59 protein-coding genes are annotated in these 40643 nt (G+C 34.1%); 4 read left to right on the top strand and 55 right to left on the bottom strand.

What is annotated here, in order from left to right:
• Positions 1-140 precede the first annotated feature (140 nt).
• From F8154_RS06165 to F8154_RS06130, 8 genes are all read right to left on the bottom strand, one after another.
• Complete coding sequence (locus F8154_RS06165) at positions 141-425, bottom strand: RNA polymerase sigma factor (RefSeq protein ID WP_151860733.1); 285 nt, start codon at positions 423-425, stop codon at positions 141-143.
• 183 nt (positions 426-608) lie between these two features.
• Positions 609-851: a L,D-transpeptidase family protein gene (locus tag F8154_RS06160; protein WP_243141183.1), complete on the bottom strand. Its 243-nt coding sequence runs from the start codon at positions 849-851 to the stop codon at positions 609-611.
• 184 nt (positions 852-1035) lie between these two features.
• Positions 1036-1659, bottom strand: a complete 624-nt coding sequence (locus F8154_RS06155; protein ID WP_243141186.1) for a S41 family peptidase — start codon at positions 1657-1659, stop codon at positions 1036-1038.
• Positions 1660-1694: 35 nt separating this feature from the next.
• Positions 1695-2333 carry a S41 family peptidase gene (locus F8154_RS06150; protein ID WP_151860731.1) on the bottom strand — a complete coding sequence of 213 codons (639 nt, stop codon included), beginning with the start codon at positions 2331-2333 and terminating at the stop codon, positions 1695-1697.
• 856 nt (positions 2334-3189) lie between these two features.
• The gene (locus tag F8154_RS06145; RefSeq protein WP_151860736.1) at positions 3190-3732 is read right to left on the bottom strand and encodes a CD3073 family putative ECF transporter S component; all 543 of its coding nucleotides are present in this window, start codon (positions 3730-3732) and stop codon (positions 3190-3192) included.
• 280 nt (positions 3733-4012) lie between these two features.
• Positions 4013-4399 carry a nucleotidyltransferase substrate binding protein gene (locus tag F8154_RS06140; protein WP_151860730.1) on the bottom strand — a complete coding sequence of 129 codons (387 nt, stop codon included), beginning with the start codon at positions 4397-4399 and terminating at the stop codon, positions 4013-4015.
• Positions 4392-4676 carry a nucleotidyltransferase domain-containing protein gene (locus F8154_RS06135; protein WP_243141182.1) on the bottom strand — a complete coding sequence of 95 codons (285 nt, stop codon included), beginning with the start codon at positions 4674-4676 and terminating at the stop codon, positions 4392-4394. The genes F8154_RS06140 and F8154_RS06135 overlap by 8 nt, the downstream gene beginning before the upstream one ends.
• A gap of 207 nt (positions 4677-4883) precedes the next feature.
• Entirely contained in the window at positions 4884-5927 is a 1044-nt protein-coding gene (locus F8154_RS06130; protein WP_151860728.1) for an HD-GYP domain-containing protein, read from the bottom strand.
• Between the two features lie 334 nt (positions 5928-6261).
• Here F8154_RS06130 and F8154_RS06125 point away from each other — a divergent pair, with 334 nt between their 5' ends.
• Positions 6262-6576 (top strand): hypothetical protein, encoded by a 315-nt coding sequence (locus F8154_RS06125; protein WP_151860727.1) that lies wholly within the window; start codon positions 6262-6264, stop codon positions 6574-6576.
• A gap of 6 nt (positions 6577-6582) precedes the next feature.
• Here the strand turns inward: F8154_RS06125 and F8154_RS06120 are convergent, their stop codons facing one another.
• From F8154_RS06120 to F8154_RS06095, 6 genes are all read right to left on the bottom strand, one after another.
• Positions 6583-7800, bottom strand: coding sequence for a serpin family protein (locus F8154_RS06120; protein ID WP_151860726.1), 1218 nt, complete (start codon positions 7798-7800; stop codon positions 6583-6585).
• Positions 7801-7971: 171 nt separating this feature from the next.
• On the bottom strand, positions 7972-9141 hold the full coding sequence (locus F8154_RS06115) for a TraB/GumN family protein (protein ID WP_151860725.1): 1170 nt from the start codon (positions 9139-9141) through the stop codon (positions 7972-7974).
• A 119-nt stretch (positions 9142-9260) separates the two neighbouring features.
• Entirely contained in the window at positions 9261-10493 is a 1233-nt protein-coding gene (locus F8154_RS06110) for an efflux RND transporter periplasmic adaptor subunit (RefSeq protein ID WP_151860724.1), read from the bottom strand.
• A gap of 37 nt (positions 10494-10530) precedes the next feature.
• A complete protein-coding gene (locus F8154_RS06105; protein ID WP_151860723.1) occupies positions 10531-12888 on the bottom strand; it encodes an ABC transporter permease in 2358 nt (785 codons plus the stop codon).
• On the bottom strand, positions 12888-13598 hold the full coding sequence (locus tag F8154_RS06100) for an ABC transporter ATP-binding protein (protein ID WP_151860722.1): 711 nt from the start codon (positions 13596-13598) through the stop codon (positions 12888-12890). The genes F8154_RS06105 and F8154_RS06100 overlap by 1 nt, the downstream gene beginning before the upstream one ends.
• Positions 13599-13956: 358 nt before the next feature.
• Positions 13957-14118, bottom strand: a complete 162-nt coding sequence (locus F8154_RS06095; protein WP_151860721.1) for a DUF1540 domain-containing protein — start codon at positions 14116-14118, stop codon at positions 13957-13959.
• Positions 14119-14466: 348 nt separating this feature from the next.
• Here F8154_RS06095 and F8154_RS06090 point away from each other — a divergent pair, with 348 nt between their 5' ends.
• A complete protein-coding gene (locus tag F8154_RS06090) occupies positions 14467-15312 on the top strand; it encodes a substrate-binding domain-containing protein (protein ID WP_151860720.1) in 846 nt (281 codons plus the stop codon).
• Positions 15313-15456: 144 nt separating this feature from the next.
• On the opposite strand, the gene hcp is transcribed toward F8154_RS06090, so the two are convergent.
• Together hcp and F8154_RS06080 are read right to left on the bottom strand one after the other, a co-directional pair.
• On the bottom strand, positions 15457-17109 hold the full coding sequence (hcp, locus tag F8154_RS06085; protein ID WP_243141185.1) for a hydroxylamine reductase: 1653 nt from the start codon (positions 17107-17109) through the stop codon (positions 15457-15459).
• 124 nt (positions 17110-17233) lie between these two features.
• Positions 17234-18076, bottom strand: a complete 843-nt coding sequence (locus tag F8154_RS06080) for a divergent polysaccharide deacetylase family protein (RefSeq protein WP_151860719.1) — start codon at positions 18074-18076, stop codon at positions 17234-17236.
• 97 nt (positions 18077-18173) lie between these two features.
• Here F8154_RS06080 and F8154_RS06075 point away from each other — a divergent pair, with 97 nt between their 5' ends.
• The gene (locus F8154_RS06075; RefSeq protein ID WP_151860718.1) at positions 18174-18545 is read left to right on the top strand and encodes a phage holin family protein; all 372 of its coding nucleotides are present in this window, start codon (positions 18174-18176) and stop codon (positions 18543-18545) included.
• 163 nt (positions 18546-18708) lie between these two features.
• Here the strand turns inward: F8154_RS06075 and cwlD are convergent, their stop codons facing one another.
• Positions 18709-19440, bottom strand: a complete 732-nt coding sequence (cwlD, locus tag F8154_RS06070) for an N-acetylmuramoyl-L-alanine amidase CwlD (protein WP_151860717.1) — start codon at positions 19438-19440, stop codon at positions 18709-18711.
• A gap of 293 nt (positions 19441-19733) precedes the next feature.
• On the opposite strand from cwlD, the gene F8154_RS06065 reads away from it, so the two are divergent.
• A complete protein-coding gene (locus tag F8154_RS06065; RefSeq protein WP_151860716.1) occupies positions 19734-19961 on the top strand; it encodes a hypothetical protein in 228 nt (75 codons plus the stop codon).
• A gap of 94 nt (positions 19962-20055) precedes the next feature.
• Here the strand turns inward: F8154_RS06065 and rpsI are convergent, their stop codons facing one another.
• From rpsI to rpsJ, 38 genes are all read right to left on the bottom strand, one after another.
• Positions 20056-20448, bottom strand: a complete 393-nt coding sequence (gene rpsI / locus F8154_RS06060) for a 30S ribosomal protein S9 (RefSeq protein ID WP_151860715.1) — start codon at positions 20446-20448, stop codon at positions 20056-20058.
• 35 nt (positions 20449-20483) lie between these two features.
• The gene (rplM, locus tag F8154_RS06055) at positions 20484-20912 is read right to left on the bottom strand and encodes a 50S ribosomal protein L13 (protein ID WP_151860714.1); all 429 of its coding nucleotides are present in this window, start codon (positions 20910-20912) and stop codon (positions 20484-20486) included.
• Positions 20913-21022: 110 nt separating this feature from the next.
• Positions 21023-21769 (bottom strand): tRNA pseudouridine(38-40) synthase TruA, encoded by a 747-nt coding sequence (gene truA / locus F8154_RS06050; protein WP_151860713.1) that lies wholly within the window; start codon positions 21767-21769, stop codon positions 21023-21025.
• Between the two features lie 112 nt (positions 21770-21881).
• Positions 21882-22679, bottom strand: coding sequence for an energy-coupling factor transporter transmembrane component T family protein (locus F8154_RS06045; protein WP_151860712.1), 798 nt, complete (start codon positions 22677-22679; stop codon positions 21882-21884).
• Positions 22672-23535, bottom strand: a complete 864-nt coding sequence (locus tag F8154_RS06040) for an energy-coupling factor transporter ATPase (protein WP_151860711.1) — start codon at positions 23533-23535, stop codon at positions 22672-22674. The genes F8154_RS06045 and F8154_RS06040 overlap by 8 nt, the downstream gene beginning before the upstream one ends.
• Complete coding sequence (locus tag F8154_RS06035) at positions 23520-24356, bottom strand: energy-coupling factor transporter ATPase (RefSeq protein WP_151860710.1); 837 nt, start codon at positions 24354-24356, stop codon at positions 23520-23522. Before F8154_RS06035 ends, F8154_RS06040 begins: the two co-directional genes overlap by 16 nt.
• 140 nt (positions 24357-24496) lie before the next feature.
• Positions 24497-24835 (bottom strand): 50S ribosomal protein L17, encoded by a 339-nt coding sequence (gene rplQ, locus F8154_RS06030; RefSeq protein WP_151860709.1) that lies wholly within the window; start codon positions 24833-24835, stop codon positions 24497-24499.
• A gap of 25 nt (positions 24836-24860) precedes the next feature.
• Complete coding sequence (locus F8154_RS06025; RefSeq protein ID WP_151860708.1) at positions 24861-25808, bottom strand: DNA-directed RNA polymerase subunit alpha; 948 nt, start codon at positions 25806-25808, stop codon at positions 24861-24863.
• Positions 25809-25871: 63 nt separating this feature from the next.
• Complete coding sequence (gene rpsD, locus F8154_RS06020) at positions 25872-26495, bottom strand: 30S ribosomal protein S4 (RefSeq protein WP_151860707.1); 624 nt, start codon at positions 26493-26495, stop codon at positions 25872-25874.
• Positions 26496-26518: 23 nt separating this feature from the next.
• Complete coding sequence (rpsK, locus tag F8154_RS06015) at positions 26519-26917, bottom strand: 30S ribosomal protein S11 (RefSeq protein WP_151860706.1); 399 nt, start codon at positions 26915-26917, stop codon at positions 26519-26521.
• A 22-nt stretch (positions 26918-26939) separates the two neighbouring features.
• Positions 26940-27311, bottom strand: a complete 372-nt coding sequence (gene rpsM / locus F8154_RS06010; protein ID WP_151860705.1) for a 30S ribosomal protein S13 — start codon at positions 27309-27311, stop codon at positions 26940-26942.
• A gap of 183 nt (positions 27312-27494) precedes the next feature.
• Positions 27495-27608 (bottom strand): 50S ribosomal protein L36, encoded by a 114-nt coding sequence (gene rpmJ / locus F8154_RS06005; RefSeq protein ID WP_151860704.1) that lies wholly within the window; start codon positions 27606-27608, stop codon positions 27495-27497.
• A gap of 18 nt (positions 27609-27626) precedes the next feature.
• Positions 27627-27845, bottom strand: coding sequence for a translation initiation factor IF-1 (gene infA, locus F8154_RS06000; protein WP_151860703.1), 219 nt, complete (start codon positions 27843-27845; stop codon positions 27627-27629).
• 17 nt (positions 27846-27862) lie between these two features.
• A complete protein-coding gene (locus tag F8154_RS05995; protein WP_207706851.1) occupies positions 27863-28147 on the bottom strand; it encodes a KOW domain-containing RNA-binding protein in 285 nt (94 codons plus the stop codon).
• Between the two features lie 22 nt (positions 28148-28169).
• Entirely contained in the window at positions 28170-28916 is a 747-nt protein-coding gene (gene map, locus F8154_RS05990; protein ID WP_151860702.1) for a type I methionyl aminopeptidase, read from the bottom strand.
• Positions 28916-29566 carry an adenylate kinase gene (locus tag F8154_RS05985; protein WP_151860701.1) on the bottom strand — a complete coding sequence of 217 codons (651 nt, stop codon included), beginning with the start codon at positions 29564-29566 and terminating at the stop codon, positions 28916-28918. Before F8154_RS05985 ends, map begins: the two co-directional genes overlap by 1 nt.
• A 57-nt stretch (positions 29567-29623) precedes the next feature.
• Positions 29624-30904, bottom strand: coding sequence for a preprotein translocase subunit SecY (gene secY, locus F8154_RS05980; RefSeq protein ID WP_151860700.1), 1281 nt, complete (start codon positions 30902-30904; stop codon positions 29624-29626).
• A 1-nt stretch (position 30905) separates the two neighbouring features.
• Positions 30906-31349 carry a 50S ribosomal protein L15 gene (rplO, locus tag F8154_RS05975; protein WP_151860699.1) on the bottom strand — a complete coding sequence of 148 codons (444 nt, stop codon included), beginning with the start codon at positions 31347-31349 and terminating at the stop codon, positions 30906-30908.
• 18 nt (positions 31350-31367) lie between these two features.
• Positions 31368-31550 carry a 50S ribosomal protein L30 gene (gene rpmD / locus F8154_RS05970; protein ID WP_151860698.1) on the bottom strand — a complete coding sequence of 61 codons (183 nt, stop codon included), beginning with the start codon at positions 31548-31550 and terminating at the stop codon, positions 31368-31370.
• 12 nt (positions 31551-31562) lie between these two features.
• Positions 31563-32069: a 30S ribosomal protein S5 gene (gene rpsE / locus F8154_RS05965; protein WP_151860697.1), complete on the bottom strand. Its 507-nt coding sequence runs from the start codon at positions 32067-32069 to the stop codon at positions 31563-31565.
• An 18-nt stretch (positions 32070-32087) separates the two neighbouring features.
• On the bottom strand, positions 32088-32450 hold the full coding sequence (gene rplR / locus F8154_RS05960) for a 50S ribosomal protein L18 (protein WP_151860696.1): 363 nt from the start codon (positions 32448-32450) through the stop codon (positions 32088-32090).
• Between the two features lie 19 nt (positions 32451-32469).
• A complete protein-coding gene (gene rplF / locus F8154_RS05955) occupies positions 32470-33009 on the bottom strand; it encodes a 50S ribosomal protein L6 (RefSeq protein WP_151860695.1) in 540 nt (179 codons plus the stop codon).
• 29 nt (positions 33010-33038) lie between these two features.
• Positions 33039-33437, bottom strand: a complete 399-nt coding sequence (rpsH, locus tag F8154_RS05950) for a 30S ribosomal protein S8 (RefSeq protein ID WP_151860694.1) — start codon at positions 33435-33437, stop codon at positions 33039-33041.
• A gap of 22 nt (positions 33438-33459) precedes the next feature.
• On the bottom strand, positions 33460-33645 hold the full coding sequence (locus F8154_RS05945; RefSeq protein ID WP_151860693.1) for a type Z 30S ribosomal protein S14: 186 nt from the start codon (positions 33643-33645) through the stop codon (positions 33460-33462).
• Between the two features lie 19 nt (positions 33646-33664).
• A complete protein-coding gene (gene rplE / locus F8154_RS05940; RefSeq protein ID WP_151860692.1) occupies positions 33665-34204 on the bottom strand; it encodes a 50S ribosomal protein L5 in 540 nt (179 codons plus the stop codon).
• A 28-nt stretch (positions 34205-34232) separates the two neighbouring features.
• Positions 34233-34544: a 50S ribosomal protein L24 gene (gene rplX, locus F8154_RS05935; protein WP_151860691.1), complete on the bottom strand. Its 312-nt coding sequence runs from the start codon at positions 34542-34544 to the stop codon at positions 34233-34235.
• An 18-nt stretch (positions 34545-34562) separates the two neighbouring features.
• Positions 34563-34931 (bottom strand): 50S ribosomal protein L14, encoded by a 369-nt coding sequence (gene rplN, locus F8154_RS05930; protein ID WP_151860690.1) that lies wholly within the window; start codon positions 34929-34931, stop codon positions 34563-34565.
• Positions 34932-34957: 26 nt separating this feature from the next.
• On the bottom strand, positions 34958-35212 hold the full coding sequence (rpsQ, locus tag F8154_RS05925) for a 30S ribosomal protein S17 (RefSeq protein WP_151860689.1): 255 nt from the start codon (positions 35210-35212) through the stop codon (positions 34958-34960).
• A 34-nt stretch (positions 35213-35246) separates the two neighbouring features.
• Positions 35247-35450 (bottom strand): 50S ribosomal protein L29, encoded by a 204-nt coding sequence (gene rpmC / locus F8154_RS05920; protein WP_151860688.1) that lies wholly within the window; start codon positions 35448-35450, stop codon positions 35247-35249.
• On the bottom strand, positions 35440-35883 hold the full coding sequence (gene rplP, locus F8154_RS05915; RefSeq protein ID WP_151860687.1) for a 50S ribosomal protein L16: 444 nt from the start codon (positions 35881-35883) through the stop codon (positions 35440-35442). Before rplP ends, rpmC begins: the two co-directional genes overlap by 11 nt.
• A gap of 33 nt (positions 35884-35916) precedes the next feature.
• On the bottom strand, positions 35917-36633 hold the full coding sequence (rpsC, locus tag F8154_RS05910) for a 30S ribosomal protein S3 (RefSeq protein ID WP_151860686.1): 717 nt from the start codon (positions 36631-36633) through the stop codon (positions 35917-35919).
• An 18-nt stretch (positions 36634-36651) separates the two neighbouring features.
• On the bottom strand, positions 36652-36984 hold the full coding sequence (gene rplV, locus F8154_RS05905; protein ID WP_151860685.1) for a 50S ribosomal protein L22: 333 nt from the start codon (positions 36982-36984) through the stop codon (positions 36652-36654).
• A gap of 29 nt (positions 36985-37013) precedes the next feature.
• On the bottom strand, positions 37014-37295 hold the full coding sequence (gene rpsS, locus F8154_RS05900) for a 30S ribosomal protein S19 (RefSeq protein ID WP_151860684.1): 282 nt from the start codon (positions 37293-37295) through the stop codon (positions 37014-37016).
• A gap of 49 nt (positions 37296-37344) precedes the next feature.
• A complete protein-coding gene (gene rplB / locus F8154_RS05895) occupies positions 37345-38175 on the bottom strand; it encodes a 50S ribosomal protein L2 (protein ID WP_151860683.1) in 831 nt (276 codons plus the stop codon).
• 35 nt (positions 38176-38210) lie between these two features.
• Entirely contained in the window at positions 38211-38501 is a 291-nt protein-coding gene (rplW, locus tag F8154_RS05890) for a 50S ribosomal protein L23 (protein WP_151860682.1), read from the bottom strand.
• On the bottom strand, positions 38501-39124 hold the full coding sequence (gene rplD, locus F8154_RS05885) for a 50S ribosomal protein L4 (RefSeq protein WP_151860681.1): 624 nt from the start codon (positions 39122-39124) through the stop codon (positions 38501-38503). Before rplD ends, rplW begins: the two co-directional genes overlap by 1 nt.
• A 26-nt stretch (positions 39125-39150) precedes the next feature.
• Positions 39151-39783 carry a 50S ribosomal protein L3 gene (gene rplC / locus F8154_RS05880; RefSeq protein WP_151860680.1) on the bottom strand — a complete coding sequence of 211 codons (633 nt, stop codon included), beginning with the start codon at positions 39781-39783 and terminating at the stop codon, positions 39151-39153.
• Positions 39784-39886: 103 nt separating this feature from the next.
• Positions 39887-40207: a 30S ribosomal protein S10 gene (gene rpsJ, locus F8154_RS05875; RefSeq protein WP_151860679.1), complete on the bottom strand. Its 321-nt coding sequence runs from the start codon at positions 40205-40207 to the stop codon at positions 39887-39889.
• Positions 40208-40643: the final 436 nt, after the last annotated feature.

Below are 40643 nucleotides of genomic sequence, written 5' to 3'. Positions count from 1 at the left end.
TAAAGTTAGCTTTTGTATAATTGTTTACTAATCTTCATCCTGTACAGAATATTCAACTTCTTCTAGATTTACTGAATATCTCCTCTTACGTTGATTATAAAGAAAACTTATTTCGAAGCTTGGCGGCACTTATCTCCCGCTTAAGCAGCGGGAGTGCTAGTAACGCCGCTGAGATAAATATTGATTACTAAGTTCCTAACTATAACAACAATAAAGGATCTAGTTTTATTACAGTTTATGTCTTGTAGTTTATCTAAATGCTCTGATACCTTTAGTATTGCAGTTTGTACAACATCTTCTGCTTCATGATAATCACCAAGAATTTTATAAGCTGTATATATTAAATCTTTTTTATATAAAACATACATTTCTTCTAATTTATCTCGCTTAACTACATCATCTATTACTGCTAGGAAAATTAGCAAAGTATTCACCTCAATTCTATGTTATTAAGGCATTTATCATTCAACAAAAACTTTTAAATTATAACTTTATTAAAGTTATTCTACTTAAGAATATATAAAACCTCTATAAACCGTTCGACATATAATTACATTTTTTATAAAATTTAGAATGACTTCTGCTATAGAGCACACCCATATTAACATTTATCTTATAATAGAAAAAAGCCTATCTCTAAGCTTTTCTAATGTTTGGCAGGTAGTTATTAAAATGTATTCCTGTTGACACTTCCCCCAGGGTACGTTTAGTCCCATCCACCTGGTACCAAAGCCACTACCCCACCTTGCCTTACTAGTGACCTTCCAGTAGCCTAATGGTGATGGGGAGCTTATTTTACCGCTGGCTATTGTATATTGCTTAATTAATACATTGCCATTTAATAAGTACAATTTCTTTTCTGATATGTTAACTAATACCTTTAGGTCTTCATAATCTGGATTTTTAAAATCATATTATTTTGCCATTCTATATACTCGTTTAATCCCCTTACATCTCCCTGTTTTAAAAGATGACCGAAAGCTATGGTTAATGCTCTAATTTGTTTAAAAAGGTAGATGATAAATTATGTTTTATTTAATTAATTGCACTTTCTAACCCCTCTAGTTCAAGAACTTTTTGCACGCATAGATCATACTTAAAAAGTTTGTGTTTTTTAGGAAGATCTATTTCATAATGAGGTGTTGTTTTATGTTCTTCGTTTATAGTACCATCACTGGTAGTAGCAAGATCCATAGAGAATCTAAATAAAAATCCACTATTAGGCAACATTTCTATCCACGGATCATGACCAATTCCATCTCCGCTTGTTTTTTCACCAATTAATGTAGCTAAATTTACGTTTTTCACAAATACAGCAAATGCTTCTGATGCTGAATATACATATCTATCAACTAACAGATAAATGTTCCCTTGAAATTTTATTGATTCTTGATTTGGCTGTATATTATAAACATAGCTGATATAATACATAAATGATTGGTATATTTCACTTGAGAGCATTGGAAATTGACTTCTATCTAAATCCCTTACATGTTGTACATCAAAGTTATTAAATTCTTTTTTATAATTCAATAATTTTTTATTTATATCTCCGTTTTTATAAAAACTATAAGTATTCATTACATAATCTCTATCAATAATTAGAGGAAGCAAAAAATCACTCCAATATTCGCTATTGCCTCCATTATTACCTCTAATATCAATTACTAAAGCTTGATAATTCTTTACTCCTTCTAATAGTTTTTTATTAATTCTACATCTCTATCTCTTTCATTATTTTGGATCATTTTAGGTATGTAAATATAGCCTACCTTCCCTTCAACAATGTCTTTTACTTCAGCATTTTCTATAGGTTCTGTTTTAACATCACTTTTCCCATTGTAACTTATTGTGTTCTGTTTGTTAAGTTGTTTTAATTGGTAACGATTTTGTACAAGTTTATGATTTATATTATCTAATATTAAATTACACCAGTGATTTTGCATATCTTCTTCTATCGATATCTGATAATAGCCATCTCTGAAATATTCTACAAAACTCCTATTTAACATACTAGTATGGCTGTTATTTAAATCTCTTAAAATCATTTCTAAAGCATCAAAGAATTCATTATCTGATTCAGTACTTATAATTTTTTCTTTATAAATACTGTAATTAGCCTCCCAATCAATTCCATTAACTCTCCTGTTAACTTCTAAAAAAGGGTAATTTTCTATAATCACTTTATACATATATTCAAAATCTTGCAATTTTTCTTCAACCTTCAGGTTTCCTGAGTTTATAGCTTTTTCTGTTTCTAGACCGATACAAGCTATTGTTATTAAAATAACTATCAATAAAAAAAAGAAAATACACATATATTTAAATCTCATTTTTTATCCCTCTTTACAATTATATTATTTTTTCATAAATTGCCATTTCTGTCTTCATTTATGCATCAATTTAATTATCTATATTTTTCTTGTATACCTACGCTTGTAGCTATCAGTAATAAACATGTCCTTATCCTTTTCTTTAGTTGCCAGAATGGAGAAAAAAACTCCAATTGGTACCAATACTTTATCATGTTTTTAGTTGAACCCATGATTTCCTCCTTCATAAGAATAAATAATAGATTTGATAATATATAAATTATTCTATGTTACACTATATATAACCTTCGTAAATATTTCGACAAAATGCTACGATAATCAGCTCAAATGTTTATATTTAAATAATCACGCAATTATGTATAAACTTTGATTTAATAATAATTCCATGTTAAAGCACAGGAGCATACGCTCGTTATGGAGGTTGATTATGGGACCCATAGAAAATTTAGATTTAATAAAACAAAAATGTAGAATAATTAAAAAGTACGCTCCCTTACCTAATAAAGTTTTGGGATATTACCCCTAAAAAGTATATGTGTGATAAATATCGACTTAAATTAGATAAGAAACAGCTATTAGCTCTTAGATGGGCTTGTGATTATTATATTGTAACAGAAGAAAATTTGATGAAAAGATTTGAGTTTATGGTTAAGATAAATGCAGTTTGAGACTTGAATAGTAATATTGCAATTATAAAAGCAAAGTTTCACCAACAAAAGATAGCTTGTCTAGAATATTATTAATTCTAAACAAGCCATGCTACTATCTCTACTACTAAAGCTATTTACATATAATAATTATATTAACAATCTAGTTTATCTAGTAAACTTTATATGGATTTTTTAATAGCTTTTTTCTATGCATTTTTACTTAGCTTTCCTTTAAGAGGATCTACAGGTAGTTTTTGTATAAGTAATGCAACTAGTATGCAACTGGCGATTTTATCTACAAAATTGCCTGTAATCCTTGGTATAAAAGCTGCAGTAAATATTCTTTGACCACTGGCCAAAAGCCATGCAAAAATCAAGTCTGTTCCTCCACCAGTTACACCCCCATAAACAAATACAGCTATCGGTGTTCCTATTAGCGGAGCAATTACAGATAATATAAGACCTGTTATAACAGCAACTTTAATATTAAACTTAAACTTTTTAGCAATAAATCCTACTATTAATCCAATGACAACATTCACAATAGCAAATGGAATATTTTTAGGATTAGTAATCATTCCTTGAATTATATTAGTTAATCCTCCAGTTAATGCTCCTGCAAATGGTCCAAGAACAGCTGCTACAAATATTGTGCCTATAGTGTCTAAGAATAGTAATGGAATTTGTAATGTTTGTACTATAGTGCCAAAAGCAATGTTAATTACAATACCCAATGAAGCAAAAATCATAGCGTTAGTTGATTTAAATGTACTTTTCAATTTGTTCCCTCCTAATAAGTTTTTGTGTCTTATTCATTCTAATTGATTGGATTAAAAAGGTACAATTGAAAGTATCAATATTATTTAGTATTCTAATAGGGAAATCAAATCTCTTCCATAGTAATTATAATGCAAACACCGATCATAAAAAGTAACTTGGGTGACAGTGCAATCATAAAATTGTGTTTAAAACTTATGTAGTCAAAATAAAAAAAGCCTAAGGGTGAGTGAAGGCTTATTTTACCGCTGGCTATTGTAGCTTTTCTAAAAGCAGCTCAAACTCTTGGATGTATTTCCTTACTATTCTTTCTGCTATTTCCTCTGCCATTTCCTCTTTGTATACATGAGAGGTCATATTCCTATCATTTAACATTAGTAGCCAATTTTCTTCGTTATCAATTAGTTTTTGAGCATAAATCTCTTTTATAACTGCTTTAGGAGAATTTTTATCTGTAATACCTACATCTTCTAGGTACTCTTTTGCTGTTTTCCATGAAAGCTCATATGTAAACTCAAATCTCTGAATAAGACCATCTCGAACAACATCACTGGTGGTATTATTAAATTCTTCAGCAGCCTCCTTTAATCTATCCAGTGCCTTTTTATAGTTAACCCGCTTAGTTTTAAATTTACCCATAAATCACAACTCCCTCTGTTAAAATGTTTTCCATAAGCTTTTCATCTATATTGTCATCTATAAACACTACATCTATTTTTTTTAATGTATTTATTTCTTCTAAATCACAGCAAAACAATGCCTTTTCTGTTGGTGATAGCTGATGGCAAAAAACTGCTAAGTCATAATCACTAGTGTTAGTATTTTCACCTTTGGCACGGGAACCAAATAATATTATTTTATCAATTTTGTATTTATTTGCTACTTTAATAATTTGCTCTATTACATAATCCTTCACTTTTATCTCTTCTTTCCATTATTAATTATATACTTTAGTATTATTAACTATTATTTACACCTTAAAAGATATTTTAGTTTTATTTATTAATGAAACAAACACTATATATTTATATTAACATATATAGTGCTCTATTAGTGGATATTTGTTAAATTTTACTATATATTAATTGGTAGTCACTACTGCCTATAGATAGTGTTTAGGTAATTATAATATTTCAGCTATTTTGTAAATTGTGTGTTTTTTTAAGTCAATGTATATATCTTTAACTTTTATAACTGGAGAAATTATATTATTAGGTGGTAAATAGATAATCTCTCCTACTTCTTCATTATTCAACCTTACTTTAGTACCAGAATAAAATGATGCTATGTTATTTAGGAAGGTTCTGACAACTGCAATGTCGAGCTTATTATATCCAATATTAATAATTTCCTCAAAGGAATCAAAGGGAGTTTTCCGAGGCTTGTAAGCCCTCTCTGAGGTTAATGCATCATATATATCTGCAACAGCAATAATCTTAGCATATAAGCATATTTTTTCTCCTTTATGTCCGTAGGGATAGCCACTTCCATCCTCTCTTTCATGGTGTTGCAAAACACCTTGCTTCACCTTATAATCAAGCCAACTATACTCTTCGATTATATTATAGCCAATGGTTGCGTGTTCTTTTATAATATCAAATTCTTCTTTACTTAAGGCTTCCTTTTTATTTAATATCTCTTTAGGAATTTTTGCTTTACCAATATCATGTAGTATGCTGGCTTCAATAACATGCATTATTTCTTTTTTCTCTAAGCCTAGCCATTTACCAATAAACATTGAATAAAGTGCCACATTGATGGAGTGTCTATAGGTATATTCATCTATATTATCGAATTTATGTAATGCTTCGACTATTTTACATATGTTTTCTGAGCTGTTTAATAATTTATTGGCTATACTTTGAATGTCATTTGATTCAAGCTTGCCGCCCCTTGCAATATTTGAAAAAACACCCTTCATTTCTTTAACTAATTGTGTGTATTCTTCAACAATCGTTTCACTATATTCATTATGATTTTCAATGGACTCTTTCGTATCCCTTAACACGTAAATATGTGATATGTTAAAATCCAATAGCTTTTTTTTAATATACTCATTTATAACGCTATTCTTTAATATTACAGGGATGTTATATAGATCTATATATACATCGTCAGCAACAATTTCTCCATCTTTAGCATCCCTCGTAAGAATATATTTCTTCATTAGTCCACCCCTTTTTTTGTCTCTTTTTGGAATTTGGTTTAATAAAGTAGTTATTTATAGATAGAATCTAATGAATGCTATATGATTAAAACTACTTTGCTACTTTAGTTATTTTTTTGTTATCTATGCTAGCACATAACTCTATTCGCCAAATTACGACATTATCCTTTTTCTTTTGTTCGAGCTTTTTCGACATGTATTTTTTAAAAAGGGTTTAATATTGTTAATTATTAGCATTGTTTTTTTACAATATTTCTAGTAATTGTAATGACCAATTTCTTTATCACCTTTTTTAATATACTTGAATAGGCTTTATTGAAGGGAGGATAATAAAGTGTCTATAAAATCAGTTTTATCTAGGGTTTTTAAAAATGAAGAAGTACAATCGGATTATGTGAAGGTACAATTAAAACCATTGGATATAGAAATGAGTAGAAACACAAACCCAGATATACCACATGAAGTAACTGTGGTAGTGCCAAGGGCTGAGATACGTGAAAAGTTTAATGAGAAGGGACAACTAATAGAGAGGGAGGTAATACTTAATAGTATTACTGTAGTCCATGCTCCGAGGCATCCACTTGCGGGACCACCTTCACCCCCTCCTGTTATACCAGAAAAAGCAGATATAAATTTCAAACCTAAATAGTATACTTTATTTAATATCTAATAACTTACCCATGAAGAGTACTGTTCCTAGTTCTTCTTCTGCAATAATAAAAATAAATGGTCGATTAGCTATAAAGCTGATTTGATCCATAGCGGCTGATTCAGCCATCTCCACCACTGTAACTGCCGCAGCTTCACTACCCTCTTCATTAACTTCGATTACTGCTTTATGATATACTTTATTTATAAATATACCCTCTCTTATATCTGAAAAATCAGCATCTCCAGTAAAAGCTTCTCCCATACCTAAATTCGTTAAGCTATCATTTAATTCTTTTATACCATATTCCAATTTAAATCTTGGTATTTGAAGTACTACATCTTCTTTTTCTGAGATACTTTCTCTTATATCCCTCCACTTATTTGCATCTAAATCCTCAATAAAACTATTAATGGAGGTATTTTCATTTGGAAGTATACAATACATTGCAGTTTTGCCATTACCATATGGTAATTTAACTGCCTTAAACCCATCTCCTTCTCCATACTCTACAGAATCATTCCTGCTCATCATTTTTATATCTCTAACATTTCCATCCTCACTATAGAATTTTCCATCAAAGGTACGATCCTTTTGAAACTCATTAGTCCATTCTCCCTTGAAGTATATGGCATTAATAAGGTACATTAATACATTTTGAGGGATAGGTGGATTAATCATTTTATCTATTTTTTCATTTGTAGCATCCTTAATCCAATCATTGATTGTGTTTGCAGCATTGGCATCTGAAAAATCTAAATCTGTTACATGGGCATTAAATACCTCTTTATTTACATCAAGAAATGCTTTGTTGAAGGCTTCTCCTTTTCTTGCCCAGATGGAATTGCTGATATTAAGCTCAACTTTGCTATCTATGTTTTCTAAATATTTCAGTAGTTCTCTATAGCTATTATTCAGTTTGTCAGTTTCAATTTCTTTGTAATTTAATGCCTCCGCCATACCTTCTTTAGTTGCTCCCTTAGCACCTTGATATGTCATGGAAAGGGCTGTTGATATGCTAATTGGCGAGATGAAAACATTATCCCTTTGATCTTCTTTATTTGCTTCTTTAAAAATATCAAAGGCAAACTCTGTATTGCCACTTATTAACTTTTCATCAATCTTTTCATACTCAATATTGTCCACGTCTGTGTCTGTAATGCCATTACATGCTGCTAAAGAAATAACCATTAGAATAACCAATATTAAGCTTAATCTTCTCATGTTCTTCAACTCCTTAAATGTGTATTCTTACTTTTTAGACGTATAGGCTAGAAAATAGTTCCCTGTCGTAAAGATCATGTTTACTTTTAGAAAGAAAAAAGTATTTTGCTTTTTAAAAATGCCAAAATACTTTTATATTTAACTCTATATATGATTTTACATAATAAATATTTATCCCATAATCTGTTTTATAAATAAACGTACTACATCTGCCCCTCCAATAAATGTGCCTATTGAGCTGCCAAGGTTAGTTAAAGCCACAACCAGTAGTATACGTGTAACTTTATTTTTCCAAAAGCCTTTTAGGGTGTAAACATCCTCTGAAAGCTGTTCAAAATCTGCTACGCTTGGACGTCTAAAATATGCTTCTACTATACCAGCAAACCACCCTGCTGCCAATAGTGGATTTAATGAGCTTATTGGTGCTATTACAAATGCTGTAATTATAGTGAAGGGATGGCCCAATGAAACTGCTGCTCCAATGGCTGATGAAATTCCGTTCCATAGAACCCAGCTCATTGTTTGATCTATACCTGCCGATCTATTTACATAGAAGGTATAAGCAATAATACTTAATATTAGTATAGGTATTGACCAGCCAATAATTTTAGGAAGCTTAGATCTTTTTGGTGCTTTTGAAAGTGCTGCTAAGTCATTCTCCCTCTTTATTTCTTCTTTTATGCCTGGAACATGGGCTGCCCCCAATACTGCAACCACCTTATTCCCTGGTGCTTCTTTTATTTTTTGTGCAAGATACTGATCTCTCTCATCAATTAAGGGAATCTTTAATTTGGGAAAGGCTTCTGTAAAGTCATTTAGCATTGAGTTTAACATATCTTGAGACTTTAGCTTTTCTAATTCCTCCTCTGATATGGTATCATCATTGAAAATACTAAGGAAAATTTGAAGCATTAGCTGTGCCTTACCCTTTAATCCAATTCCATGCCATATTCTTGAGAAGGTTATTTGTATGCTTCTATCTGCCAAAACTAGGTTAGCACCTATCTCTTTAGCAGATTCGATACCCTGTATCATCTCCTGTCCTGCCTTTATATTGAATTGCTTAGCTATTCTTTTTTGGAATGAGGATATTACAAGATTAATTAAAAGAAAGGTTGCTTTTTTTTCTTTAATAACCTTAAATATATCCATGTCTTTCCATTTGCTTCCATCTACAATAGCTTGATATCTTTGCTGATCTAATTCTACACAAACCGAGTCTGGTTTTTCTTTTAGTATAATTTCCTTTACCTCTTCAGCACTTTGCTTTGATACATGGGCTGTTCCTATTAAAATAATCTCCCTATCGTCTAAATATATTCTAGTAATGTTTTCAGACATAATTACCTTCCTTTTATATGCAATATTAAAAAACCTCTATTACTATTATGGTCTAGTTTTCATAAAACTTCAACTGTTTTAATTATTTATGTAGTTATGTGATGTTTTCCTTAAATTACTTATCTGGTTTTTACAGCTGCTCCTTCTTCTAAATCAGTATCTGGAGTAACAATAACCACATCACCCACCTCTAGGCCTGAAATAACCTCTACTTGCCTTTCACTCTCTATGCCTAGTTGAACCTCCTTAAGCTTAGCTTTACCATTTTCTATAATAAAGACATAATCCTTATCTTCCATTTGAAACCTTGAGCTTTCAGGTATAAGCTTTATTCCTTCCTTCTGATATGTAATTATTTTAATATCAAGATCATAGCCCGGCTTAATATTATCAATAGCTACAGACAATTCTATTTCAACTTTAACTCTTTTTTGCTCTATTCCTAAATCGGATATTTTGCTAAAGGCTTGGGGATGTATTTTTTTAACCCTTCCTTTTACATAAGCTATTCCTAAGTCTTTGTTTGATATTTTTACCTCTGATCCCTCGGTCACATTTGAAATATCACTAACTAGTATATCACTTTCTAAATATACCTTATGGGTATTTCCAATATCGAATAATTTCATGCCTGGCTGAATATAGCTACCCTTTTCTATCTCCTTCATTAATATTGTGCCATCAAGCTGTGATGTTATAGTGAAGTCAGATGTATTGCTTTTTAATTCTTCTATTTGTGTATCAATTTGACTTAGTTGGGCTTCAAACTGTGCTATAACATTCTTTGATGCTGGTTGTTTTAGAAGCTCTAAGCTTAATCTCATTTGCTGTAAATTATTTTGTTCTGTATTTAGTGCTATTTGTGAATTGATTAGCTCTTGATGACTTATGGAGCCTGCTTTATATAGGGCTTCGTTATTGACTACTGTTTTTTCTGTTTGCTTTGTTTTTGCTTCTAATAGTGCTATTTCTAGCTCTAGCTTTTGTAATTCCTTAGAATCTATCGGCTTTGTTGCTTCTCCATATTGTGCAGCTATTAGTCTTCTTTGGGCCTGGAGTTGTTTTATTTGATTCTCTATATGATTACTATCTAGCTTTGCCAATACATCTCCCCTCTTGACTGTATCTCCAATTTCTACTGGTACCTCTGTAACTTCACCAGCAGCCATTGTATATACTCCACCTGCATCCTTAGCCACCACTACTGCTAACTCCTCAACATATTTTTCTATATCTCCTTCAATAACACTATAGGTTTCAACCTCAAGTGCAGCATTACCTTGAAATATGTAGAATCCAACTAATACAAATACAATAATTACTAATAATGCAATTATTGACTTCTTTTTCATTCTATTCACATCCTCACATTTTGATTTTAAATTTTTTCTAAGAAATTCTGCTCTTTAAAGCATCAATGAAATTAAGCTTATATATTCTTCGTATTGTAGCTAGCTGTGCAACAGTTACAAAAATAATTGTAGCTATTGCTGTTATAATATAGCTTATTGGAGTAATATTTACTGGAATGCTAAATATATCTGTATCGAAGGCGGTTGCAATACCATAACACATTCCATATGCAACAGGAATTCCAATGATTATACCTAGAAGTGTCAATAATCCGTTTTCTCTAGTTATCATTTTGTAAATCTCATTTTTGTCAAAGCCTAAAACCCTTAGGGATGAAAATTCCATAAGCCGTTCACTAATGCTTATAATCGTCACATTATATACTATTGCAAAGCCTAAGATACCACCAAATAGCATTAATAATCCGACTGAATATATAATCATATCCATAAACTCTAAAAAGCTGTTTTTCATATCTTCAACTGATTGTATATTATTTATATTTGCCACATTATTTAGCTTAGCTGTAACATCATCTGACGAGTTCACTAATGCCCCTGTAATCATACCCTTTTCACCTATAATTTTTCCCATTGCTTCAATGTTCATATATGCATTTAGTCCTAAATATTGTTGTGTTATTCCAGTTACTTGAATTTTTGTATCCTCTTTGTTAGGTAAAAAATTTTTAAGTATTATCTCATCTCCAATTTTAATCTTTAGGGAGTCCGCCAATCCTTCAGATAATACTATTCCCTCCTGACTTAGGGTAAAGCTTTCATCTTGAGGACTAGTAAAGTTATACACCTCTGTATTAGTATTTAGTCCAATTACACTTACCACCTTTTTTCTCCAGCCTCTATTTAGTTCAAAGGGAAATTCAAGCTTAGGCTCTATATGCTCTATGTCGATAACCTTAGAAAGCTCTTTGATTCCATTATTATTCATAGGCTTAGAAAAATCTATATTAAAATCCATTGTTTGAAACTCACCATAATGAATTGCAAACAGGTCACTAAAAACATATGACATAAAAATCGGTACCATTGTTATTGAATAGGTTAAAGCAATTCCAATAATTAAGAAAAGTGCCCTTCGTTTGTTTCTCATAATATTTCTAATAACTATTTTCCAGCTAAAGGTTAGCTTACTCCAAATTGGTTTTATTCTTTCTAAAAATACTCTTTTTCCTATCTTTGGCGCCTCTGGCCTCATGGAGTCAGCTGGTAAAATTCTGAGAACATTTCTTGCCCCCATTAATCCTGATAAAATACAAAATATACTGGTGAAAATTACTCCATAGATGATATAAATAAAGTAGACTTCAGTTCTCATAATTGGTATATTCATGTACTGCATATATACATTTGTAAAGACTCTTGAAAGCATAATGCTGAATACAATACTAAATATCGAACCTATTAATCCTATAGATAATGAGTATTTAATATAGTGCTGCAATATTTGTATGTTATTATAGCCTAATGCCTTCATAACTCCAATAGCCATTCTATCATTTTTTACTGTTCTGGATAACATAATATTAATTATGACACCAGCAACAATTAAAAACAACACAGGTACTGCGGTTGACATTTTATCTAATGAGTCTAATTCTTCCATCATCATCTTATGACTTAGCTGGTCATCTCTTTTAATTATTCTTTCTACTCCATACCTATCCAATTGGTCTTCTATCTCATCAATAATTGTATCTATTTTATATAGGCTTTCATCATCTACTTTTATCATTATCTGATTATAGCTACCCTGATAGCCAAAGACCGATTGTGCAAAATCCTCTCCAACATAAATAACTCCAAATTTCTCAGGTGCTGGTAGTATGCTTTGTTCATTTTCCATTAAATAAATATATTCTGGACTTCCTACAATACCTATAACATCTAAGGGATATTCTCTACCTGCAATATATGGAGTTATTTTATCGCCTATACCTATTCCCCTTGCCTCTGCAAACTGCCTAAGCATTGCGGTAGCTTTTATTTGCTTTTTAACTTCTCTACCCTCTATTGTAAAAAGCTTATTAATTGGCTTTTCTTCTTTGGGGATTGATACAACCCTAACTCTTACCTTCTCATTAGGGTTTTCTACCTTTAATGGTACATCAACCATTACTCTACCTTGTGCCATTGATATGCCTTCTATTGTATAAAGCTGGTCTATTGCTGCCTTTGGTATTCTTACGACCTCTACAAAAACGTCACCGTAATTTGTAATATCGTAATAGCTATCTATTGTATTATTCAGGTTGTCAAATGTCATGCTAAAGGATATGTAAATAGTCAATGCAAGAATTATTACAACAGCAATGGATATAAATTGTCCCTTTGAGGCCTTTATCATTCTTAACAGCCTTATATCTAGCTTTCTCATTACCATTCAATCCTTTCGGGAGGGATTGGATTTTTATTTTCCTTGATTTCCACCAGCTCACCACTTCTCATTTTTATCACTCTATCAGCCATATCACCTATTGGCATATTATGGGTTATAATAACAACAGTTTTATTGAGTTCTTTGTTTATTTTCTTTAACAGTGAAAGTATTTTAATACCTGTCTCAAAGTCCAATGCACCTGTGGGCTCATCACAGAGAAGTATTAATGGATTTTTAGCAACTGCCCTTGCTATAGCCACCCTTTGTTGTTCTCCACCACTCATTTGTGCAGGAAAGTGATCTTTTCTATCCTCTAAACCAACTGCCTTCATTATTTCATCAATGTCTAAAGCATCCTTACATATTTCAGTGGCAAGCTCTACATTTTCCCTTGCTGTTAGATTGGCCATAAGGTTGTAAAATTGAAAAACAAAGCCTATTTTTTCTCTTCGATAGTTGGTTAATCGTTTATCATTATATTTAGTGATTTCTTCCTCCTTTAAAAACACCCTTCCTTCAGTAGGTAAATCCATACCTCCAATAATATTTAATAGGGTGCTTTTACCTGAGCCACTGGGGCCTAAAATCACAACAAATTCCCCTTGATATAGCTCTAAATTTATATTTTTAGCTGCTGTAACCTCTACCTCTCCCATTTGATATATTTTACTAATGTTTTCTACCTTCATTAAAGAATTATTCGCCATTATTCCACCCCAATTCCATGTAGTTTATTTTTAAACAGGCGACATTACTAATATTCCCCTTCCTAAAGGGGGAGTTAAGTGTCGCCACTCTTGCAGTTATTCACAAACGTCTGTTTTTAATTATTTTATTATATTATTATATTATACTACATAACCATTTTTACACAATAACTACTTAATATATAATAAAACCCCATTGGATTTCTTATCTAATGAGGTCTTGCTTTAATTTTCAGAATTTGTAATTAAGTCATTAATGTACTGATAATTAAATTGTAAGAGTTAAAGCAGATAAGTCTAAACATTATTAAGATAAAATGATAGCAGTATTATGCAGCTGCTATCATTCTATTTAATGCTACTTACTCATTTTAAAGCTTCCACAATCTGTTGTCTCTTGATTAGTAGCCCTATCTTTATGCTTTACTACATTTATATGGTCCAGGCTACAGAAAGCATCTTCTTTAGAGTGGTATTCACATTCAGTAACTGTACAACCGATTTTTTTATTAGTCTTCATTTAATAGCCTCCTTATTAGGTTATTTTAATGTGACCTTTATTATTTTTTGTATTAGCCTTGTTTTTATACCTGCTAAATATTTAATTCAATCACTAAAATTTATCACTGGATATTCATTTTTGATATTAAGGATGTCTTTGAATGTCAAATTTAGTATAATACCTTCTGGTTTTAACATGTAATTGACAAAGCTATTAATTAAGCTTAGAATAAAGTGAAATTACAAAGTAGGCTTAATTTTTTTTTATAATTAAAAAGTGTTATGTAAAAATATTTTAAGGATTATATAGTTTAAAATCCTGATTAATTGTAAGTTTCTTTATAGCTTTTAAAGGAGAGGTTATTAAGTGAATAAAAGTATATTTTTAAAAGCTTGTTTCGCAATATTAATAGTATATCTTATAACTTTTTCAGCTGCCTGTAGTCTTATAAGCAGCAAAAACTCAACAATTATATTGGCAACAACCACCAGCACTGAAAACAGCGGTTTATTGGATTATCTTTTGCCTGTTTTTACTGAAGATACAGGCGTAAAGGTAAAGGTAGTGGCTGTAGGAACAGGACAAGCCCTAAGAATGGGGGAGGATGGAGATGCAGACATTATACTTGCCCATGCCAAGGCTGCTGAAGATGAATTTGTTAAATTAGGCCATGGAGTTAAAAGATTTGATGTTATGTATAATGACTTTATTTTGATTGGTCCATCCAGTGATCCCTTTAACATATCTACCCTTGCAAAAAACAATATACTTGAGGCCTTTGCCTTAATTAATACCAATAAAGCCACTTTTATATCAAGAGGGGACGATTCGGGTACCCATAAAAAGGAGCTAGCTCTATGGAGTCAGCTTGACATTGAGCCAACAGGAGACTGGTATTTTTCTGTTGGTCAGGGTATGGGTCAAGTAATACAAATGGCTAACGAGAAAAATGCCTACACTCTAGCAGACAGAGGAACCTACACATCTATGAAGGGTAAAATCGATTTGCAAATTATTGTAGAGGGAGATCCTACTCTATTTAATCAGTATGGTATAATAGCTGTTAATCCTAAAAAAAATCCCAGTATTAACTATGATGGGGCTAAAAAGCTTATCCAGTGGATGCTTTCAGAAAAGGGGCAGTATCTTATAGGTGAGTTCGGTAAAGAAAAATATGGTGAAGCTTTATTTATTCCCAATGGAGGTAATTAATAGATTGAATATGTAATGCTTCTCTAAAAAACTAAGGTGGTCACCCATTAAGCTATAAGGGTAGTAGTGTATAGCCTTTAGAAGCTAAAAAAAAGAGGTTCGAGGTGAGAAAAAGCAGTTAATTCTCACCTCCAGCCTATTTTTTTATTCTAAAAACATTTTTACATCAGCTTCTACATTTGTAATTCCACCAATACCAAAGTTTTCCACAAGTACTTTTACCACATTTGGTGATAAGAAGGCCGGTAGAGTTGGTCCAAGATGGATATTTTTAACTCCTAAATGTAGTAATGCCAACAATACGATTACAGCTTTTTGCTCATACCACGCAATATTATATGAAATTGGTAATTCATTTATATCATTTAACTCAAATACCTCTTTAAGCTTTAATGCTATAACTGCCAATGAGTATGAGTCATTACATTGGCCTGCATCTAATACTCTAGGAATACCACCAATATCTCCTAAATCTAATTTATTATACTTGTATTTAGCACAGCCAGCGGTTAATATTACTGTGTCTTTGGGTAGTGCCTTTGCAAAGTCTGTATAATAGTCTCTGCTCTTCATTCGTCCGTCACAGCCAGCCATTACAAAGAATTGTTTTATTGCCCCTGATTTAACAGCTTCCACTACTTTATCAGCAAGGCTTAATACCGTATTGTGGGCAAAGCCTCCAATGATTTCTCCCTTTTCTATTTCAATAGGTGGTTTGCACTTTTTTGCATGCTCAATAATCTTTGAAAAGTCCTTTGACCCATCTTCCTTTAATGGAATATGTGTTAACCCTTCAAATCCAACTGCACCTGTTGTGTATACCCTATCCTTATAGGATTCCTTTGGTGGTACTAAACAGTTTGTTGTCATAAGGATTGGTCCATTAAAGCTTTCAAATTCTTTGTCCTGCTTCCACCATGCATTTCCATAGTTGCCCACAAAATGACTATACCTTTTAAATGCAGGGTAGTAATTTGCTGGTAGCATTTCACTATGGGTATATACATCTACTCCTGTGCCCTCAGTTTGCTTCAAAAGCTCCTCCATATCTTTTAAGTCATGTCCGCTTATAAGTATAGCTGGGCTTTTCCTAACACCGATATTAACCCTTGTTATTTCTGGGTGACCGTAGGTGGATGTATTGGCCTTATCAAGTAGTGCCATAGCCTTTACTCCTACCTCACCTGCCTTAAGATTAAGTGCAACTAGATCATCTGCAGTTTTACTATTATCTAGTGTATCAACCAGTGCCTGCTGCATAAAGCTGTATATTTCTTCATCTTCATAGCCTAAGTTAAATGCATGCTCTGTATATGCTGCTAGTCCCTTTAACCCAAAGGTTATTAAGCTTATTAATGATCGTACATCCTCATTTTCTATAGATAGAAAGCCTACTTCCTTAGCTTTTTGTTGAAACTCAGCTTCTGAGCTTGAAAACCATGTAGTTGAATCATTGTCTATATGATTGACTCTTCCTCCGGAATTTAATATGGCTGTCTTTACTTCTTGTCTTAATAATAAGGCTTCATTTATTGTAGCAGTAAATACATTTTTGTCAAAATTTGCATTTGTTATAGTTGTAAATAAGCTTTGTGTGATAAATCTATCGACTTTAATGCTGTTAATTTTAAGCCTTTTAGCCTCAAGGTTGTATGTTGCTAATCCCTTTAATACATAAATCAATAGATCCTGTAGATTAGAAACATCACTGGTTTTTCCACATACACCCCTTACTGTACATCCAGTATTTTTTGCTGCTTCTTGACATTGATGGCAAAACATTTTTTCAGTAGACATCATATCATCCTTTCAAATATATTTTCTTTAGTAACATATTATCAGGAAGTGTTTTTAACAGCTGTGATGTGTATCACATATATTTGTGATATTAATCATATTTAAAGGCTATATTTTTTCCCCTTTAATTACTATTATTTATAAGCTTTGAAGCTGGAAGTATTTCTACTCCCATTGCTTCTAGCTCAGGTATCATTTCCTTTATAGCTTTGGCTGTAGCCCTTCCCCCTTCTGGACCAACATGTCCGATAGCTACTGCTGTTTTATGCTTAATGGCTAAATCACCTAACAGCCTTAATTGCTTTTTGATAGATTCAACATCCTTTCTATTATCTAAAAAAACCAGCCTTTCTAAATAGGGTACTTCATTTTCTATTGCCACCTCTTTAACAACTGATTTTGAGCTTGTTTTGCTATCTAAAAAATACATATTATTATCCTTTAGAACTAGGATAATTGTCTCCATAATCCTTTTATTTTCAGTTACCTTAGAACCCATATGATTATTCATACCAACCGCGAAGGGTACATCCGCTATTGCTTCCTCTACTATTGCTTTTATAACTTCAAGCTCTAAGTCTTCTGTTATTCCTTTTTCCCCTAGCCATTTCGGGTCACCAATATGTGGCTCCATTGGCATATGTATTATCACCTCATGTCCACTAGTAAAAATGTCCCTTGCATCAGCTTTGGTGTTTTTTAAAAAAGGTATCACTGCACAGGTTAATGGTCTATTTATTTCTAAAATTTCCTTTGAGCCTACACCATTGTTTCCAAAATCATCAATTATTATAGCTACTCGTCCCTTTATTTCTGTAGTAGTGTTAGAGGATATTCTACTGTTTTTATTAAAAAATGAATTTTCTAGTTTACTAAAGCCTATTAAAACCAATACTAGTATACAGCATAGTAAAATGTAAAATATTATCCTCTTAGATATTGAAATAGTATATAGTTTTTTCCTCATTACAGCAGCCTCCTTCTTAGCTACTACTTAAAATTTGCATAAAAATCTACTTGTTATGTAATGCTATAATAAATAACAAATGAAGGGAGAATATAATATGTCTAATGAAAGAAGAGAAAGCAGAACTAAAGGTTCACAGGGCGTGGTTAGTAATATCATCAGATTTATAGTATCAGCTATTGTAATAGCTATAGCTGCATTCCTCACTCCTGGCTTTTCTATTGATGGTTTGTGGAGTGTACTTATTGCCGCACTGGTTATCACTATTATTGATTACGTTATTTTTAAAGTAGCCAAATTTGATGCTACACCTTTTGGGAGAGGATTTACTGGCTTTATTGTTGCAGCTATAGTAATTTATGTTACCCAGTTTTTTGTACCTGCTATGGGTGTAACTGTTATAGGTGCTATATTAGGTGCTATTGTTATTGGTTTAATTGATATGGTTATACCTGGAAAGACCTTTTAGTCCTAATTTATACCACCTCCCTTGAGGTGGTTCTTTTATTAAGATTATCCACAGGCTATTATCCACAGTTTGGCTTTTATTATAAGAGTACATAGTAGCTTTAAGAGGCAACTAAATAATTATTTGTGTATTGAGCTGACTTTTATCCAAACTATCCACAATTTTAATCCACATTTGTATTATATTCCTCTGCAAAATATCTTTGTATTCCCACATATATAGACCATGCAATTTTTTTTTGATAATTTTTATCTGCAAGCTTTTTTTCTTCTGTTGAGTTAGACAAAAACCCACACTCAAGTAAGACAGTTGGTATTTCCAAACCCCTCAGTAGATATATGTTGTCCTTTGGTAAAGCCACTCTTTTATTATTTTCATCTAAAATGTTTTTAAACTCCTCTTGTATTATTTTCGCTAGCATTTTGCCCTGGGGATTGTCAGAGGCATAAAAGCTTTGGGCGCCATAATATTGTCTTTGGGGAAAGCTATTTAAATGAATTATAATAAAAATATCTCCTTTACTATTTCTTACGATATCTTTTCTGTTTCTTAGGTCTTCATTTTTTTTATTCCTTATACTCCCCGACTGTGAATATAAGCCTGTATCGGTTTCTCTTGTCATTATTACATAGGAGCCACTTTGTTCAAGATACTCTCTTAGATATTTGGCTATGGCTAAGTTTATATCCTTTTCCACCACTCCACTTCTACCAACGGCTCCAGGATCAATTCCTCCATGGCCTGGATCAATAACTATTGTCTTGGTTGTACTTGGCAGCCTATTAAAGGTTGTAATTGATTTATGCCAAGAGGTTGCTATTATTAGTACTAATATTGCTATTATAATTAATGAAGTAATGTAAAGGGATGTTTTTTTAATAACTATTAATTTCAATACTCTAGCCTCCTTTATCTCAGCGGCGTTACTAACACTCCCGCTTCTTAAGCGGGAGATAAGTGCCGCCAAGCTTCGAAATAAGTGCAACTAGAGTTCAGGTGGAGTTAAAACTCCATCTGAACTAAGTTTTCTTTATATACATGTATGCTGTTATGATTTTTTAATAGCTACATTTATTTATATATATGCTTTGTAAACATGGAAACTTTCCTTATTGTTAAATTGATTTTAGTATTAATTAATAGTTTTTAGGAGAAAATAGAATTAGCATCTTCAAAGGAGGTTTTTAAGTGAATAATAGAGGAGATTATGATTCAATAAAAGATCAGTTGGATTTAATTAGAAGCAATAATACAAAGACACAGGAGGCATTATCTGCTATTCAATTATTAATGGTGGATAATAATAACGGTAGGGTTAAGGACCCACGCTTAATTTCTGAGCTTCAGGCCCTTACTAATACAATTAATAGCTTAAGTGATGATATAAGCTCTTTTTCCAAGCATTTTTCTAACTAGACGCTGAATATAGCTGTTATGTGGTTGTTTTCTAATACAAGTAAAAAAAAGACTATCCATTGACAGTCTTTTTTTATATTTGTATTTTTTAAAATTATCTCTTTGAGAACTGAGGTGCACGTCTTGCAGCCTTTAATCCATATTTCTTTCTTTCCTTTGCTCTTGCATCTCTAGTTAAGAAACCAGCCTTCTTTAAAGCAGGTCTTAAAGCATCATCTGATTTAACAAGTGCTCTTGCAATACCTTGTCTTAAAGCTCCAGCCTGACCTGTAAAGCCTCCACCTTTTACAGTAGCAATTACATCATAATTACTTAGTGTTTCAGTTAGTGTAAGAGGGTGCTTTACTTCTCTTCTTAGGGTTTCATAGTTAAAATATTCTTCAATATTTCTTTTATTTATTGTAACGTTCCCTTCACCTGGAACAAGTCTAACTCTAGCTATGGATTTTTTTCTTCTACCAGTTCCGTAGTATGCTAATTTAGCCATATTAAATAGCTCCTCCCTTCTTAATCAGTATTTAATTAAAATTCTAATGCTTCTGGTTTTTGAGCTTCATGATTATGATTTGGTCCAGAATAAACCTTTAGCTTCTTAACCATTTGTCTTCCTAGTCTTGTCTTTGGAAGCATACCTTTAATTGTGCTAAATACTAGTTTTTCAGGCTTTTCTGCCAGCATTCTTCTAAATGAAATTTGCTTTAAACCACCAATATAACCAGTATGATAAGTAAACATAGATTGATCTAGTTTTTTACCAGTTAACTGCACCTTTTCTGCATTTAAGATGATTACAAAGTCTCCCATATCCACGTGTGGAGTATACTCAGGCTTATGCTTTCCCCTTAATATTTTAGCAACTTCAGATGCTAAGCGTCCTAAGGTTTTTCCTTCTGCGTCAACAACATACCATTTTTTGTCTAATTCATTTGGCTTTGCCATATATGTCTTCATCATTTTCCCTCCTTATATCTTATCTGAATTTTGAGTGTAAGATATCTATACGTAAAGATCCGGGGCTAGTGGATCATTTTTCACGCTTCTATTATTGTAATACAATGAGCCTAGTGTGTCAAGTAGTAAAATACTTTATCTAAATAAAGTCCATGTGGGGGAGCAGTAGGGCCAAGATACTGTCTTTGTCCTGTTTCTAATGCCTTAACAATATTTACATTATCAAATCTTCCTCTGCCTATCTCTAAAAAGGTTCCTACTATTATTCTTACCATATTATATAGGAATCCATTCCCCTGAAAGGAAATCCATAAATTTTTTTCATTTTTTTTGAACTCTATTTCATCTATTCTTCTAACTGTATCCCTTATGCTACTTCCACTAGACATAAATCCTCTAAAATCGTGGGTACCTATTAATAGCTTAGATGCAGCCTTCATCTTTCCTAAATTAATTTCATATGGTATATGATAGCCATAGTTACGGAGTAATGGGTTTCTATAGGTATCTAAATAGATTAGATAGGAATATTTCTTTCCAGTTGCACTATATCTAGCATGGAAGTTTTCTGGCATTTCAGCTGCTCTAAATACACTTACATCCTCTGGAAGGAATCTGTTTATTGCTGATGGAATTTTACTTGTAGGGATTGATGACTCTATTTTAAAATTAGCTACTTGTCCTTTAGCATGTACTCCTGCATCTGTTCTTCCTGCTCCATGAAGGCTTATTTGCTTATGGGTAAGCTTATAGAGTGCCTTTACTATTTCTTCTTGTACTGTTCTTCCGTTGGTTTGCATCTGCCATCCTGAAAAATTTGTGCCATCGTATTGAATTTCAATTTTAATGTTTCTCATTAAAATCAACCCATCTCTATATTCAAATTATTAAGCTTATTAAGAATAACATTATATATTTTTATATAAAATAAGTTTTATCTTCTTTTCATTCAACATTCAACACTAAACATTATCTTATCCTAACATATATTAATATTGCAATAAACATGCCCATTACAGCCATGCTAATAATATCATTTTTTTGTATTACAAGCTGCTTCATTCTTGTTCTATTATCTCCGCCTCGATAGCATCTAGCCTCCATAGCCATTGCTAATTCGTCAGCCCTTCTAAAGGCACTGATGAATAAAGGTACTAATAATGGGACAAGACTTTTAGCACGATTTATTATGTTACCGCTTTCGAAGTCTGCTCCTCTAGCCATTTGAGCCTTCATTATTTTATCGGTTTCCTCCAATAATGTTGGTATAAATCTTAGTGCAATCGTCATCATCATTGCAAGCTCGTGGGCGGGAATACCTATTGGCTTTAATGGATTTAGGAGGTTTTCTATTCCATCTGTTAGTGCTATTGGTGAAGTTGTAAGTGTTAATAAAGAGGTTCCTACAACTAAAAAAACTAGCCTAAAGGCCATAAAGGTACCTTGATACAACCCCTCTACAGTTACATTAAGTGGACCAAGGCTATATATAATAGTACCACTAGTCATAAATATATTAATAATAAAAGTAATGATTATTATAACTCTTAATGGTTTTAAGCCCTTTAGCATATATTTTACAGGTATTTTCGACACAAAAATACAGCCCAGCACAAATAGTGCTACAATTCCATAGGATATAAAGCTACTAACAATAAATAGTCCTACTATATATGCAAAGGTAATAAGTATTTTTGTTCTTGGGTCTAACTCATGTATAAATGAACCAGTTGGATAAAACTGACCAATGGTTATATCTTTAAGCATTTTTATTACCCCTTATCCAGTTTATTATTTCAGCCTTTGCTTCCTCTATTGTTAGGATATCTTCCCTAAGCTTAATATTGTTTTCCTTCAGCATTTTCATTAAGTAGGTTATTTGAGGAATACCTAGTCCTATAGACTCTAGTACCTCCACCTCTTTAAACACCTGTGTTGGCTTTCCTATTAATGATACCTTTCCCTTATGCATAACAATAATTCTGTCTACTAGTTTTGCTATATCCTCCATGCTATGGGAAACTAAAATAACTGTGTTTTGTACCTGTTGATGAAGGCTTTTTATCTGCTCCAGAATCTCATCTCGCCCCTTTGGGTCTAAGCCTGCTGTTGGTTCATCTAGTATGAGTATATTTGGCTTCATTGCTAAAACCCCTGCAATAGCCACTCTTCTACGTTGACCTCCGCTTAGCTCAAAGGGTGATCTATCCCTTAGCTCTTGAAAGGGAAGCCTTACAAGATCCATTGCTTCTACTACTCTAGCTTTTATCTCTTCTTCATTTAAGCCCAAGTTAGCTGGTCCAAAGGCAATATCCTTATATACTGTTTCTTCAAATAATTGATGCTCTGGATATTGAAAGACTAAGCCTACGTTTTTTCTTATGTCCTGTAGCTTTACATCCTTAGATGTTATATCCACTTGGTTAATAAGGATTTTACCTTTAGTTGGCTTTAGTAATCCATTTAGATGCTGTATTAGGGTAGATTTTCCCGATCCCGTATGGCCTATTAATCCAATAAATTCACCTTCAGTAACTTCAAAGCTAATGTTATCCAATGCTGTTGTCTCAAAGGGACTGCTAGGATTATATATATGGGTTAAATTTTCTATTTTAATTGACATAATTTCATCACCATTTCGTCTACAGTTAAAATATCGTGGGGAAGGTCAATACCTTCCTTAATCAATTGATGGGCAAGCTCTGTTACCTGTGGTACATCCAGAGCCAGCTTTTTTAATCTTTCAACCTGAGAAAACACTTCTCGAGGGGTGCCCTCTAAGACAATATCGCCATCCTCCATTACAATAACTCTGTCGGCATTTACTGCCTCCTCCATAAAATGAGTTATGTGTATAATAGTAATTTGCTCTTCTTTGTTTAATTTTTTTATTGTATTTATAACTTCTTTTCTTCCCGAAGGATCTAGCATTGCTGTAGGTTCATCGAAAATAATACAGGATGGACGCATTGCAATTACACCAGCTATTGCTATTCTTTGCTTTTGACCCCCCGACAGTAGATGTGGAGCCTTATGTCTAAACTCCTCCATATCAACCACCTTTAGGGAGCTTTCTATACGATTTCTTATTTCATTTGGCTGAAGGCCTAAATTCTCTGGACCAAAGGCTACATCCTCTTCTACTATTGTAGCAACTATTTGGTTATCTGGATTTTGAAAAACCATGCCTGCAAATTGACGTATATCCCAAATTTTGCTTTCATCCTTTGTATTTAAACCCTTTACAAAAACATCTCCCTCTGTAGGTAATAATAATGCATTAAGATGCTTTGCCAAGGTGGATTTTCCTGAGCCATTATGTCCAATAATAACTACAAACTCTCCTTGCTTGACCTCTAATGAAATATTATTTAGTGCAATAACCTCTTTTTCGCTATTGCTATAGTCATAGGTTACCTTATCCACTTTAATCATTTTTTCCATGTATATCCCTCTTTTAAATTCAATGTATAATGCACCCTCATAGCTCAAATGATATTATACCTTATTTTATAAGAAATAACCATATTTAAATCTGAAATAAAACAGGGACTAAGTACAACACTTAATCCCTCCCATCTCTTCTATACTAATTCTATAATTACAACTTCCGCAGCGTCTCCTCTACGAGGACCAAGCTTCATTATACGGGTATATCCCCCTGCTTTCTCTTGATACTTTGGTGCTACTTCATCAAATAGGTTTTTTACAACAGTTTCATCTGTCATATAGGATAGTACTTGACGTCTAGCATGAAGATCACCTCGTTTTGCAAGTGTGATCATTTTTTCTGCTAGCTTTCTTGTTTCTTTTGCTCTTGATTCTGTTGTTTCTATTCTTCCATGCTTAATTAAACTTGTTACCAGGTTTCTTAGCATGAGGTTTCTATGTCCAGATTCACGACCTAGCTTACGATATGGCATGTCGATACCTCCTTACCTTCTTAGTTTACTCATCACTTGGTCTTAGTCCTAAGCCCAATTCTGCTAATTTCTTTTGTACCTCTTCTAAAGACTTCTTCCCAAGATTTCTTACCTTCATCATATCTTCCTCTGACTTTTGAGTAAGCTCTTCAACTGTGTTTATTCCAGCCCTCTTTAGACAATTATAGGAACGTACAGATAAATCTAGCTCTTCAATGGTCATTTCCAGCACTTTTTCCTTCTTGTCTTCTTCTTTTTGAACCATAATTTCTACATCATTAACATGTTCAGTTAAAGTAATAAACAAATTTAAGTGCTCATTCATTATTTTAGCTGCTAAGGATACAGCCTCATCAGGCTTTATGCTTCCATCAGTAAATACATCAATTATTAACTTGTCATAGTCGGTTACCTGCCCAACACGAGTGTTTTCTACTGAATAACTCACCTTTTTTACTGGGGTAAAGATAGAATCCACTGGTATTATACCTATAGGCATTCCTGGAGTTTTATTGTTTTCAGAAGATATATAGCCTCTTCCATTGGTGATGTAAATCTCCATATTTAGCTTTGCATCGCTATCTAGTGTGGCTATATGCATATCTGGGTTTAGAATTTCTACATCAGCATCTGCAATAATATCTCCTGCTGTAATAGTTCCTTCCCCTACTGCTTCTATGCGAACTGTTTTAGCCTCATTACTGTGTAGCTTGCATGACAAATCCTTTAGATTTAGTATAATCTCGGTAACATCCTCTTTAACACCTGGTATAGTTGAGAATTCGTGTAGAACACCATCAATCTTAACAGATGTTACAGCAGCCCCTGGTAAAGATGATAACATAATTCTTCGTAGAGAATTTCCTAGGGTAGTTCCATACCCTCTTTCTAGTGGCTCTACAACAAACTTCCCATAAGTATTATCATCATTAATTTCTACAATATCAACCTTCGGTTTTTCCATTTCTATCATTCTATAAACCCTCCTTTAATTCTTTTCGCTATTTTAACGAGGGTAACTGATTCCAATTGATTATTATCTAGAATATAACTCTACAATTAGGTTTTCTGCTATTGGTAAATCAATATCTTCTCTTGAAGGCAATGAAACAATTTTCCCCTCTAACTTTTCCATATCAACAGATAACCAATTTGGCACAGTTCCGTTAAAGTTTTCTGCTATTGCTTTGAACTTCTCTGAACTTCTTGATTTATCTCTAACTGCAATTGAATCACCTATACTTACCAAGTATGAAGGTATATCAACCTTATTACCGTTAACTGTAAAGTGTCCATGAACTACCAGCTGTCTAGCTTCTGCCCTTGATGTAGCTAGTCCTAAACGATATACTACATTATCAAGACGAGATTCTAATATCCTTAACAGGTTTTCGCCTGTAATACCAGCTTGCTTGTCAGCCATTTCAAAATACTTTCTAAATTGTGTTTCTAGCACTCCATAGAATCTTTTAGCTTTTTGCTTTTCTCTTAGCTGGATTCCATAGTTTGAAAGCTTTTTACGGCTAAGTCCGTGTTGTCCTGGTGGTACATTTCTCTTGTTTATTGCACATTTATCTGAATAACATCTATCACCTTTTAGATATAATTTCATACCTTCTCTACGACATAATCTGCATACTGCATCTGTATATCTTGCCATTATTACACACCTCCTAATCCTTATTAAACTCTTCTGCGTTTCGGTGGTCTACAACCATTATGAGGTATTGGAGTTACATCTTTAATTGAACTCACTTCAAGACCTGATGCCTGTAATGATCGAATAGCAGCTTCTCTACCCGCTCCAGGACCCTTAACAAATACTTCTACTGACTTTAAACCATGCTCCATAGCTGTTTTAGCAGCTGTTTCTGCAGCCATTTGGGCAGCGAAGGGAGTTGATTTTCTAGAACCCTTGAACCCTAATTGTCCAGCACTGGCCCAAGCAATAGTATTACCTTTCATATCAGTCAAAGTAATAATCGAATTATTAAAGGTTGATTGGATATGAGCTTGACCACGTTCTATATTTTTTCGTTCTTTTCTTCTACGGGTGGTTTTCTTTTTTGCTACTTTAGCCATTTTGATAATCCCTCCTTACCCATTATTTTTTCTTCTTACGACCAACTGTTTTCTTAGGACCTTTACGTGTTCTAGCATTGGTTTTAGTCTTTTGTCCTCTAACAGGTAAGCCTTTAATATGTCTAATTCCTCTATAGCATCTAATTTCCTTTAATCTTTTGATGTTTAATGCAATTTCTCTTCTTAAATCACCTTCAACATGATGGTTGGCATCAATTACTTTTCTTAAGCCATTAATCTCTTCTTCAGTTAAATCCTTAACTCTTGTATCAGGATTAATACCTGCTGCTGCTAAAATACTATTGGAAGTTCTTCTGCCAATACCATATATATTCGTTAATCCAATTTCTACTCTTTTGTCTCTTGGTAAGTCTACACCAGCAATTCTGGCCATAAAACTTTACACCTCCTAATTCACTTTACCTCATATTTTCATGCAATTCTTTAACATTTAGTTATTTATAATGCTTTAGTTTACGGAACTCAGTTTTCACTGAAGCAGCCGCACCCGTAAACTAATTATCACAATGTTATATTATATCATTAATTATCTGAGAGTTCTAGTATGTTTTTGTAATTATCCTTGTTTTTGCTTATGCTTAGGATTTTCACAAATTATCATTACTTTACCTTTTCTCTTGATTATTTTGCATTTTTCACAAATTGGTTTGACAGATGGTCTTACCTTCATTGTTTAATCCCTCCTCAACTACTTCTTTCTCCAGGTTATTCTACCACGGGTTAAATCGTATGGAGATAGCTCAACTGTTACCTTATCTCCAGGTAGTATTCTGATGAAATTCATTCTTAACTTGCCTGATATATGTGCTAAGATTTCATGCCCATTTTCTAGCTGTACTATAAACATGGCATTGGGCAAGGCCTCTTTAACAACACCCTCCACCTCTATTACGTCTTGCTTTGACATTTAGCAATCAAACCTCCTTAATCTCGGGAATTAACTCCCAATCTTTCTAGCTCTTTTCTAATAAAGGCATTATTGATTTTTTTATCATTGTATAATGCTTCCTTTATTTCTTCAGAAATGACATTGATTTTTGCTAGATGTTTGATTTTCTTCTTTTTGGGTTTATCAATTTTTCTTAGGTCGCCATCTGCAATTAAAACATACTCATCATCTAAAACCCTTACTATTACAAAAATACGACCTTTATCTCTGCCTTTAGTTGAGCGAACTAATTGCCCTATATTAAAATCACTTATTTCCAAAATGTCACCTCATTTGCCTGGATTAAAGCTCTGTTAAAACTTCAGGCTCGTTGTTAGTAACTGCAACTGTATGCTCATAGTGGGCGGAGTATTCACCATCTAGGGTGACTACAGTCCAGCCATCTGCTAATACCTTTACCTCATAGGTTCCCATATTTATCATAGGTTCTATAGCTAAAACCATTCCTGCCTTTAGCCTAGGTCCTTTCCCTGGAGGTCCGTAATTAGGTATTTGTGGCTCTTCATGGATTTTTGTGCCAATTCCATGTCCTACAAAGTTTCTAACAACTGAAAATCCACGTTCTTCAACATATGCTTGAATACTATGGGATATATCAGATAGTCGATAGCCTTCTTTAGCATATTTAATTCCTTCATAAAAGCATTGTCTAGTTACATCAATTAACTGTTGAGCACCTTCACTTATTTTACCTACTCCATGGGTTTTGGCAGCATCACCATAGTAGCCATTAAAGAGTACCCCTATATCTATACTAATAATATCGCCATCTTCTAACCTTTTTAATCCTGGAATACCATGTACTACCTCATGATTAATTGAGGAACATATGCTAGCTGGAAATCCTCCATATCCTTTAAATGCAGGAGTGCCACCTCGTTTTAAAATATAGGTTTCTGCAATTTCATCTAATTCTTTAGTTGTAATTCCTGGTCTAATTGCATTTCGAAGTATTTCATGGGTCTCAGCAACAATTTTTCCAGCCTCTCGCATGATTTGTAGTTCCTGTTGAGACTTGATATAAATCATTATTGGTCTCTCCTTAACACATTTACAATATCATCAAAGACCTTATCAATTTCCTTTTGACCATCAATTTCTACTAGTTTCCCAGTTTTTTTATAATACTCAATTAATGGCAGTGTTTCTTTTAAATATACTTCTATCCTAGTTGAAACAGTTTCTTGGTTATCATCATCTCTTTGATAAAGGCTGCCTCCACACTTTTCACATGCTACACCTGAAGCTGAAGGATTAAACTTCACATGATATGTTGCACCACAGTCTTTACATATTCTTCTTCCTACAGCTCGATCGATTAGTATTTGCTTATCAACATTGATGTTTATTACCTTTGAAAGACTTACCTTCATGTTATCTAGGGCTTCATCTAAGGCTTCAGCTTGGGGAACTGTTCTTGGAAAACCGTCAAGTAAAAAGCCATTTTGACAATCATCCTTCTTTAAACGATCCTCAACTATTGCAACAACAATTTCATCAGGCACCAACAGGCCTTTATCCATGAAGGACTTAGCCTTTTTTCCAAGCTCTGTTCCTTCTTTAATATTATATCTAAATATATCTCCAGTAGATATATGTGGTATATTGAAATGATTTGCTATGGTCACTGCCTGTGTACCTTTACCAGCACCTGGAGGTCCCATTAAAATAATTCTCATTTTACCATCTCCCGGTATGAAGATTAGGTTCATGGGGTGTTTACCCCATGTGTCCTTTTATTTTAGGAAGCCTTGATAATGTCTCATTAACATTTGTGCTTCAATTTGTTTCATGGTCTCTAATGCAACACCAACAACGATTAGTAGAGGAGTGCCTCCAAAACCCATTTGCATACCTGTAACATTCATAATAACAGTTGGTAAAAGAGCAATTGTAGCTAAGAAAACTGCCCCTGCTAAAGTAATTCTATTTAATACTTTATTTAAATAATCTGATGTTGGCTTACCTGGTCTGATTCCAGGAATAAACCCACCATATTTCTTCATGTTTGCAGCAATCTCCGTTGGATTAAAGGTTATTGCTGTATAGAAATAGGTAAAGAATATAATTAAGATTGCACTTATCAGTGAATAAAGAATTACACCACCGATTAACGGACTATTGGGTGATAACCAGTTACTCACAAATATTGCAAAGCCTGTGTCTTGCCCAAAGAAAAAAGCAATAGTTTGTGGGAAAGCTAGTAATGACATTGCAAAGATTACAGGAATTACCCCAGATTGATTAACTTTTAGGGGAATATGTGAGCTTTGCCCTCCGTACATTTTCCTTCCAACAACACGCTTTGCGTATTGTACTGGAATTTTTCTAACTCCCTCTTGAATAGCAACTACTCCTGCAACTATTACAACTGCAATAGCTAAGAATACTATTACTGATACTATTGATAATTCATTTGCTCTTAAAAGCATGAAGGTTCTAAACACACCATCTGGTACAGTTGAAACAATACCTGCAAAAATGAGGAGTGAAATGCCATTGCCAATTCCTTTTTCTGTTATCTGTTCACCTAACCACATCAAAAATGCAGTACCTGCTGTCAATGTCAGTACTACAACTGTAAGGCTGAATGCATCTCTATCTACAAGTGCCCCTCTAAAAAGACCAAGGGTAATTCCAGATGCTTGAATTAAAGCCAGTACCACAGTTGCATATCTAGTATACTGGGCAATTTTCTTTCGACCTTCCTCTCCTTCCTTTGCTAATTCTTCTAATCGAGGAATAGCAATAGTAAGGAGTTGCATAATAATGGATGCTGTAATATAAGGTGTGATACTAAGGGCAAAAATCGTCATGTTACCAAATGCTCCACCAGAAAACAAGTCAAAGAATGAAAGTAATCCAGCATTATCAACTATATTCTTTACATAGTCAATATTTATCCCAGGGACTGGAATAACAGAGCCTAGCCTAAAGATGACCAGCATCATAAGGGTAAAAAGGATTTTGCTTCTTAAATCAGGAATTTTCCAAGCATTTCTTAAGGTTGCAATCACCTTAAATCACCTCTGCCTTTCCTCCAGCAGCTTCAATCTTCTCAATAGCCGCCTTTGTAAATTTTTGCGCCTTTACTGTTAGATTTTTTTCTAGGTTACCATCACCTAATATTTTTAGTCCATCTTTTTCTATCTTTTTAATATTACCATTTGCCTTTAAAAATTCAACTGTAACTTCTGTTCCATTTTCGAATACATTTAAGTCTTCTACATTTAGTATATTATATTGCTTCTTGAATATATTTGTAAAACCTCTTTTAGGAATTCTTCTAATAAGAGGCATTTGTCCTCCTTCAAACCCTGGTCTTACACCACCACCGCTACGTGCATTTTGACCGTTGGCACCTCTACCAGCAGTTTTACCAAGTCCACTACCAGTACCTCTACCTTTTCTTTTTTTCTTCTTTACGGCACCTGCAGCAGGTTTTAGTTCATGTAGCTTCATGTCTTACACCTCCTTCAATTACATTTCGCTTACTTCTATCATGTGCTTAACCGCTTCAATCATTCCTCTGCTTTGAGGATTATCTGGTATTTCAACCACTTGACCAATTTTTCTTAAACCTAATGCTTCTATGGTCTTTTTTTGCTTTGGTAATCTACCAATTAAGCTTCTTTTTAATTTAACTTTGAGTGTTTTCGCCATGGATACGCCCTCCTAACCTAAGAGTTCTTCTACGGATTTACCTCTTAGTCTTGCTACTTCTTCCGTTCTCTTTAATTGCTTTAATCCGTCCATTGTAGCATTAACCATATTTCTTGAGTTATTAGTTCCAAGAGATTTTGCTCTTACATCCTTTAAGCCAGCTAGCTCTAATACTGCACGAACTGGGCCACCAGCAATAATACCAGTACCTTCCTTAGCAGGCATAATTAACACATTTCCTGCTCCAAAATGTCCAATTACTTCGTGTGGAATGGTAGTGCCTACGATGGGTACTTGTATTAAGTTCTTTTTAGCATCTTGAATACCTTTACGAATAGCATCTGGAATTTCCATTGCTTTTCCAGAACCAACACCAACAAAACCATTCTCATCACCAACAACAACAAGGGCTGCGAATCTGAAGTTTCTACCACCCTTAACAACCTTTGTAACACGTCTAATATCTATAACTTGTTCTTTTATATCAAGTTGGCTTGCATCTATTAGCTTATTGCGCATCTATTTCCCTCCTTCTTATTAAAGCTTTAATCCTGCTTCTCTTGCACCTTCAGCCAAGGCCTTTACTCTACCGTGATAAATATAACCGCCTCTATCGAAGGTTACCGTTTCAATGCCTTTCTCAAGGGCTCTTTTTGCAACCAATTCTCCTACCAATTTTGCAGCTTCTTTATTACCTTTTTGAGTAACTTGATCCTTTAAATCAATGCTAGAGGCAGCAGCCAATGTTTTGCCAGCAACATCATCTATGATTTGAGCGTAGATATTTGTTAAGCTACGGTATACATTTAATCTTGGACGTTCAGGAGTACCAAATACTTTGCTGCGGACTCTTTTATGTCTTTTTTTCCTTGTAAGGTTTTTGCTTACCTTCTTAAACAACTTATTTCACTCCTTTCAATTACTTACCTGTTTTACCTTCTTTACGTCTGATTACTTCGCCAGCGTATTTAACTCCCTTGCCTTTATATGGCTCTGGCTTTCTCTTTTCTCTGATTTTTGCAGCATAGTTTCCTACCTTCTGCTTATCAATTCCCTTAACAATAACCTCTGTTTGAGATGGCACTTCAACTGTGATACCATCTGGATCTACCATTTCAATTGGATGTGAGTAGCCCAATGTTAAAACAAGCTTCTTTCCTTGCTTATTTGCACGATAACCTACTCCTACAAGCTCCAGCTTCTTTTCATAGCCCTTGGTCACACCTTGGATCATATTAGAAATCAGGCTTCTTGATAAACCATGAAGTGATTTATGCTTTTTATTTTCAGTTGGTCTAACAACAGTTACTATTTTATCTTCTTTTTTAATTTCAATATCTTGATGAATTTGCTCTGAAAGGGTACCTAATGGTCCTTTTACAGTAACAAAATTTTTATCGTCAATATTAATGTCTACACCTTGAGGAACTTCTATTGGCTTAACACCTATTCTTGACATAATTGCACCTCCTTATATGATTATTACGACTACCAGATGTAAGCAATTACTTCTCCACCAACGCCTTCAGCTCTAGCTATTTTGTCAGTTACAACTCCTTTAGAAGTTGAGATAATTGCAATTCCTAGTCCGCCTAGTACTCTTGGTATTTCATCTTTTTTTGCATATACTCTTAACCCAGGCTTTGATATTTTCTTGATTCCGGTAATTACTTTTTCACTGTTTTTTCCGTACTTTAACTGAATTCTAAGGATTCCTTGTTTACCGTCCTCAATGATGTCAAACCCTTTAACAAAACCTTCATTCAATAGAATGTTGGCTATTTCTTTTTTAATATTTGAAGCAGGAACGTCCACTGTCTCATGTTTAACTGCATTTGCATTTCTTACGCGAGTCAGCATGTCTGCAATCGGATCTGTCATTGTCATATTATTTACCTCCTCTCCAATTCTACCAGCTGGCTTTTTTAACACCAGGTATTTGCCCTTTATAGGCTAATTCTCTAAAACAAATACGGCAGATACCAAACTTTCTTAAAACCGAATGAGGTCTTCCACAGATATTACACCTTGTGTATTCTCTCGTTCTATATTTTTGCTTTCTTTGTTGTTTTACCTTTAGCGATTTCTTTGCCACTACATTTTCCCTCCTATCCTTACTTGGCAAAAGGCATTCCAAGTAATTTCAATAGTTCACGACACTCTTCATCTGTTTGTGATGTTGTTACGAAAATGATGTCCATTCCGCGTACCTTTTCCACCTTATCATACTCAATTTCTGGGAAAATCAATTGATCCTTTATTCCTAGAGCATAGTTTCCTCTACCATCGAATGCATTTACACTCACACCCCTAAAGTCTCTTACCCTCGGAAGTGCTATATTTATTAAACGATCAGCAAACTCAAGCATTTTATCGCCTCTTAAGGTAACCTTTGCACCTATTGGCATTCCTTCACGTAATTTGAAGTTAGAAACTGATTTTTTTGCCTTTGTTATTAAAGGCTTTTGTCCTGAAATAATTTCTAACTCCTTTACGGCTGCTTCAAGGGCTTTAGAGTTATCCTTAGCTTCGCCGATACCCATATTTATAACAATTTTCTCTAGCTTTGGTATTTCCATTACATTTTTATATGCGAACTTTTCCATTAATGCTGGCATTACTTCATTTGAATACTTTTCTCTTAATCTAGCCATTAAGCATTATACCTCCCTTCATAGGACATTAATCTATTTCTTCACCTGTCTTTTTGCTTACTCTTACCTTTTCGCCATTTGTAAGTGTCTTATAACCTACTCTAACACCTTTTCCAGCTTTTTTATCAAAAACCATTACATTAGACACATGAACTGGAGCTTCTCTATTGATTATTCCACCTTTTTGAGCCTGTTGAGTCGGCTTTTGGTGTTTAGATATCATATTTACACCTTCGACAATAACACGGTCTTGCTTCGGAAACGCCTGTAGTACCTTTCCCTTCTTACCTTTGTCTTTGCCGGTAATAACTACTACTGTATCACCTTTTTTGATACGCATTCTGTGACACCTCCTTGATTATAATACTTCTGGAGCTAACGATACTATTTTCATAAAATCTTTATCTCTTAATTCTCTTGTCACTGGTCCAAAGATACGTGTTCCCATAGGTTGCTTATCCTCTTTAATTATAACTGCTGCATTCTCATCGAATTTAATATAGGAACCATCTTTTCGTTTTATATCTGAAGTTGTTCTAACAACAACCGCTTTAACTACTTGACCTTTTTTTACAACTCCGCCTGGTGTTGCACTTTTAACAGAACAAACTATTACATCACCAACTCTAGCATATCGCCTTTTTGTTCCACCTAATACGCGAATGCAAAGTAACTCTTTAGCACCTGAGTTGTCTGCAACCTTTAGCCTTGACTCTTGTTGGATCATCTAAAACCCTCCTTCCAGTTAAAAAACTATTTAGCTTTTTCAACAATTTTAACAAGTCTCCATCTTTTATCCTTAGATAAAGGTCTTGTTTCCATAATTCTAACGCGATCGCCTAAACCGCACTCGTTCATTTCATCATGGGCTTTAAACTTCTTAGTTCTCTTAACCGCTTTACCGTATAGCGGATGACGAACAAAATCTTCAACTAAAACAACAATTGTTTTATCCATTTTATCACTTACTACACGACCTACTCTGGTCTTTCTAAGCGCTCTTTCCACAGAAATGGCCTCCCTTCTTACCCTTTATCAGTATTTAAGCCTTAATTTGCTTGATTTCTCTTTCCCGAATAATCGTTTTAATTCTAGCAATATTCTTACGAACCGTACGAATTCTTAAAGGGTTTTCAAGCTGGCCTGTTGCTAACTGGAAACGTAAATTAAACAATTCACTTTTTAAGTCTAACATCTTTTGATTTAATTCAACATCTGTCATGTCTCTTAATGAATTAGCTTTCATCAGCTTCACCACCCTTTGCTTCTTGTTCTTGACGTGTTACAAACTTACACTTTATTGGTAATTTGTGCATTGCTAATCTCATAGCTTCTCTAGCCTTTTCTTCTGAAACTCCTGCGATCTCAAACATAATTCTACCAGGCTTTACAACTGCAACCCAAAACTCTGGTGAACCTTTACCAGCACCCATACGGGTTTCAGCAGGCTTTTTTGTTACTGGTTTATGAGGGAATATTTTAATCCAAACTTTACCCCCTCTTTTTATTGATCTGGTCATGGCAATACGGGCAGCTTCAATTTGATTTGAAGTAATCCAAGCAGGTTCCATTGCCATTAATCCGAATTCTCCATATGAAACCTTGTTGCCTCTAGTAGCTTGACCAGCCATTTTGCCTCTATGGACTCTTCTCCGTTTAACTCTTTTAGGCATTAACATGTGAAATTTCCTCCTTCCTGTCGGATCAGACGACTATTTTGAATCTCTTTTTCTTCCTCTTTGTGGTTTATCTCCTCTATTATTAACGGCTGTTTCTTCTGCAACAGCTCTTCCTTTAGTAGGTAAGATTTCACCCTTGTATATCCATACCTTAACACCTAGCTTACCATATGTTGTTGTGGCTTCGTGGAATCCATAATCAATGTCTGCTCTTAATGTGTGTAATGGAACATTCCCTTGACTATAGCCTTCGGTACGAGCCATTTCTGCTCCACCTAGTCTGCCTGATGTTGAAACCTTAATACCCTTTGCACCAGCCCTCATTGCCCTTTGCATTGCTTGCTTCATTGCTCTTCTAAAGGATACCCTTCTTTCTAATGAAAAAGCTATGTTTTCTGCAACCAGCTGAGCGTCTATATCGGGTCTCTTAACTTCTACAACATTTACAATTACTTGCTTTTTAGTTAGCTTTTCTATATCTGCACGAACATCTTCTACTCCTTGCCCACCTTTTCCTATTACCATACCAGGCTTAGCAGTGTGGATGTTAACCTTTACTCTATTATTTGCTGCTCTTTCTATTTCTGTTTTAGAGATGCCAGAAAGAAAAAGCTTTTCTTTTATATATTTACGGATCTTATGATCTTCCAACAGGAAAGCAGAAAAGTCTTTTTTGTTGGCATACCATTTAGTGTCCCAGTCTTTAATAATTCCAACTCTTAGCCCATGGGGGTTTACTTTTTGACCCATTCTTTTCCCTCCTTAATCTTATTTTTCTTTTAATACTACTCCTATATGGCAAGTTCTTTTTCTAATGGTTGATGCACGTCCCATAGCTCTAGGTCTGAAACGCTTCATGGTTGGACCTTGATTAGCATAAATTTCTGCTACATACAGCTTTTCACGATCCATATTATGATTATTCTCAGCATTTGCAGCTGCAGAATGAATTAATTTATATACAACAGGGGCAGCACCCTTTGGAGTAAGCTTTAAAATTGCTAAGGCTTCATCAACGCTTTTGCCTCTAACAACATCTACTACCAGCTGTGCTTTTCTTGGAGCTATTCTAACGTATCTAGTGATTGCTTTTGCTTCCACTATATGACCTCCTTTCTAAATTAAGAATCTTATTTTCTCTTAGATGACTTATCGTCGTCGTCATGTCCTCTATAAGTTCTTGTTGGGGCGAACTCACCTAGCTTGTGTCCCACCATATCTTCAGTAACATATACTGGTACATGCTTTCTTCCATCATGTACAGCAACTGTATGTCCTATCATATTGGGGAATATAGTAGATGCTCTAGACCATGTCTTGATCACCTTTTTCTCACCAGCTTTATTCATTTCTTCTATCTTCTTAAAAAGTCCTTTGTGAATAAAGGGGCCCTTTTTAACTGATCTACTCATTTCTTTTCCTCCCTTCAGTAATGTTCCGAAACAGGATTAATTAACTATATTATTTCTTCCTTCTTGATACAATAAACTTATTAGAAGCCTTCTTCTTATCACGGGTTTTGTAGCCAAGAGCTGGCTTACCCCATGGTGTTACAGGAGATGGTCTTCCAATAGGTGCTCTACCTTCACCACCACCGTGTGGATGATCATTAGGATTCATTGCAGAACCTCTTACTGTAGGTCTGATACCCATATGTCTTTTTCTTCCTGCTTTACCAATGGTAATGTTTTCGTGATCTAGGTTTCCTACCTGACCAACAGTAGCCTTACATTCGATGCTTATATATCTAATTTCTCCAGAAGGTAGTCTTAATAATGCATTTTTACCTTCCTTAGCCATTAATTGTGCTGCATTACCAGCTGCTCTAGCAATTTGTCCACCTTTACCAGGCTTCATTTCAATATTATGAACAACTGTACCTACAGGAATGTTTTTTAGTGGCAGGCAGTTTCCTGGCTTGATATCAGCATCAGGGCCTGATTCTACAACATCTCCCACCTTTAGTCCGTTGGGAGCTATAATGTACCTTTTTTCTCCGTCCACATAGTTTAATAATGCTATATTTGCAGTTCTATTTGGATCGTATTCTATTGAAGCAACCTTTGCTTTAACACCGTCTTTATTTCTTTTGAAATCTATTATTCTGTATTTTCTCTTGGCACCGCCACCTCGATGACGAACAGTAATTTTACCGTGTGTATTTCTACCACCAGATTTAGTTAAAGTCTCTATCAATGATTTTTCAGGCTCTACCTTTGTGATCTCTTCAAATTTAGAAACTGTCATTTGTCTAATACCTGGTGAAGTAGGATTAAATTTTTTGATAGCCATTACGATTTCCCTCCTTCATCATTCAAGTCTATCTATTACATACCTTCAAAGAATTCAATTTCTTTGCTGTCAGGCTTCAATTGTACGATAGCCTTTTTCCAGTCAGGTCTTTTACCAATATTTTTACCCATTCTCTTGTATTTACCTGTCATGTTCATTGTATTAACCTTTTCAACCTTAACACCAAATATTTTCTCTATAGCTTTTTTTATTTCTGTCTTATTTGCTTTTTTATCCACCACAAATGTGTATTTTTTGTCAGCCATTGATTCCATACTTTGCTCACTAACTAATGGTCTTATAATGATATCATGTGGATTCGTCATTATGCGTACACCTCCTCCACTTTTTGAACAGCGTCCTTAGTAATAATAAACATGTCATACTTTAAAATGTCATATACATTAAGTGTATTTATAAGTGTTGTTTGCACTCCTGGAATGTTGTTGGCAGACCTGATTACTGCTTCATTCTTTTCACCCATTACAATAAGTGCTTTTTTCTCAACATTTAAATTGCTTAGGATGTTAACCATATCCTTTGTTTTAGGTACTGTTAGGTTTAGCTCATCTAAAACAATCACTTCGTTGTTGTTTACCTTTGAAGATAGTGCAGACTTCATTGCAAGTCTTCTAACCTTCTTTGGTAATGTGTATCTATAATCCCTAGGTTTTGGTGCAAATACAACACCTCCACCGGTCCATAGTGGAGAACGGATGGTACCATGACGCGCTCTTCCTGTTCCTTTTTGTCTCCATGGCTTTCTTCCGCCACCTCGTACTTCAGATCTAGTCTTTGCAGACTGTGTTCCTTGTCTTTTATTGGCTAATTGGTTTTTAACAACCTCATAAAGAACATGTTGGTTCACTTCAACGCCAAAGACGTTGTCGTTTAACTCCATTTCGCCTACCTGTTGTCCTGATACATTATATACAGCTACTTTAGGCATGTTGAATCCTCCTTTCTGTAGTTAGATTATTTCCCTTGCTTTATAGTTTCGTTAATGGTTAAAAGACCTTTTTTAGGTCCTGGTACAGCACCTTTTACTAAAAGTACATTTTTATCTGGGTCAACCATTACTATTTCAAGATTTTGGACTGTTATTTTGACATTACCCATTTGTCCAGGTAGCTTTTTGCCTTTGAAAACACGTCCTGGGGTAGATGTTGCTCCCATAGAACCTGGTCTTCTGTGGTATCTTGAACCATGAGTTTCTGGGCCTCTACTTTGTCCATGTCTCTTGATTACACCCTGGAACCCTTTACCTTTAGATATTCCAGTAACATCCACTTTATCACCTGTCTTAAACAAATCCACCTTAATTTCTTGCCCTACAGTAAATTCAGAAGGATTTTCCACCTTGAATTCTTTAATTAATCTCTTGTTTGCCACTCCAGCTTTGTTAAAGTGTCCCTTTAATGGCTTGGTAACGTTTTTTTCCTTTATTCCTCCGTAACCAATCTGTAAAGCATTATATCCATCTTTTTCAACAGTTTTTACTTGTGTTACCACATTAGGTTCTACTTCAATAACTGTTACAGGAATAACTAAGCCATTTTCATTGAATATTTGAGTCATTCCAATTTTCTTACCTACTAATCCCTTCATCTTTACACCTCCTATAATCTTACAGCGGATTACACTATCCGTATAATCATACTAAGATAGGATGAATCAAAACCATCTCTTTATCTTAGTTGAGCCGACGTTTTTAAAGCTTAATTTCAATATCAACGCCTGCTGGTAAATCAAGTCTCATTAATGAATCAACAGTTTTAGGTGTTGGATTCAAAATGTCAATAAGTCTTTTATGGGTTCTCATTTCGAACTGTTCTCTAGAATCCTTGTATTTGTGAACTGCTCGCAAAATAGTAATTATTTGCTTCTCAGTTGGTAATGGTACTGGACCAGAAACGTCTGCACCACTTCTTTTTGCAGTTTCAACAATCTTTTCTGCCGATTGATCTAACACCTTGTGATCATATGCCTTTAACCTGATTCTAATTTTTTGATTACCTTTACTTGTAGCCATTTAATTCCCCTCCTTTTCATCGCACGTGATTTCTTTTACGTGCAACGAAGACCATTATACACTGTTCCGGGTGTGTTGATATTTTTTTAAAATCGAAACAGATTAATAGTCTTGTCGCCCGATTCCTAGATCAAGACATTCTCAGCGAAAATTCCCTTATTAGCAACCTTTCGCTTCATCGCGGTCTCTAACACACACTAATATATTTTATATCATATGGATCAATATTTCAAGCTATTTTTTATGTTTTTTCAAGGGTTTTTTACAATCTCTTTTAATGAAAATTTAGAAGAAGAGATTTTCTCTTCTTCTAAATCTGTCACTCTTTTAAGACTTGTAATTACTCGATAATGCTTGCAACTACTCCAGATACACGTCACAAGGAAAAAGATACACGAAAAAGTGCCTATACCAATCCATCAAATGGTAAAGCCTA

The organism is Alkaliphilus pronyensis (genome assembly GCF_009017275.1).
Taxonomy (GTDB): domain Bacteria; phylum Bacillota; class Clostridia; order Peptostreptococcales; family Natronincolaceae; genus Alkaliphilus_C; species Alkaliphilus_C pronyensis.
This window is presented reverse-complemented; position numbering and strand designations above follow the sequence as displayed.

Excerpts from the sequence above, each read along its gene's own strand:
- F8154_RS06150 (WP_151860731.1), bottom strand. The coding sequence starts at position 2,333 with ATGAGATTTAAATATATGTGTATTTTCTTTTTTTTATTGATAGTTATT.
- F8154_RS06145 (WP_151860736.1), bottom strand. The coding sequence starts at position 3,732 with ATGATTTTTGCTTCATTGGGTATTGTAATTAACATTGCTTTTGGCACT.
- F8154_RS06140 (WP_151860730.1), bottom strand. The coding sequence starts at position 4,399 with ATGGGTAAATTTAAAACTAAGCGGGTTAACTATAAAAAGGCACTGGAT.
- F8154_RS06130 (WP_151860728.1), bottom strand. The coding sequence starts at position 5,927 with ATGAAGAAATATATTCTTACGAGGGATGCTAAAGATGGAGAAATTGTT.
- F8154_RS06120 (WP_151860726.1), bottom strand. The coding sequence starts at position 7,800 with ATGAGAAGATTAAGCTTAATATTGGTTATTCTAATGGTTATTTCTTTA.
- F8154_RS06115 (WP_151860725.1), bottom strand. The coding sequence starts at position 9,141 with ATGTCTGAAAACATTACTAGAATATATTTAGACGATAGGGAGATTATT.
- F8154_RS06110 (WP_151860724.1), bottom strand. The coding sequence starts at position 10,493 with ATGAAAAAGAAGTCAATAATTGCATTATTAGTAATTATTGTATTTGTA.
- F8154_RS06105 (WP_151860723.1), bottom strand. The coding sequence starts at position 12,888 with ATGAGAAAGCTAGATATAAGGCTGTTAAGAATGATAAAGGCCTCAAAG.
- F8154_RS06100 (WP_151860722.1), bottom strand. The coding sequence starts at position 13,598 with ATGGCGAATAATTCTTTAATGAAGGTAGAAAACATTAGTAAAATATAT.
- F8154_RS06095 (WP_151860721.1), bottom strand. The coding sequence starts at position 14,118 with ATGAAGACTAATAAAAAAATCGGTTGTACAGTTACTGAATGTGAATAC.
- hcp (WP_243141185.1), bottom strand. The coding sequence starts at position 17,109 with ATGTCTACTGAAAAAATGTTTTGCCATCAATGTCAAGAAGCAGCAAAA.
- F8154_RS06080 (WP_151860719.1), bottom strand. The coding sequence starts at position 18,076 with ATGAGGAAAAAACTATATACTATTTCAATATCTAAGAGGATAATATTT.
- F8154_RS06075 (WP_151860718.1), top strand. The coding sequence starts at position 18,174 with ATGTCTAATGAAAGAAGAGAAAGCAGAACTAAAGGTTCACAGGGCGTG.
- rpsI (WP_151860715.1), bottom strand. The coding sequence starts at position 20,448 with ATGGCTAAATTAGCATACTACGGAACTGGTAGAAGAAAAAAATCCATA.
- rplM (WP_151860714.1), bottom strand. The coding sequence starts at position 20,912 with ATGAAGACATATATGGCAAAGCCAAATGAATTAGACAAAAAATGGTAT.
- truA (WP_151860713.1), bottom strand. The coding sequence starts at position 21,769 with ATGAGAAACATTAAAATTGAAATTCAATACGATGGCACAAATTTTTCA.
- F8154_RS06045 (WP_151860712.1), bottom strand. The coding sequence starts at position 22,679 with ATGCTTAAAGATATAACCATTGGTCAGTTTTATCCAACTGGTTCATTT.
- F8154_RS06040 (WP_151860711.1), bottom strand. The coding sequence starts at position 23,535 with ATGTCAATTAAAATAGAAAATTTAACCCATATATATAATCCTAGCAGT.
- F8154_RS06035 (WP_151860710.1), bottom strand. The coding sequence starts at position 24,356 with ATGGAAAAAATGATTAAAGTGGATAAGGTAACCTATGACTATAGCAAT.
- rplQ (WP_151860709.1), bottom strand. The coding sequence starts at position 24,835 with ATGCCATATCGTAAGCTAGGTCGTGAATCTGGACATAGAAACCTCATG.
- F8154_RS06025 (WP_151860708.1), bottom strand. The coding sequence starts at position 25,808 with ATGATAGAAATGGAAAAACCGAAGGTTGATATTGTAGAAATTAATGAT.
- rpsD (WP_151860707.1), bottom strand. The coding sequence starts at position 26,495 with ATGGCAAGATATACAGATGCAGTATGCAGATTATGTCGTAGAGAAGGT.
- rpsK (WP_151860706.1), bottom strand. The coding sequence starts at position 26,917 with ATGGCTAAAGTAGCAAAAAAGAAAACCACCCGTAGAAGAAAAGAACGA.
- rpsM (WP_151860705.1), bottom strand. The coding sequence starts at position 27,311 with ATGGCCAGAATTGCTGGTGTAGACTTACCAAGAGACAAAAGAGTAGAA.
- rpmJ (WP_151860704.1), bottom strand. The coding sequence starts at position 27,608 with ATGAAGGTAAGACCATCTGTCAAACCAATTTGTGAAAAATGCAAAATA.
- infA (WP_151860703.1), bottom strand. The coding sequence starts at position 27,845 with ATGTCAAAGCAAGACGTAATAGAGGTGGAGGGTGTTGTTAAAGAGGCC.
- map (WP_151860702.1), bottom strand. The coding sequence starts at position 28,916 with ATGATTTATATCAAGTCTCAACAGGAACTACAAATCATGCGAGAGGCT.
- F8154_RS05985 (WP_151860701.1), bottom strand. The coding sequence starts at position 29,566 with ATGAGAATTATTTTAATGGGACCTCCAGGTGCTGGTAAAGGTACACAG.
- rplO (WP_151860699.1), bottom strand. The coding sequence starts at position 31,349 with ATGAAGCTACATGAACTAAAACCTGCTGCAGGTGCCGTAAAGAAGAAA.
- rpmD (WP_151860698.1), bottom strand. The coding sequence starts at position 31,550 with ATGGCGAAAACACTCAAAGTTAAATTAAAAAGAAGCTTAATTGGTAGA.
- rpsE (WP_151860697.1), bottom strand. The coding sequence starts at position 32,069 with ATGCGCAATAAGCTAATAGATGCAAGCCAACTTGATATAAAAGAACAA.
- rplF (WP_151860695.1), bottom strand. The coding sequence starts at position 33,009 with ATGTCAAGAATAGGTGTTAAGCCAATAGAAGTTCCTCAAGGTGTAGAC.
- rpsH (WP_151860694.1), bottom strand. The coding sequence starts at position 33,437 with ATGACAATGACAGATCCGATTGCAGACATGCTGACTCGCGTAAGAAAT.
- rplE (WP_151860692.1), bottom strand. The coding sequence starts at position 34,204 with ATGGCTAGATTAAGAGAAAAGTATTCAAATGAAGTAATGCCAGCATTA.
- rplX (WP_151860691.1), bottom strand. The coding sequence starts at position 34,544 with ATGCGTATCAAAAAAGGTGATACAGTAGTAGTTATTACCGGCAAAGAC.
- rplN (WP_151860690.1), bottom strand. The coding sequence starts at position 34,931 with ATGATCCAACAAGAGTCAAGGCTAAAGGTTGCAGACAACTCAGGTGCT.
- rpmC (WP_151860688.1), bottom strand. The coding sequence starts at position 35,450 with ATGAAAGCTAATTCATTAAGAGACATGACAGATGTTGAATTAAATCAA.
- rplP (WP_151860687.1), bottom strand. The coding sequence starts at position 35,883 with ATGTTAATGCCTAAAAGAGTTAAACGGAGAAGAGTCCATAGAGGCAAA.
- rpsC (WP_151860686.1), bottom strand. The coding sequence starts at position 36,633 with ATGGGTCAAAAAGTAAACCCCCATGGGCTAAGAGTTGGAATTATTAAA.
- rpsS (WP_151860684.1), bottom strand. The coding sequence starts at position 37,295 with ATGAGTAGATCAGTTAAAAAGGGCCCCTTTATTCACAAAGGACTTTTT.
- rplB (WP_151860683.1), bottom strand. The coding sequence starts at position 38,175 with ATGGCTATCAAAAAATTTAATCCTACTTCACCAGGTATTAGACAAATG.
- rplW (WP_151860682.1), bottom strand. The coding sequence starts at position 38,501 with ATGACGAATCCACATGATATCATTATAAGACCATTAGTTAGTGAGCAA.
- rplD (WP_151860681.1), bottom strand. The coding sequence starts at position 39,124 with ATGCCTAAAGTAGCTGTATATAATGTATCAGGACAACAGGTAGGCGAA.
- rplC (WP_151860680.1), bottom strand. The coding sequence starts at position 39,783 with ATGAAGGGATTAGTAGGTAAGAAAATTGGAATGACTCAAATATTCAAT.
- rpsJ (WP_151860679.1), bottom strand. The coding sequence starts at position 40,207 with ATGGCTACAAGTAAAGGTAATCAAAAAATTAGAATCAGGTTAAAGGCA.